The sequence below is a fragment of the Mesorhizobium sp. WSM4846 genome, from assembly GCF_055811415.1.
The window spans coordinates 1-54415 of the sequence record NZ_JBVVPZ010000025.1 but is presented as its reverse complement, the minus strand read 5'-3'; the positions used below and the strand labels follow the sequence as shown (position 1 = coordinate 54415).

56 protein-coding genes, 2 tRNA genes and 2 pseudogenes (1 of these 60 cut by a window edge) are annotated in these 54415 nt (G+C 61.9%); 27 read left to right on the top strand and 33 right to left on the bottom strand.

The window, feature by feature from the left end; genetic code table 11:
- Positions 1 to 1800: the 3' portion of an efflux RND transporter permease subunit gene (locus AC0L15_RS20580; RefSeq protein WP_287247161.1), read on the top strand. Its footprint begins 1284 nt before the window's first position; 1800 of the gene's 3084 nt are visible here — the last part of the coding sequence; its start codon lies beyond the left edge, outside the window; its stop codon occupies positions 1798 to 1800.
- A 67-nt stretch (positions 1801 to 1867) separates the two neighbouring features.
- Here the strand turns inward: AC0L15_RS20580 and AC0L15_RS20575 are convergent, their stop codons facing one another.
- A complete protein-coding gene (locus AC0L15_RS20575; protein ID WP_473496884.1) occupies positions 1868 to 2353 on the bottom strand; it encodes a L,D-transpeptidase in 486 nt (161 codons plus the stop codon).
- 661 nt (positions 2354 to 3014) lie between these two features.
- Between AC0L15_RS20575 and AC0L15_RS20570 the strand changes: the two genes are divergently transcribed.
- Complete coding sequence (locus AC0L15_RS20570) at positions 3015 to 3182, top strand: hypothetical protein (protein WP_023797130.1); 168 nt, start codon at positions 3015 to 3017, stop codon at positions 3180 to 3182.
- A gap of 39 nt (positions 3183 to 3221) precedes the next feature.
- On the opposite strand, the gene AC0L15_RS20565 is transcribed toward AC0L15_RS20570, so the two are convergent.
- Complete coding sequence (locus tag AC0L15_RS20565) at positions 3222 to 3908, bottom strand: response regulator transcription factor (protein WP_023797129.1); 687 nt, start codon at positions 3906 to 3908, stop codon at positions 3222 to 3224.
- A gap of 47 nt (positions 3909 to 3955) precedes the next feature.
- Between AC0L15_RS20565 and AC0L15_RS20560 the strand changes: the two genes are divergently transcribed.
- Positions 3956 to 4735 carry a response regulator gene (locus tag AC0L15_RS20560; RefSeq protein WP_063830524.1) on the top strand — a complete coding sequence of 260 codons (780 nt, stop codon included), beginning with the start codon at positions 3956 to 3958 and terminating at the stop codon, positions 4733 to 4735.
- 51 nt (positions 4736 to 4786) lie between these two features.
- Positions 4787 to 6871 carry a PAS domain S-box protein gene (locus AC0L15_RS20555; RefSeq protein WP_287247158.1) on the top strand — a complete coding sequence of 695 codons (2085 nt, stop codon included), beginning with the start codon at positions 4787 to 4789 and terminating at the stop codon, positions 6869 to 6871.
- Positions 6872 to 7001: 130 nt separating this feature from the next.
- On the opposite strand, the gene AC0L15_RS20550 is transcribed toward AC0L15_RS20555, so the two are convergent.
- The 6 genes from AC0L15_RS20550 to AC0L15_RS20525 all read right to left on the bottom strand — a co-directional run bounded on the left by AC0L15_RS20550 (position 7002) and on the right by AC0L15_RS20525 (position 12531).
- Positions 7002 to 7412, bottom strand: coding sequence for a hypothetical protein (locus tag AC0L15_RS20550; protein WP_287247157.1), 411 nt, complete (start codon positions 7410 to 7412; stop codon positions 7002 to 7004).
- A 228-nt stretch (positions 7413 to 7640) separates the two neighbouring features.
- Positions 7641 to 8927 (bottom strand): flavin monoamine oxidase family protein, encoded by a 1287-nt coding sequence (locus tag AC0L15_RS20545; protein ID WP_287247156.1) that lies wholly within the window; start codon positions 8925 to 8927, stop codon positions 7641 to 7643.
- Between the two features lie 132 nt (positions 8928 to 9059).
- Positions 9060 to 10118: a dipeptidase gene (locus AC0L15_RS20540; RefSeq protein WP_287247155.1), complete on the bottom strand. Its 1059-nt coding sequence runs from the start codon at positions 10116 to 10118 to the stop codon at positions 9060 to 9062.
- A 429-nt stretch (positions 10119 to 10547) separates the two neighbouring features.
- Positions 10548 to 10847 carry a GNAT family N-acetyltransferase gene (locus AC0L15_RS20535; RefSeq protein WP_287066566.1) on the bottom strand — a complete coding sequence of 100 codons (300 nt, stop codon included), beginning with the start codon at positions 10845 to 10847 and terminating at the stop codon, positions 10548 to 10550.
- 3 nt (positions 10848 to 10850) lie between these two features.
- Entirely contained in the window at positions 10851 to 11486 is a 636-nt protein-coding gene (locus AC0L15_RS20530; protein WP_287066567.1) for an alpha/beta hydrolase, read from the bottom strand.
- Between the two features lie 112 nt (positions 11487 to 11598).
- Complete coding sequence (locus AC0L15_RS20525; RefSeq protein ID WP_473496881.1) at positions 11599 to 12531, bottom strand: VOC family protein; 933 nt, start codon at positions 12529 to 12531, stop codon at positions 11599 to 11601.
- Between the two features lie 219 nt (positions 12532 to 12750).
- Here AC0L15_RS20525 and AC0L15_RS20520 point away from each other — a divergent pair, with 219 nt between their 5' ends.
- Positions 12751 to 14331 carry an alkaline phosphatase family protein gene (locus tag AC0L15_RS20520; protein ID WP_287305571.1) on the top strand — a complete coding sequence of 527 codons (1581 nt, stop codon included), beginning with the start codon at positions 12751 to 12753 and terminating at the stop codon, positions 14329 to 14331.
- Between the two features lie 49 nt (positions 14332 to 14380).
- Here AC0L15_RS20520 and AC0L15_RS20515 read toward each other — a convergent pair whose 3' ends face one another.
- Positions 14381 to 15691 carry a PRC-barrel domain-containing protein gene (locus AC0L15_RS20515; RefSeq protein ID WP_473496879.1) on the bottom strand — a complete coding sequence of 437 codons (1311 nt, stop codon included), beginning with the start codon at positions 15689 to 15691 and terminating at the stop codon, positions 14381 to 14383.
- On the opposite strand from AC0L15_RS20515, the gene AC0L15_RS20510 reads away from it, so the two are divergent.
- Complete coding sequence (locus AC0L15_RS20510; RefSeq protein WP_473496878.1) at positions 15678 to 17048, top strand: diacylglycerol/lipid kinase family protein; 1371 nt, start codon at positions 15678 to 15680, stop codon at positions 17046 to 17048. The genes AC0L15_RS20515 and AC0L15_RS20510 overlap by 14 nt on opposite strands.
- Before the next feature lie 29 nt (positions 17049 to 17077).
- On the opposite strand, the gene AC0L15_RS20505 is transcribed toward AC0L15_RS20510, so the two are convergent.
- Positions 17078 to 17278: a hypothetical protein gene (locus AC0L15_RS20505; protein ID WP_023797117.1), complete on the bottom strand. Its 201-nt coding sequence runs from the start codon at positions 17276 to 17278 to the stop codon at positions 17078 to 17080.
- Between the two features lie 181 nt (positions 17279 to 17459).
- Here AC0L15_RS20505 and AC0L15_RS20500 point away from each other — a divergent pair, with 181 nt between their 5' ends.
- Positions 17460 to 18992, top strand: a complete 1533-nt coding sequence (locus AC0L15_RS20500) for a sensor histidine kinase (RefSeq protein WP_473496876.1) — start codon at positions 17460 to 17462, stop codon at positions 18990 to 18992.
- Positions 18993 to 19097: 105 nt separating this feature from the next.
- Here AC0L15_RS20500 and AC0L15_RS20495 read toward each other — a convergent pair whose 3' ends face one another.
- From AC0L15_RS20495 to AC0L15_RS20485, 3 genes are all read right to left on the bottom strand, one after another.
- Positions 19098 to 19562 (bottom strand): hypothetical protein, encoded by a 465-nt coding sequence (locus tag AC0L15_RS20495; protein WP_091593224.1) that lies wholly within the window; start codon positions 19560 to 19562, stop codon positions 19098 to 19100.
- Positions 19563 to 19573: 11 nt separating this feature from the next.
- The gene (locus AC0L15_RS20490; protein WP_287066577.1) at positions 19574 to 19900 is read right to left on the bottom strand and encodes an ElaB/YgaM/YqjD family protein; all 327 of its coding nucleotides are present in this window, start codon (positions 19898 to 19900) and stop codon (positions 19574 to 19576) included.
- Positions 19901 to 20026: 126 nt separating this feature from the next.
- Positions 20027 to 20788 (bottom strand): Crp/Fnr family transcriptional regulator, encoded by a 762-nt coding sequence (locus tag AC0L15_RS20485; protein ID WP_287247149.1) that lies wholly within the window; start codon positions 20786 to 20788, stop codon positions 20027 to 20029.
- 259 nt (positions 20789 to 21047) lie between these two features.
- On the opposite strand from AC0L15_RS20485, the gene AC0L15_RS20480 reads away from it, so the two are divergent.
- Complete coding sequence (locus AC0L15_RS20480) at positions 21048 to 21368, top strand: response regulator (protein WP_473496905.1); 321 nt, start codon at positions 21048 to 21050, stop codon at positions 21366 to 21368.
- A 52-nt stretch (positions 21369 to 21420) separates the two neighbouring features.
- Here AC0L15_RS20480 and AC0L15_RS20475 read toward each other — a convergent pair whose 3' ends face one another.
- Both AC0L15_RS20475 and AC0L15_RS20470 read right to left on the bottom strand, forming a co-directional pair.
- Complete coding sequence (locus tag AC0L15_RS20475; protein WP_023797110.1) at positions 21421 to 21972, bottom strand: RNA polymerase sigma factor; 552 nt, start codon at positions 21970 to 21972, stop codon at positions 21421 to 21423.
- Positions 21973 to 21975: 3 nt separating this feature from the next.
- The gene (locus tag AC0L15_RS20470) at positions 21976 to 22179 is read right to left on the bottom strand and encodes a NepR family anti-sigma factor (RefSeq protein WP_287066581.1); all 204 of its coding nucleotides are present in this window, start codon (positions 22177 to 22179) and stop codon (positions 21976 to 21978) included.
- Between the two features lie 236 nt (positions 22180 to 22415).
- Here AC0L15_RS20470 and AC0L15_RS20465 point away from each other — a divergent pair, with 236 nt between their 5' ends.
- The 6 genes from AC0L15_RS20465 to AC0L15_RS20440 all read left to right on the top strand — a co-directional run bounded on the left by AC0L15_RS20465 (position 22416) and on the right by AC0L15_RS20440 (position 26020).
- On the top strand, positions 22416 to 23210 hold the full coding sequence (locus AC0L15_RS20465; protein ID WP_023797108.1) for a response regulator: 795 nt from the start codon (positions 22416 to 22418) through the stop codon (positions 23208 to 23210).
- 219 nt (positions 23211 to 23429) lie between these two features.
- Positions 23430 to 23597: a DUF1328 domain-containing protein gene (locus AC0L15_RS20460; RefSeq protein ID WP_023797107.1), complete on the top strand. Its 168-nt coding sequence runs from the start codon at positions 23430 to 23432 to the stop codon at positions 23595 to 23597.
- Between the two features lie 150 nt (positions 23598 to 23747).
- Entirely contained in the window at positions 23748 to 24827 is a 1080-nt protein-coding gene (locus tag AC0L15_RS20455; RefSeq protein WP_473496874.1) for a sensor histidine kinase, read from the top strand.
- A 155-nt stretch (positions 24828 to 24982) separates the two neighbouring features.
- Positions 24983 to 25165 (top strand): hypothetical protein, encoded by a 183-nt coding sequence (locus AC0L15_RS20450; protein ID WP_139172587.1) that lies wholly within the window; start codon positions 24983 to 24985, stop codon positions 25163 to 25165.
- A gap of 204 nt (positions 25166 to 25369) precedes the next feature.
- Positions 25370 to 25696 (top strand): hypothetical protein, encoded by a 327-nt coding sequence (locus AC0L15_RS20445; RefSeq protein ID WP_128246031.1) that lies wholly within the window; start codon positions 25370 to 25372, stop codon positions 25694 to 25696.
- 81 nt (positions 25697 to 25777) lie between these two features.
- Positions 25778 to 26020: a YMGG-like glycine zipper-containing protein gene (locus tag AC0L15_RS20440; RefSeq protein WP_027153471.1), complete on the top strand. Its 243-nt coding sequence runs from the start codon at positions 25778 to 25780 to the stop codon at positions 26018 to 26020.
- A 124-nt stretch (positions 26021 to 26144) separates the two neighbouring features.
- On the opposite strand, the gene AC0L15_RS20435 is transcribed toward AC0L15_RS20440, so the two are convergent.
- The 4 genes from AC0L15_RS20435 to xylF all read right to left on the bottom strand — a co-directional run bounded on the left by AC0L15_RS20435 (position 26145) and on the right by xylF (position 31290).
- Entirely contained in the window at positions 26145 to 27788 is a 1644-nt protein-coding gene (locus tag AC0L15_RS20435; RefSeq protein WP_473496903.1) for a CHASE domain-containing protein, read from the bottom strand.
- Between the two features lie 113 nt (positions 27789 to 27901).
- Positions 27902 to 28696, bottom strand: coding sequence for an ATP-binding cassette domain-containing protein (locus AC0L15_RS20430; RefSeq protein ID WP_236368827.1), 795 nt, complete (start codon positions 28694 to 28696; stop codon positions 27902 to 27904).
- A gap of 93 nt (positions 28697 to 28789) precedes the next feature.
- Positions 28790 to 30109, bottom strand: coding sequence for a sugar ABC transporter permease (locus tag AC0L15_RS20425; protein ID WP_473496872.1), 1320 nt, complete (start codon positions 30107 to 30109; stop codon positions 28790 to 28792).
- 140 nt (positions 30110 to 30249) lie between these two features.
- On the bottom strand, positions 30250 to 31290 hold the full coding sequence (xylF, locus tag AC0L15_RS20420; RefSeq protein ID WP_287247146.1) for a D-xylose ABC transporter substrate-binding protein: 1041 nt from the start codon (positions 31288 to 31290) through the stop codon (positions 30250 to 30252).
- A gap of 266 nt (positions 31291 to 31556) precedes the next feature.
- Here xylF and AC0L15_RS20415 point away from each other — a divergent pair, with 266 nt between their 5' ends.
- The gene (locus AC0L15_RS20415; protein WP_473496870.1) at positions 31557 to 32804 is read left to right on the top strand and encodes an ROK family protein; all 1248 of its coding nucleotides are present in this window, start codon (positions 31557 to 31559) and stop codon (positions 32802 to 32804) included.
- A gap of 169 nt (positions 32805 to 32973) precedes the next feature.
- Here AC0L15_RS20415 and phoB read toward each other — a convergent pair whose 3' ends face one another.
- From phoB to AC0L15_RS20385, 6 genes are all read right to left on the bottom strand, one after another.
- Entirely contained in the window at positions 32974 to 33663 is a 690-nt protein-coding gene (phoB, locus tag AC0L15_RS20410) for a phosphate regulon transcriptional regulator PhoB (RefSeq protein WP_031254097.1), read from the bottom strand.
- Positions 33664 to 33679: 16 nt separating this feature from the next.
- Positions 33680 to 34387 carry a phosphate signaling complex protein PhoU gene (gene phoU / locus AC0L15_RS20405; protein WP_023797095.1) on the bottom strand — a complete coding sequence of 236 codons (708 nt, stop codon included), beginning with the start codon at positions 34385 to 34387 and terminating at the stop codon, positions 33680 to 33682.
- A gap of 35 nt (positions 34388 to 34422) precedes the next feature.
- Positions 34423 to 35238, bottom strand: coding sequence for a phosphate ABC transporter ATP-binding protein PstB (pstB, locus tag AC0L15_RS20400; RefSeq protein ID WP_023797094.1), 816 nt, complete (start codon positions 35236 to 35238; stop codon positions 34423 to 34425).
- 12 nt (positions 35239 to 35250) lie between these two features.
- A complete protein-coding gene (pstA, locus tag AC0L15_RS20395; protein WP_128181840.1) occupies positions 35251 to 36864 on the bottom strand; it encodes a phosphate ABC transporter permease PstA in 1614 nt (537 codons plus the stop codon).
- Entirely contained in the window at positions 36857 to 38245 is a 1389-nt protein-coding gene (gene pstC, locus AC0L15_RS20390; RefSeq protein ID WP_287247144.1) for a phosphate ABC transporter permease subunit PstC, read from the bottom strand. The genes pstA and pstC overlap by 8 nt, the downstream gene beginning before the upstream one ends.
- A gap of 120 nt (positions 38246 to 38365) precedes the next feature.
- Positions 38366 to 39370 carry a PstS family phosphate ABC transporter substrate-binding protein gene (locus tag AC0L15_RS20385; protein ID WP_128181844.1) on the bottom strand — a complete coding sequence of 335 codons (1005 nt, stop codon included), beginning with the start codon at positions 39368 to 39370 and terminating at the stop codon, positions 38366 to 38368.
- Positions 39371 to 40186: 816 nt separating this feature from the next.
- Between AC0L15_RS20385 and AC0L15_RS20380 the strand changes: the two genes are divergently transcribed.
- From AC0L15_RS20380 to AC0L15_RS20370, 3 genes are all read left to right on the top strand, one after another.
- Entirely contained in the window at positions 40187 to 40513 is a 327-nt protein-coding gene (locus AC0L15_RS20380; protein WP_287305578.1) for a hypothetical protein, read from the top strand.
- A 313-nt stretch (positions 40514 to 40826) separates the two neighbouring features.
- Positions 40827 to 41042, top strand: coding sequence for a hypothetical protein (locus AC0L15_RS20375; RefSeq protein WP_287247143.1), 216 nt, complete (start codon positions 40827 to 40829; stop codon positions 41040 to 41042).
- A 598-nt stretch (positions 41043 to 41640) separates the two neighbouring features.
- A complete protein-coding gene (locus AC0L15_RS20370; RefSeq protein WP_287247142.1) occupies positions 41641 to 42387 on the top strand; it encodes a hypothetical protein in 747 nt (248 codons plus the stop codon).
- Positions 42388 to 42853: 466 nt separating this feature from the next.
- On the opposite strand, the gene AC0L15_RS20365 is transcribed toward AC0L15_RS20370, so the two are convergent.
- The 3 genes from AC0L15_RS20365 to AC0L15_RS20355 all read right to left on the bottom strand — a co-directional run bounded on the left by AC0L15_RS20365 (position 42854) and on the right by AC0L15_RS20355 (position 44945).
- Positions 42854 to 43762: a glutathione S-transferase family protein gene (locus AC0L15_RS20365; protein ID WP_473496866.1), complete on the bottom strand. Its 909-nt coding sequence runs from the start codon at positions 43760 to 43762 to the stop codon at positions 42854 to 42856.
- A gap of 26 nt (positions 43763 to 43788) precedes the next feature.
- On the bottom strand, positions 43789 to 44370 hold the full coding sequence (locus AC0L15_RS20360) for a VOC family protein (RefSeq protein WP_287247140.1): 582 nt from the start codon (positions 44368 to 44370) through the stop codon (positions 43789 to 43791).
- A 185-nt stretch (positions 44371 to 44555) separates the two neighbouring features.
- Positions 44556 to 44945 (bottom strand): type II toxin-antitoxin system HicB family antitoxin, encoded by a 390-nt coding sequence (locus AC0L15_RS20355; protein WP_473496864.1) that lies wholly within the window; start codon positions 44943 to 44945, stop codon positions 44556 to 44558.
- On the opposite strand from AC0L15_RS20355, the pseudogene AC0L15_RS20350 reads away from it, so the two are divergent.
- The 6 genes and pseudogenes from AC0L15_RS20350 to AC0L15_RS20325 all read left to right on the top strand — a co-directional run.
- Positions 44918 to 45016 (top strand): annotated as a pseudogene (locus tag AC0L15_RS20350) (type II toxin-antitoxin system HicA family toxin); the annotation flags it as partial. The gene AC0L15_RS20355 and the pseudogene AC0L15_RS20350 sit on opposite strands and share 28 nt — an antisense overlap.
- 259 nt (positions 45017 to 45275) lie before the next feature.
- Complete coding sequence (locus AC0L15_RS20345; protein ID WP_473496862.1) at positions 45276 to 45515, top strand: DUF6471 domain-containing protein; 240 nt, start codon at positions 45276 to 45278, stop codon at positions 45513 to 45515.
- A gap of 846 nt (positions 45516 to 46361) precedes the next feature.
- Positions 46362 to 46985, top strand: coding sequence for a sulfotransferase family 2 domain-containing protein (locus AC0L15_RS20340; RefSeq protein WP_353813061.1), 624 nt, complete (start codon positions 46362 to 46364; stop codon positions 46983 to 46985).
- Between the two features lie 157 nt (positions 46986 to 47142).
- On the top strand, positions 47143 to 47370 hold the full coding sequence (locus AC0L15_RS20335) for a hypothetical protein (RefSeq protein WP_287247137.1): 228 nt from the start codon (positions 47143 to 47145) through the stop codon (positions 47368 to 47370).
- Positions 47371 to 47741: 371 nt separating this feature from the next.
- On the top strand, positions 47742 to 48035 hold the full coding sequence (locus AC0L15_RS20330; RefSeq protein ID WP_287247136.1) for a hypothetical protein: 294 nt from the start codon (positions 47742 to 47744) through the stop codon (positions 48033 to 48035).
- A gap of 522 nt (positions 48036 to 48557) precedes the next feature.
- The gene (locus tag AC0L15_RS20325; protein ID WP_287247135.1) at positions 48558 to 48809 is read left to right on the top strand and encodes a hypothetical protein; all 252 of its coding nucleotides are present in this window, start codon (positions 48558 to 48560) and stop codon (positions 48807 to 48809) included.
- A 1081-nt stretch (positions 48810 to 49890) separates the two neighbouring features.
- Here the strand turns inward: AC0L15_RS20325 and AC0L15_RS20320 are convergent.
- Positions 49891 to 49953 (bottom strand) — tRNA-Ser (locus tag AC0L15_RS20320).
- 124 nt (positions 49954 to 50077) lie between these two features.
- Here AC0L15_RS20320 and AC0L15_RS20315 point away from each other — a divergent pair.
- Positions 50078 to 50467 (top strand): hypothetical protein, encoded by a 390-nt coding sequence (locus AC0L15_RS20315; RefSeq protein WP_287247134.1) that lies wholly within the window; start codon positions 50078 to 50080, stop codon positions 50465 to 50467.
- 642 nt (positions 50468 to 51109) lie between these two features.
- On the opposite strand, the gene AC0L15_RS20310 is transcribed toward AC0L15_RS20315, so the two are convergent.
- From AC0L15_RS20310 to AC0L15_RS20300, 3 genes are all read right to left on the bottom strand, one after another.
- Positions 51110 to 51184 (bottom strand) — tRNA-Glu (locus AC0L15_RS20310).
- Positions 51185 to 51274: 90 nt separating this feature from the next.
- Entirely contained in the window at positions 51275 to 51682 is a 408-nt protein-coding gene (locus AC0L15_RS20305) for a VOC family protein (RefSeq protein WP_287247132.1), read from the bottom strand.
- The gene (locus AC0L15_RS20300) at positions 51679 to 52056 is read right to left on the bottom strand and encodes a fimbrial protein (protein ID WP_287247131.1); all 378 of its coding nucleotides are present in this window, start codon (positions 52054 to 52056) and stop codon (positions 51679 to 51681) included. The genes AC0L15_RS20305 and AC0L15_RS20300 overlap by 4 nt, the downstream gene beginning before the upstream one ends.
- 26 nt (positions 52057 to 52082) lie before the next feature.
- Here AC0L15_RS20300 and AC0L15_RS20295 point away from each other — a divergent pair, with 26 nt between their 5' ends.
- Positions 52083 to 53162, top strand: a complete 1080-nt coding sequence (locus AC0L15_RS20295) for an RluA family pseudouridine synthase (RefSeq protein ID WP_473496860.1) — start codon at positions 52083 to 52085, stop codon at positions 53160 to 53162.
- Between the two features lie 206 nt (positions 53163 to 53368).
- Positions 53369 to 54280 (top strand): RNA polymerase sigma factor RpoH, encoded by a 912-nt coding sequence (gene rpoH / locus AC0L15_RS20290; protein ID WP_023797074.1) that lies wholly within the window; start codon positions 53369 to 53371, stop codon positions 54278 to 54280.
- Here the strand turns inward: rpoH and AC0L15_RS20285 are convergent.
- Positions 54216 to 54415, bottom strand: a pseudogene (locus AC0L15_RS20285) (hypothetical protein); the annotation flags it as partial. The gene rpoH and the pseudogene AC0L15_RS20285 sit on opposite strands and share 65 nt — an antisense overlap.

Below are 54415 nucleotides of genomic sequence, written 5' to 3'. Positions count from 1 at the left end.
CGGGAGATCTCGTCCGCCGTCATCGCCATGACGATAACGCTGGCCGCCGTGTTCGCGCCGCTGGCCTTCACCGGCGGCCTGACCGGCGCACTGTTTCGCGAATTCGCGGTGACGCTTGCCGGCTCAGTGGTGCTTTCGGGTGTCGTCGCCCTTACCGTCACGCCGATGATGTCGGCACGCATCCTGCGGGCCGGCTCGCACAGCCGCTTCCAGCGCATTGTCGACAACACGTTCAGGCGCGTCGAAAACGTCTATGAGCGGCTGGTCAGCGGCTCGCTAAAATATCGTCCGGTGACGCTGATGATCGTCATCGCACTGGTCGCCACTACCGGCTTCATGTTCACCAAGACCGCCGGCGAACTGGCGCCGGAAGAAGACCAGGGCTTCTTGCTGTCTCTTGTGAACGCGCCGCGCTACGCGACGTCGGACTACACCGAGACCTATGTGAACCAGATTCTCGGGCTGATGAATGATATTCCCGAAACCAGGGCGCGGTTCTCCGCCGTCGCCTTTCAGGGCCCGACGAACAGCGCCTTCGTCGGCTTCGCATTCAAGGACTGGGCCGAGCGCGAGCGCAGCTCGAAGGAGCTTCAGGAAGACATCACCGCCCGCCTTACCAAGGTGGCGGGCGTCGAGGCTTTCGTCTTCGCCCCACCGACGCTGCCCGGCTCCGGCGGCGGCCTGCCGGTCACCATGGTGGTGCGCTCGACCGGCGATGCCTCCCAGGTGTTCCAGGCGGCCGAGGACATCAAGAACAAGGCGCAGGCCTCCGGTCGCTTCCTCGCCGTGCAGAATTCGATGTCCTTCGATGCGCCGCAAGTGACGGTGACGATCGACCGCGACCGCGCCGCGGCGCTCAACCTGCCGATCGCCGACATCGGCCGGACGCTGACCCTTTTGGTCGGTGGCGCCGAGGTGGCGCAATTCGACCGCGAGTCCAACAGCTACGACATCATTCCGCAGGTGCCGCAGAACTTCCGCGACAACCCTGAAAAGCTGGCCGAGTATTTCGTCCGCAGCGCGTCGGGCGAGATGGTGCCGCTCTCGGCGGTGGTGAAGATCTCGACCAACGCCTCGCCGGCCGTGATCGAGCAGTTCAACCAGTTGAACTCCGCGACGATTTCCGCTCTGCCATTGCCCACGCTGACCACCGGCGACGGGCTGAGGACCATCGAGGACATCGCCAGAGAAAGCCTGCCCGACACGTTCTTCATCGACTATACCGGCCAGTCGCGACAGGAGAAGGAACAGGGCTACACGATCATCATCGCCTTCGCGGCAGCTGTTCTCGTCATCTATCTGGTGCTGGCGGCGCAGTTCGAAAGCTTCCGCGATCCGTTGATCATCATGATGTCGGTGCCGCTGTCGATCTTCGGCGCAATCGTGCCGCTCAATCTGGGGCTGGGAACGCTCAACATCTACACGCAGGTCGGGCTGATCACGCTGATCGGCCTGATCACCAAACACGGCATTCTTCTGGTCGAATTCGCCAACCAGCAGCGCGAGCTCCACGGGATGCGGCGGCGCGATGCGATCGTCGCCTCGGCCAGGGTGCGGCTAAGACCGATCCTGATGACGACGGCGGCGATGGCGCTCGGCGTGGTGCCGCTGATCATTTCCAGCGGCGCTGGCGCCGCAGCGCGCTATTCGATGGGCCTGGTGATCTTCACCGGCATTCTGGTGGGAACCATGTTCACCCTGTTCGTGGTGCCGATGTTCTACACCTTCATCGCCAGCAAGGACCTGCCGCATCACGCCGAGAAGCCGGACCCGAAGCTGATGCCGGTGCCGGTTGATTGATTGACAAAAAGGCCGGAAACTTCCGGCCTTTTTTCTTGGGCAGTGATGTCCGAATCGCCTTCTTTATCTATTTGACGATGACGATCCTGGTGTTGGTCGGACCGAAAATCTCGACAAGCTGGTAGAAGTCGGCAGCGTTGTCCGGATGCAGCCGCACGCAGCCATGCGAGGCCGGCTGGCCGAGGCGCCTGACGAAATTGGTCGCATGCACGGCGTAGCCACCCTTGAAGAAGACCGAATGCGGCATCGGCGCGTTGTCATATTTCCTCGAATACCACATCTGGTGCATGCGGGTCGGCTTGAACGACCCGGTCGGGGTGAGATGCCCCCTACCGCCGATCGAGACTTTCCACGCGAAGGTCGGCCGGCCGTCGACGAGGACTTCCATCGTCTGCTGCGAAAGCGAAATCCGCGCCACGATCTGATTGGCCGCCCGATTGGCGGCCCGATTGGCAGCATCGGCAACGCCGTTGCCGGCGCCGAACAGAAAAACCGTGCCCGCGGTGACGGCGGCGGCGATGTTGATGAGCTTGGCGGAAATGGCAGTGTACATGATATCCCCCTGTCTGCCGGGGCATGGCCCGGCTCCAATTCGATGACTGGCTTGTCGTTGGGTCACGTTTCGAATTGATTTCGCACGGCCGACGTTTCTGTTTCGAAAGTGTTTCCTCTGGTTAACGGCCGGACGCCCATCCGAGGCATTTGCAGGGGTGAAACCAAGGACAGGACGGTTTGCCTGGTCGATCTCAACCCGCGAAAAGGTACTGCCGTCTCCCGGGGAAAGTGCGGTATTGCCTCACATGAAAGAAATTTGACTTGGCTCGAAACCAATCGGCAACAAAGCGCCGACTCGAGCGGCATGATCTGGATACAGGCCGCCCGCAGAGTTGACCCAACGAAAACAGCCGGCACAAACGAAGATGAACATGCAGTCTAACGCGATCTCCTGGCTGTTCAGGATAAGCTTAGCCGCAGTGTTGATTTGCATGCCGCACTGTTTTCGCCACGGTCTGGATCGTGTCCAGCCTGCGCATAACCGGCTCAAGGCCCTCTGGCGGGTCGGTTTTGGGCTGAAGAAGATGCGCGGCACCTCCGGCAACTTGCAGCCGAGAGGACCGAAGGCCCGCGCCGCAACGGGGGGCTCCGATGGCGGCGCGGGCACTTCGGGGTTTTCCCTGAAGCGAATCTGAAACCAAATTTGGGGGACGAAAACGATGAACACGAAATTTGCAGCTTCGGTGCTTTCCGCACTGCTCTACGCACAGGGCCTGCTCGGCTTTGCCGGCCTCGCCACCGTGCTTCTCAGGGATCGTGCCCATGCCAGCGAATTCGTCGCGGCCAGCGAAATGCCGTCAGGTCCGTCGCTTCTCGTGGTGCGCTGAGCGTCTGGGCGTGTGGACAGTACGGTGAGGGCCGCGGCCTCAGTCGGCGAACTGCGTCGGCGGATCGAACCGGTAGCCCGCACCCCGTATGGTGGTGATGGTTTCGGTGTCGAGCTTGCGGCGCAGTCGCACGATGCGCGAATCGATCGAGCGATCGAAGGCATCGGCATTTTCGGCGGGCGCGGCGGCGATGATATCGTCGCGCGTCAAGACCTTGCGCGGACTGGCCAGGAACAATCTGAGCAGCGCCACCTGACCCGGCGACAACTGTTCTTCCGTGCCGGAGCGATGCATGACCATGGCCGACCGGAGGTCGACCGTCGCGTTCTCCAGCACGACCAATTCCCCGGCGTTCCGGCCGCGCCGTGCCAGCAAGCCGCCGATACGGGCGGCGAGTTCCCTGACGTTGAGCGGGCTCTCGACGACGTCGGCGGCGCCGAGCTCGAGCGCCAGCACCTTGTCGACGAGATCGGCCGGCCGGCAGATCAGGATGAAATCCGGCCCGCCCTCGCCGCCATGGCGCTTGAGCAGATCACGCCCTTCCGCCTGGCTGAGGCTGTCGCCGACGACAACGACATCGATGCCGTTTCCGGAAAGCAAGGATTCGGCCTCCCACGGCTGCCGCACTGCGCGCACGTCATGACCGCGCCGTTCGAGATGGTCGGCCAGATCGGTTGCGACCACTTCGGCGACGGAAACAAGCGCGATGATGGATCGTGCAGCCATTTTTTTCCACCCTGCAACCCGGCAACCCAAGATGAGTGCTGGACATGATGTTTATACCCAATCTACTTTCCGCTGAAAGTGGGAGCGAGAGCATCGTGCGGGCACGAATTGTCGTCGTCGAGGACGAGCCGGATCTGAGGGACGCGGTTGCCGAGTATCTCGACGCCAGCGGCTACGATGTCGCTACGGCCGAGAGTGCCAGCGCTGCGCGAACCTTGCTGGAAACGCAGTCGTTTCACCTGGCCATCCTCGACATCGCCATGCCGGGCGAGGACGGCCTGTCGCTTGGCCGCTGGATGCGCTCGAAAACGCCGATCGGCATCATCTATGCCACTGCCGCCGGCACCGCGCTCGACCGCATCGTCGGGCTGGAACTCGGCGCCGACGACTACATCGTCAAGCCTTACGAATTGCGCGAGGTGCTGGCGCGGGTCCGCAGCGTGCTGCGCCGCGTGCCGCAGCCGGCCGAGCCGCAGGCCGCCAAGGCCGAAACAACTGCCAACCGCCGTTCCATGAGCTTCGGACCTTTCCATGCCGATCTCGACGGTCGGTTCGTCACCGGCACCAATGGGACGGTCATCGACCTGGCCAAGAGCGAGTTCGACGTGCTGGAGGTCTTCCTGACGCGTGCCAACCGCTTGCTGACGCGTGCGGCGATCTCCGAGGCGATCGGCTTCGCGGAAGATCCTGAATCCTCACGTGCAGTCGATATCCGCATCATGAGGCTGAGGAAGAAGATCGAGGCGGACCCGGCCAATCCGAAATTCCTGCGCACAGTCCGCGGCGAAGGCTATATCTTCTCGCTGCCGACCGGCGAAGGCAACTGAGCGGCGCGACCAACCACTTTCGGTGGCACGACTGTGAAATGACGGCTGACCATGACGGCTGAAGCACGCGGCGATAGGCACGGCGTCAGGCAGGGCGCGGCGATGGCCGCTGTTCACATCGTTCGCCGGCTTCACGAAGCTGGCGACTGGCAGCGCGAGATGGGCAGCATCCTTGAAACGCTGTGCGAGGCCATGGATTGCCAGCGCGGCATCCTGTTTCGGCTGCGCGAGCTGCCCGGCCAGGGCTTTGCCCAATCGGTGGCGGCCTACTGGATCGACCCCCGATATGGTGGCGAACTGGCATCGCCGACGGTGATCATGCAGTCGGTTGTCAATTCGGACCCACTGCTGGAACGGTTGGCGGAGGACGATCGGCAAGGCAAGATCTTCGCGGGACACACGCGCGACCTCGAAGGCTTTCTGAGAACCGACTTCGAAAAGCAGCACATCAAGTCGTTCCTGTCGGTGTCGGTCTTTGCGCATGGCCATCTGTGGGGCACGCTGGCGGTCAACGACTGCGTGAACGAGCGCGAATGGACCGACGAGGAAGTGGCGACGCTGCACATCGTGGCGCTGGCCATCGGCGACGCCATCGAACGATCGCTTTCCGATGCCCACGCCAGCGAAGTCATCCGCCGCACCATGCTGCAGGCCTCGCTCGACGCGATCATCGTCATCGACGAGACCGGTTCGATCATCGAGTTCAATCCGGCCGCCGAAAAGATGTTCGGCTACCAGCGCAGCGACATCCTCGGCAAGGACCTGCTCGACACCGTCGTTCCGGACTATTATCGCAAGGGCTATGTGTCGGGCGCCGAATACATGTCGGGCCGCGGCGCGCCGATGGTCGGGCAGCGGATCGAGACCGTCACCCAGAATGCTGCCGGCGAGGTCTTTCCGATCGAATTGACGGCAACCGAGATGCGGGTCGCCGACCGCCGCCTGATCTTCGGCTCGATCCGCGACCTCCGCGACAAATTGCGTGCCGAGGAGGAGATCGGCCGCCAGCGCGAAAAGCTCCACCAGAACGAGAAGATGGCGGCGATGGGCTCGCTGCTTGCCGGCGTGTCACACGAGCTCAACAACCCGCTTGCCGTGGTCGTCGCCCAATCGACTTTGTTGCACGAGTTCGCTTCAGACCCGCAGACCAAGGTGCGCGCCGAAAAGGTGCGCGCCGCCGCAGAGCGCTGCGGCCGCATCGTCAAGAGCTTCCTCTCGATGGTCCGCCTGCATCCGGCGTCGCAGGCCGAGACCGACCTCAACCAGGTGGTCCGCGCGGCACTCGAAGTGACCGCCTACGGCGCCAGGTCGACCGGCATCATTATCGATACCGATTTCGCCAGCGGCCCGCTGCTGGCCATGGCCGACGCCGACCATGTGACGCAAGTGGCCGCCAACTTCCTCATCAACAGCCAGCACGCTCTGGCCGGCATCGGCGGCGACAGGCTGATCAAGATTCGCACGTTTCGCAGCGATCGCGGCAATCCCTGTTTCTCGGTCGAGGACAACGGGCCGGGCGTGCCGGAAGCGATACGCTCTCGCATCTTCGAATCGTATTTCACCACCAAGCCGGTCGGCGTCGGCACCGGCATCGGCCTGTCGATTTCGAAATCGATCATCGAACGGCACAATGGCAATGTCTGGTTCGAGGAAGTTCTGCCGAGAGGCGCCCGTTTCGTCGTCCAGTTGCCGGCGATCGCCGGCGGCGCGGCCGCCGCCGGCGAAAGCCCGTCGCGCTCGAGCGGATTGCGCCACGCCCTGATCATCGACGACGAGCCGGATGTCGCCGCCTCGCTGTCCGACATTCTGGAGTTGATGGGCATCAAGTCGCGGATCGTGCCGGCCTGGGCGTCGGCCGCCGCGACCTTGTCGGGCCATATGCCGCCGGACATCGTCTTTTCCGATCTGCGCATGCCCGGCACAAGCGGCATATCGATCTATCGCGAACTGCTCGCCGAAAAGCCTGATCTGGCGCGGCGCTTCGTTCTGGTCACCGGCGACCTGATCGGCGCGAAAGCAGAAATCGAGGCATTGCCGGCGCCGCAGCGGCCGCAGATCCTGGAAAAGCCGTTCAGCACGCTGGACGTGCGCGGGGTGCTGTCGGCCATCGCCGAGCAGGCCGCATTGGGCAGCTAGGATTTCGGACTGGTGGAAATCGGTTTTTGAAAAAATCCGATGCTCAACAAAGGGGCTTTCCAGAGAAAAAAGACTCCCGGCCGAGGATGCGGCGGGAGCCTGCCTGGAGCGCTGGAGGGGCGCTCGGGCATCAAAAAACGTTCGGCGTATCGGTCAGCGGCGCGGCATTGGCGATCACGCGAACCGCGCGGGCCTTGTGAATGCCGGATTGCTCCGCAATGACGCGCAGGCACTCCGCACTCTCGGCGCCCCAGGCCTGCCCCTTGCAGACAAAATCGATCTCCGGCATCGGCAGCCGCGCGGTCTTGGTCGTGGTCGGCTCGCCCTTGACGATGTTTGCCGGCGGGTTCAGTGAAGCAAAGGCGGGACCAACAGTCGGCGCGAACGCCATGCCGGCGAACGCGGCGGCGCCCAGCACCACGAACAGCGCCATCGGATGGTCGTTGGCGCGCTGGCGCAGCGCCAGCTTCGGCCGCCGATCCTTGCCCTTCAGCGCTTGCAGACGGCGGTCATTGCAGGCAGTCCGGATTTTCGTATACATCGCGCTTCCCTTCGTCGATCTTCTTTTTTTGTTGAAACGAACTTAGTCGCACCTTGTAACGGACGAACGACGCACGCAAACTGACCGTGTAACAGCTTTGAAACGGGATTTCGGCGGGCACATCCGGTCATCGCAGGGGCGCGGGATCAAATCGCGCCGCCGCTCTGGCCCGGCGACGTCCGGTCGCCACCTTGAGACGCCCTCGCCTGCACCATGAGGCGCTGGTGATTACTGCGGATTAAATTCCCTGAGGATTTTCCGTGCCGCAATGCGCCCAGCCACGATTGCGCCTTCGACATAGCCCGGAAACAACGGCGACAATTCCGAGGATGCGAAATACACCGGCGGCGCGCCGGCCAGGATGGTTTGTTCGGCCTCGGTGGCGCTCGTATCGATGATGAGATCGGCGTAGCCGCCACCGCTCCAGCGATCATCGGTCCAGTCGCGACAGCTGAAATCGATGAAGCCGTCAGCGTCCGTGCCGAGCGCCTGCCTCAGCCGCGTTATAACCTCGGTGCGCAACGCGGCATCTCCAAGTTCCCGCCAGCGGAGGGCAAGCGGCCCGCCGACAAAGACGACCAACGCGGGGTGGCCGTCGTCCTTGCTGGCGTCACAGGCAAAAAGTGCGGGCGGATCGCGCCACATCACCATGCCGCTCAAGCCCCTGGCGCGCCAAAAGGCGGTGGCATAGCGCACCTGTATTTTGATCACCGCGCCGCTCTGCCAGACGCCGAGAGCCTTTTGCAAGGCAGCCGGCAGCGCCGGCGCGAAGTCCAGCTTCGAAGCCATCATCGGCGGCATGGCGATCAGCGCTATTCGAGCCGTGATCGAGCCCGTCGTCGACGCGAGACGAACGCCTCCGAGCCTGCGGTCGATCGTTCTGACCGGGGTGTTCAATCGCAGGCGGTCGCCGAGATCGCCAGCCAGATCATCCGCCAGAGACTGCATGGTTTCGAGCACGAAATACTGCAGTTCCGACATCTCGTTGGTGATACGGCGGTCATTGTCGATGAGGTGCCAAAGCGGCAGTTTTTCGAGCGCCTGACACCACAGCCCCTCGATCATCGAGCGGAACGCCGCCTTGGCCTCGCCGGGATCGTTCTGGCGTTCGAGCCATGCGGCGACGGTCAAGCCGGAGATAGTCGGATCGCCCGGTGCGATCGCGTTCATGCGGTCGCGGATCGACATCGAGGCGTGGTAGATTCGCTCGATTTGCTTTGCGCCGGTCAGTGGTTGGGCAACGAACTCGCCCTTAGTATAGGTCTCGACCAACGTCTTGCCGCGCGTTCGCACCAGGGCCATCAGTTCCGGCATGTCCTCGCACAGGAACTGACCGCCGCTGTCGATCCGCTCGCCAAGCCCGTTCCATTGGGACTCGACCCGCCCGCCGACGCGGCCGCGCGCCTCGAGCAGCGCAAGATTGATGCCGGCCTTGCTCAATTCATGCGCGGCTGACAGGCCGGTAAAGCCGGCGCCGACGATGGCGACATCGGTTCGTACGGTCTGGCGCTTCAAGAGCCGGCCCTGAAGGTCTCGAAGCCCCCAATCATCCGCGGCTTGAGCTTCGGAGACAACGGTCCTGTCGAGATCATCAAACCCCGCTCGATCGAATTGCAGGTTGCTGGCTGCTCCGCCGGGCGACCCGCTTTAGCCAATGGTCTTTTCCAGCATGCTTATCCAGTTGCGGTAGGCGATCTTCTCGATCAGCGCGCGACCGAAGCCGCGCGCGGCGAACGCGTCGAGCAGCTTCGGCAGGCCGGTGACGTCGCCGACCACAGCCGGGATCATGGCGCCGTCGAAGTCGGACCCGAGCCCGACGCCGTCTTCGCCCAAAGCCTGCAGCAGTGAATCGACATGGCGCACCATGACGTCGAGACTGGTATCGGCATTCATCCGGCCGTCTTCGCGCAAAAACCCGGTCGCGAAATTCAGCCCGACCATGCCGCCCGAGTCGCGGATCGCGCCGAGCTGCCATTCGGTGAGGTTACGCGAATGGCCGCAGATCGCATGGACATTGGAATGGGTCGCGACCAGTGGTGCGTCGCTGATCTCGGCGACGTCGCGAAACCCCTTCTCGTTGAGGTGCGAAAGATCGACCATGATGCCGAGCTGGTTGCAGGCCTTGACCAGCGCCTTGCCGGCATCGGTCAGGCCAGGTCCGGTGTCGGGCGTCGACGGGAAACGGAACGGCACGCCATGGCCGAAAGCGTTCGGGCGGCTCCAGACGATGCCGAGCGAGCGCAAGCCGGCCGCATGCAGCACGTCGAGCATGGTCAGTTCGGGGTCGATCGCCTCGACGCCTTCGATATGGAACACCGCTGCGATCGACCCGTGCGCCATCGCGTTTCGCACATCGCCGGCGCTGCGGCAGACGGTGAGCGCCGACGCTCGTTCCAGCCTGAACAGGATCGAGGCCATGGCGATGGTGGAAGCAAGCGCGTCGGCGCGCGGAATTTCGGGCGGCAAGGGCTCGATATCGCTTGGCGCGGGAGGAACCGCACTGCGCTTGGATTTCTCGACCGGCGGCGGAAAGATCGCGAACATGCCGCCGGCAAAGCCGCCCTGTTTCGCACGCGGCAGGTCGATGTGGCCACCCGATGTTCCCTCGATGAACAGCTTTTCGACATCCGCGTCTTTCGACTGGTAGAGCCTGAGCAGCGTATCATTGTGGCCGTCGAAGACGGGAACACGATCGGTTTCGGTCATCAGGGGTTCATTTCGGTTCGATTAGTCGGCGGGCAATACACTACTTAGGCAAGGCAATACCCACTACGCAAGACGAGCGCTCGAACGATCGGGTACGAGACGCCGAATTGAAGGCGAGGGGCTTTGGGCGCGTTCTTGCCTTCTCCTTGCGGGGCCCGAAGGGCGGGCGGGGCCCGTGACTCGCCCCGGGCGGTGGATTGGCGCGCAGCGCCAAGACGGTTGGGTGCTGGACGGAGTGCTGTTGGTGCCAAGCTGGAACACCCCTCATCCGGCCGCGGAGCCTGTCCTCGGGCTTGCCGAGGCAAGACCCGTGGGCGGCCACCTTCTCCCACAAACAAGGGGAGAAGGGGGCGCCGCGATGAAGCGATGCGCTGTGGCTGCCCGCCCTCAACCGTCATCGTGCGCCGAGGCCTGGCGCCGGGATCGACGCTATTGCTTCAGCACGTCGGCCCATTCCGGATGACGTCGGAACTGGGCGTTGGCGAACGGGCAGAGCGGAATGATCTTCTTGCCCGCCGCGCGCGCGTCCTCGACGGCGCGGGTAACGAGTCTGAGCCCCGCGCCCTGGCCGCGAAACGCATCCGGCACTTCGGTGTGGTCGATGATGATCTGGTGCTCGCCGATCTTGGTAAAAGTCATCTCCGCCTCGGCGCCGTCAGGCCCGCGCAGGAGATAACGGCCCTTGGAACCGCGATCCTCCAGTTCGACCTCCGGCAATTGGTCAGGCATTGCTTACGCTCCTTCTGCCGGCGTAGCGGACAGGAACCGCCGCGCCGCCTCGATCTCGCTCGACTGCACCTCATGGCCGCCGCCATGCCACTCCACTGTGACATCGGCGCCATCGGCGCGCAAATAGGCTTCTAGCCGCGACGTCAGGTTGGGCGGACAGATCGGATCGCGCCTGCCTGCCGTGACCAGGATGCGGCGGCCGGCGAGACTTCCCTCGATTTCCGGCTCGAATGGGATCAGCGGATGCATCAGCACCGCCGCGTCGAACAGAGAGGGCGCCGCGAACACCACCGAGGCCAGGATGTTGGCGCCGTTGGAATAGCCGAGGCCAAGCACCGACGCGGGATTTGACGCCTCGACATGCGCCCCGATATGCGCCTTGACGAAGCCAATCATCTTGTCCGTCGCCCGCGCCAGGTCGTCCATGTCGTAGACGCCCTCGCCGGTGCGGCGAAAGAAGCGCGCAGCACCGTCTTCCGAGACATCGCCGCGCGGCGAAACGATAGTCGCCTGCGGCGCGAGATCGCGCCCGAGCGACAGAAGCTGGTTCTCGTCGGCCCCGGTGCCGTGGAAGACGAAGAGCAGCGATCCATCAGGCGAACCGGGCAGTGTCTTGTAGGTGTAAGCGTCCTTGCTCATGGCCTTGTCCTTAATGCATGTCGCGCAAAAGTGCGCAGCGGTTTTGCGATGACGACATGCACAAAACCAAACTAAAGGCGCGTCGCCCAACCTGGTCAAACGCGATGCGCTTTTAGTCTTCCAGCTTTTGCAGATGTTGCTCGAGATAGGGCCGCAGATGCTGGTGCTGCGACGGCAGCTTCAGCGCCTCGCCGAGATGGGCGACGTCCTCGTCGCGGTCGAAGCCCGGCTCGTTGGTGGCGACTTCGAACAGCACGCCGCCCGGCGTGCGGAAATAGATCGCCCAGAAATAGTCACGGTCGATCACCGGCGTCACCTGGTAGCCGGTGTCCATCAGCGCCTTACGCACTTCGAGCTGCTTGGCGCGGTTTTCGACAGCGAAGGCGACGTGGTGGACCGAGCCGGCGCCGAGATCGGCAAAAGCGGCGCCCCGCAGCGATTCGATATCGACGATGTTGGCGCCGTTGCCCTCCTTCAGCGCCAGCCTTTTTACAGTGCCGAACGTGTCGACTTCCTCATAGCCCATGAATTTCAGCAACTCTTCCGTGGCGCCGCCATCCTTCAGCCTGAGCGACACCGAGTGAAAGCCGCGAATCGCCTCGTCCGAGGGAACATTGCCCTTCGCCCACGGCGTACGGGTGTCGGCCTTGTTCTCGACCAGCGCAAACCCGTCGCCATCGGGACCGGCGAAGGCTAGGCGCTTCTCGCCGAAGCTCTCTTCGCGCGACAGCCCTGCGACGCCCTCATCGGCAAAACGCTTTTCCCAATATGCAAGCGTGCCTTCGGGCACCGAATAGACCGTGGTGCCGACCTCGCCGACGCCGTGGCGGCCCTTGCCGATGTTGGGGAACGGAAAATAGGTCATCACCGAACCCGGCGTGCCGAGCTCGTCGGCATAGTAGAGATGGTAGACATCCGGTGCGTCGAAATTGACGGTTTTCTTGACCCGGCGCAGGCCGAGCTTTTTTGTGAAGAACTCGTTGTTCTGGCGCGCATCCCTGGCCATCGAGGTGACGTGATGCAGACCCTTGATCTGGTCGAGCATTTTGCTGCTCCTTCGCTTGTCCTGTGCGGCCCATGCCGCGGTCCACGCCAATATGAGGAGCCGCCAGCCGGCGGCAAAGGCCGCAAACACAGAATAGACTGTGCTCTAAGGGTGAACAATAAAGAGACGTTTGTTCACCATTTAGCGAACGCCTGAGGCTTGTGTCTCCACAAAAATTCGGCTCCATGAGCGGCAGGTTTTCGATGAAGGACACCAGCAGTGGTCAGAAAAGACAGACGCCCGAATGTTCTCCTGATCACCTGCGACCAGTGGCGCGGCGACTGCCTGTCGGCGGCAGGCCACAAGGTGGTGCGAACGCCGAATGCCGATGCGCTCGCCGCCGAGGGTGTGCTGTTTCGACAGCATTTTGGCGGGGCGGCGCCCTGCTCGCCGGCACGCGCCTGCCTCTACACCGGCCTTTACCAGATGAACAACCGCGTCTGCCGCAACGGCACGCCGCTCGACGCCCGCCATGGCAACATCGCGCTCTCGGCACGCAGTCTCGGCTATGATCCGACGCTGTTCGGCTATACCGACGTGTCGCCCGATCCGCGCACGCTGACGCCAGGCGACCCGCGGCTGAAAAGCTATGAAGGCGTGCTGCCCGGCTTCACCGTGCGCCAACTCCTGCCGGAGCACCAGAAACCGTGGCTGTCATGGCTCAAGGCGCGCGGCATCGATAGCAGCGCCGGTTTTCCCGATATCCATCGCCCAGCGGACGAAATCGTTGCTGCCACGACGGACGGTGCCGTGACCACCTCACCGCCCGTCTACTCGAAGGACGAGACCCCAGCCGCCTTCCTGACCGGCGAATTCGTCCGCTGGCTGGGCGAACAGGAGCGCGGTACACCGTGGTTCGCGCATCTTTCCTTCCTCAGCCCGCATCCGCCCTTCATCGTGCCGGAGCCTTACAACAAGATGTATGGCCCAGCCGACGGAACAGCCTTCCGCCGCGCCGCGAACTGGCAGGCCGAGGCGCAGAGCCACCCCTACCTCGCCTATGAACTTGACCAGCAGCAGCGGGCAAATTTCCGCCCCGGCGCCGAGGGCAAGGTGCGCGACTGGGGCGACGACAATTTTGGCCGCATCCGCGCGCACTATTACGGCATGATCTCGGAAGTCGACGCGCAGCTTGGCCGCATCTGGCAGGCGGTCAAGGCGGCGGATGCCTGGGACGACACCATCGTCGTGCTGACCTCTGACCATGCCGAGATGATGGGCGACCATTTCATGCTGGGCAAGGGCGGCTTCTTCGACGGCAGTTTTCATATTCCGCTGATCGTCCGCGATCCGCGTCGCCGCAAGGCGGCCGGCGCCAGCGTCGACCGTTTCACCGAAGCGGTGGACATAGCGCCGACATTGCTCGATCTGCTTGGCGAGGTATCCCCGCAGCATCTCGACGGACAATCGCTGAAGCCGTTCCTGGATGCCGGGGAGCCGGGCAATTGGCGCGAGGCGGCGCATTGGGAGTTCGATTTCCGCTCGGTTGCCGACGCTGATGCCGAGCGCTATTTCGGCATCGGTCCGCGCCAGTGCAATCTGGCGGTCATCCGCACGAAACAATTCAAATATGTACATTTCGGCGGCGGCCTGCCGCCGCTGCTGTTCGACCTGGAGAAGGATCGGGACGAACTGAGCAATGTCGCTGCCGATCCGGCCTATCTGCCGGTCCGGCTGGAGCTTGCCGAAAGGCTGCTTGCCTGGCGGGCCGAACATCTCGATCAGTCGCTGGCGCTTGCCGAACTGACCGAGGATGGCGTGGTCGGCCACGTCGCAGGCCTGCCACCTTTCCCATCATGAAAAGGCCCGCGCCGTTGCGGGCGCGGGCCTCTTTCATCGTTGGCGCAAGCTAGCGCATCATCATGCGCTGGGTGTCGCGGTTTTGCGCATATGTGGCCTTGTCATAGGGGGCCTGCGCCTCGAGCTGCTCCTTGGTGAAGTTCGTGTAGAGATAGCGATTGCCATCCTTATCGGTCATGAATTTAAGGTTGTCCATGCCGATCGCCACTTCCTTCTCGCCAACGCCGAGGAAACCGCCGACGTCGATGATGACGGCGTCGACCTTCTTGTCGCCGGTCAGCACGACGTCACCAATCTCACCGACGTTGACATCGTTGGCGCCATAGACGGTGGTTCCAACCAAATCCTCGGAGCGGATTTCGTTGATCGGCATTTCGGTCAGCGCCGACTTGTCGATCGCCGCGGTCTTCGTCTGGTCGGGGGTTGCGTCAGGCGTTGCTGCAGCCGGAGCCTCGGCTGTCTTGTCCGCCGGTGCCGGAGCAGCCGGGTCTGGCGTCGTCGCCGGAGCCTCGGCTGTCTTGTCCATTGGAGCCGGAGCAGCGGGTTCAGGCGTTGCAGCCGGAGCTTCCGCAGTCTTCTCCGCCGGGGCTGGAGCCGCAGTGACAGCAGGGGTGGTGGTCACTGGCGCCGGCGTCGCCGCGTCAGTCGATGCGGTTGTCGCCGGGGCGGGATCATAGGACTCGCGGTCGAACTCCGGCAGCGCCTCCAGGTCTTCCTTCGTGGTCTCGGCGACCAGCCAGCGGTCGCCGTCCCTCTCCGCCCACTTGGCCTTGTCGAACTGATAGGCGACATTCTTTTCGCCAACCTCGAGGAAGCCGCCGACGCCAATGATCAGCGACTCGGCCTTGCCATCCTTGGCCAGAACGATGTCGTTCACGTCGCCGATGTTTTGAGCGTCGTCGCCAGTGCCGTTATAGACGGTTTCGCCGATGATATTCGTGGCAAGGTTGCCGTCGGCACTCTTCACAGGTTCGGCCGGAGCTGCGGCGCTATCGGCTGGAGCCGCCGGAGCATTCTGCGCCGTTGTATCCGTCGAGGTCGATGGAGCGGGAGCCGTAGCCGTGGTGTCGGTGGCCGCAGGAGCCGGATCATAGGGCTTGCGATCGAAGTCCGGCTGAGCCGTCAACTCATCTTTTGTGGTTTCGGCAATCAGCCAGCGGTCGCCATTCCGTTCGGCCCATTGCAGCTTGTTGTAGTCGAAAGCGACATTCTTGGCACCGACGCCAAGAAAGCCGCCGACGCCGATGACGACGGATTTCGCCTGACCGTTTTCATCGAAGACGACATCACTGACCTCACCGATGTTCTCGGCATCGTCGCCGGTGCCGTTATAGACCGATTCACCAATGATATTGGTCATCAGGCTGCCCTCGGCCCGCGCAACGGGAGCCGCCGGAGCGGTCTCCTGGACCGCCGGGTCCTGGGTGGGCGCCGGTGTGGTGGCTTCCTGCGCATATGCACCGGTCGCAATCAACGCTGCCAGTGCGGTGGTGGATAAAAGGGTGCGGATCATCGTAATCCTCCTCATGCGTTATCTCTGGCCGCGAGCAGGGGAGATCGGTCGCGGCGTTACACATTCACAACGTCGTGACCGCGCCGTTGTTCCGACACCAGGGCGAGCGTGTGAAAAAACCACCCGAATCGCGCTCAATTATGCGTTTGGCCGGGTGAGATTGGCTCCTGTATTTTCGTTAGAGCTGCGGAACTTTTTTTCAACCGCCCCGTTTCGGCCCATGGCTCGGTCTGTTGCGGCCGATGATTATCCAATGGTAGCCAAGAAAAATCGGAGCGGGGGAATGCGATTTGCGGCGGTGCTGAACCAGGAGGGCGGCACCCTGCGGACGATTGATCTCTCCGCCTTCAGCGACCGGATGCGCCAGGCATTGGAGGCAGCAGGTCACTGCATCGATATCGAAATCGTTGCCGGCAAGGACATCGTCGCAACGCTGGACCGCATCGCTTCCAGGCACAGTGTCGACATTGTGCTGGCCGGTGGTGGCGACGGCACCATTTCGGCCGCGGCGGCTCGGTTGATGGGCAGCAAGAAAGCGCTTGCCATTTTACCGGCTGGCACGATGAACCTGTTCGCGCGCGGGCTCGGCATTCCACAAACCCTTGACGCGGCCGTGAAATCCTTTGCCGACGGTGAGGTTATTGCAGTCGATATGGCAACCGCCAACGGCAAGCCATTCGTGCATCAATTCTCGATCGGCATGCATGCCAGGATGGTCCAGCTTCGCCAAGCCATGGAGTATGGCTCGCGGTTGGGAAAGATGCGGGCCTCGGCCAAGGCTGCCTGGGCGGCGATCAACAACCCTTCGGCGATGAAGGTGACGCTGACCATCGGCGAGGCCGAGATCGTGACGCGCACCACCGGCATCGGCATCACCAACAATCTGTTCGGTGAGGGTCATCTGCCCTATGCCGACAATCCCGCCGGCGGCGTGCTCGGCATCTATGTCACGGTGGCGCGGCGGCGTGGCGAACTGGTCAGGGTCCTCTTCGACATGGCGCGCGGCAAATGGCGCGACAGCGAGCATGTGGAGATCCACCAGGCTGACCGGGCCGTTTTGAAACTCCACTCGGCTGCGAAGAAATTTCGCGCCGTCATGGATGGCGAACTGGTCAGGCTTGACCGCGAAACGACGATCGAAATTCATCCTGGTGCGCTGAACGTTCTCGTCCCGGCGCGCGCCGTCCAAGCAAGGGCAGCGTGATGCATCCCGGCACAGTCGATCGGAAGGCTTCAGCCTCTGGGAATCTCGCCCTGCTCGTTCCTGGGAAGCTCGCCCTGTTCGGTTGTCGGCGTCCGGTCTATCATGTTGCCGTAGATCTCGGCGATGCCCCAGGCGATAAACGCCAAAAGCAGCGCAGCGATCAAGATACGGAAGGTGTGCCACCCCCAGCGTCCCTGCCGGGCTTTGTCTTCAGGAACGATCTTGGGCATGATCGGCCTCCATTTCGGTTGGCGCTGGCATTTCGTTTGGCGCTGGCATGTCGGTTGGCGCTGGCGGCGCGGCTGGCAAAATGTGGTTGGGTAACGGTTCCTCAGGGCGAAGGTTCCGGTTTTAGGGCCCGGCAACTGGGCTCAGCGCGGATGGCTGCAAGCCGATGCATCTGGGGGACTTGTGGATAGCAGGGTAGTGACAAAGCCGAATCTGCCGGTCGATGTCCTTAGCGTGGTAACGGCGCAAGATCGGCTTGCCGTGCTTCATGATCTCGACGCAACCGACACGGCGGCCGATCCTGACTTCGACACTATCAGTGGGCTCGCCGCCGCGGTGATGCAAACACCTGTCGCGCTGGTGACGCTCGTCGATGTCGAGCGGCAGTGGTTCAAGTCCTGTGTCGGCCTGGACGAGACCGAGGCCGCAACCGATACATCCTTCTGCGCCCACACCATTGCTGCCGGCGACCAACCGATGGTGGTGACGGATGCGACCATGGATCCACGCTTCAACGCCAGCCCGCTGGTCACTGGCGAGCATCATTTCCGTTTCTATGCGGGTGCGGCGATTGTGGTGGCCGGTGCCCGGATCGGCACGCTCTGCGCGCTCGACCGGAGGCCGCGCGCGTCGCCGTCCGCCGCCCAGCTCGAACAATTGACGGCGCTCGCCAGCCTCGCTGCCAGCCTGTTCGCATTGAAGGACGCCACCCGCAACGTCGCCGGCGCCGCTGCGGCACTGGCGCGCGAGGAGAAGCGGCGCGGCATTGCGCTCGATGCCGCATCGCTCGCAAGCTGGGCATGGGATATTCACACCGACACGATCGAATGCGATGCCCGGTTATCCGAGCTGTTCGACCTGCCGCGCTCGACCCGGTTGAGGGCGCGCGATATCGTTGCCGCCATCGACCCGCGCGATGTCTACCAGACCGAGACGCGCTTTCGCGACGCGCTGAGCGGCGGCGACGATTATTTTGGCGAATACCGCGTCAAGGGCTTCAGTCCGCCGCGCTGGCTCGCTACGCGCGGCCGGGTCATCGAGCGCGACGGCGACGGCAAGCCGACGCTGATCTTCGGCGTCAACTACGACGTCACCGAACGCAAGCTCGGCGATGAGCGGCAGCGGCTGTTGCTGCGCGAGCTGAACCATCGCGTCAAGAACACGCTGGCCACCGTCCAGGCGCTGGCGACGCAGACAGTTCGCCATGCCCGCCAGCCGAGGGATTTCCTCGACGCCTTCAGCGCCAGGCTTCAGGCGCTGGGCGCCGCCCACAGCCTGCTGTCCGACCGCGAGTGGCGCGGCATTGGCATCCGCGAACTCGTGCAGATCGAGGTCAAGCCGTTCGACACCGCCGATCAGCCGCGCATGACGATCTCAGGCGCCGATCTGCTGCTTTCGCCCGACCAGGCAGTCGGGCTTGGCCTGATCCTGCATGAACTGGCCAGCAACGCGCTGCAACACGGAGCGCTGTCGGCGGCCTCGGGCAAGGTCGATCTCGACTGGAAGGCACAGGAGCGAAGAGGCGCTCGGCGCCTGGTGCTGACCTGGCGCGAAAGCGGCGGGCCTGAAGTTGCCTCGCCCGAACGCCACGGCTTCGGCTCGATCCTGATCCGCCGCAGCCTGGCCAAGGTCATCTCCAGTGAAGTGACCCACGAATTCCGGCCGGAAGGCGTATTCGCCGAAATATCGATGCCGCTGGAGCATCTGCCGAAGTGACGGCTCGACCATGGATCTCGAACCAAAGGTCCATGTCAGGGAAAAGTGGAACCCGGTTTTTCGGATCATTGCCAACACGATGCCAACCCGAAGAAGAACTTCGAGCTATTTCGCTTCGCCGGCATCCGGATCGTCGGCATCGGGCTTTGTGTTCTCGCGGTAGATTGCGTAGGCGGCGAGTGCAATCGCCGGGGCGAGTATCGTGCCCAAGCCGCCTTTCCCCTTGAGTAGCGCCGGCAGCACGGCGAGCGCGGCCGTGATGCCGACCGCCTTCATATCGGCATTGCGCCTCCGCGCCCGGCGTCGGGCGCGCGCGCCAGCCGACAGCTGATGGATGAGCAGGAGGAGCCCTGCGATCAGCAGGAAGCCGACCCCGAAACCAAGGCAGGCTGCCATCGGCCCATAGCGACCCGCCACCCAGACATAGGCCGCTCCGACGAGGAAACCGAGGCCGCACAGTGCGGCAAGTGCTGCGAGCGCATAGACGATCGCAGCCGTGCGCGCGCGGCGCACGGCTGCAACGACTTCACCCGAGGCAAGAGCCGAGATCAACGATGCCAGCATTCCCATCTGGGCTGAGACTAGCGGCGTGCGAGAAGCGCAAACAGAAAGCCGACGCCAGCCGCGATTGCCAGCGACGTGACCGGCTTTTCGCGCACGCTCGCCACCACTTGAGCTTCGATATCCTTGGCGTTGCTACGCATATTTTCAAAGGCTGCTTCGCCTTGGGAGCGCAATTGCTCGACCCCTTCCGCAGCAACCCGACGAGCAGCCCCGTAACCGTGTTGGCCGGTCTCGGCCAGCTGTTCGGTGAGTTTCTGAATGTCGACTTTCAGCTGCCTGATGTCTTCTTCAAGGTCCGAATTCGGCCGGCTTTCGTTCGGGGACTTTCCTGCGGCAGTCGCCATTGCTTGACTCCTTGCGTTTGCTCGGGTCGAAACGTTCGACCCACCCCAAGGTTCCGAAATCGGAACAACTGCCATGAAAGGGTGTTTGCGCGGCCGAGTCCAGCCCGGCACGTCTCCGCTAGCCGCTCAGATCAGCGGTCGGCGACCTTCGCTCAACCCTTCCCAGCGGGCGAGGTCCTTGAGCCTTTCGTTGTCGACCACCTCGCAGCCGCCGTCGCGCCAGAAGATAAGCTTGCGATCGATCAGCTTGCGGATCGTCTTGTTGGTGTGGACCAGCGACAGGCCGAGCGTATCGGCGAGGTGCTGCTGGGTGATCGGAATCTGCACGGGCGTCCTGCCGTTCAACCCGACCACCCTGGCGCGAGTGGAGATGAAGGCGATGAGATAGGCAGCACGCTCGAGCGCGGTGCGTCTGCCGATACTGAGCAGGTTCTCGTCGAGCATGCGCTCCTCTCGCGCGGCAATCCAGGTGATGTCGTAGGCGAGGCCCGGATGGCTGCGGTAGAGTTCGGGGAGGGCGTCCCGCTCGAAGAGGCAGAGCAGCATCGGCGACAGAGCTTCCACGGAGTGCTGCATTTCGCCCATCAGACTGCCTTGCAGACCGATGAGGTCGCCTGGCATGGAATAATTCAGAATCTGCCGGCGGCCATCCGACAGCAATTTGTAGCGGAATGCCCAACCCGACAGCACTGTATACAGATGGGCACTGCGGCTTCCCTCAACCAGAACCGTGTCGCCCTTCTCGACGGCCAGTTCGCCCTTCTTGAACCCATTGACGAAGACGAGTTCCTGCTTCTCGAACGCCCGGAACGCCGGCAACGGCCGCAGTGGGCAGTTCTCACATGAATACCGGCGGGCGGACAAGGAACGGCCGTTCTGGCCAGACATTTCAATCCCTCTTCGAAGCCCTCTTCCGGAGGGCGATAGCAAACGTCCTGCAGGCGTCGAGGTTCCGCCATCTGCGCGGCATGTCTTTTTTAAATGACAGGATGCGAAATAACTTTAAATGACAGGAAGCCAAATAGGGATCATGACTCCTCTAGCCCTTGCGCTCCCTGTTCCCTGCGCCCCACGGAGACATCGCCACGTGCCCCCATTGCTTGACGGATTGCGGATTCTTGTTCTGGAGGATGAATTCCTGATCGCCATGGATGTGGAGCAGCTTTGCCGCGACTATGGCGCCGGCGATGTGGTCGTCGCCCGCGATCTGGCTGAGATCGATCGGCAGAGCATTGCCTCGCGATTCGACGCGGCCATCGTCGACCTCATGCTGGGCGGCACTTCGACACTCGATTTCGCTTCGCGGCTGCACGAATCGGGCGTGCCTTTCGTCTTCGCCTCGGGCCATTCCGACATGGACGAAATCAAGGTGACGTTTCCGGATGTCAGATTGGTCACCAAGCCCTATTCGGGAGACGATCTCGTGGAGGCAGTGGCGTCGGCGTGCGGGCGCGGACCTGTTGTTTGATGTCCCAGAAACCGGAGCCCGATTACAGGGTCCCATTACCGGTGGTGCGTATTCAGGCGGCGTTCGACCCCGTCACCTGAGCTGAGATCGCATCCGGACCAAACTCGTCATCGCCGGAAATCTTCAGGATTTCCTGCAGCCGCGTGCGGGCGCGGCTGACGCGGCTCTTGATCGTTCCGACCGCACAGCCGCAAATTTCGGCGGCTTCCTCGTAGGAAAAGCCCGACGCGCCGATGAGGATGATGGCTTCGCGCTGGTCCTCAGGCAATTGCTCGAGCGCGCTCCGAAAGTCCTTGAGGTCGAGTTGGCCGTGCTGGGCCGGATGGACGGCTAGCCTGGCGGTCATGATGCCGTCGCTGTCCTGCACCTCGCGGCCGCGCTTGCGCATCTGCGAATAGAATTCGTTGCGCAGGATGGTGAACAGCCATGCCTTGAGATTGGTGCCCGGCTCGAAGCTCTCATGCTTGTCCCACGCCTTCACCAGCGTTTCCTGCACCAGATCGTCGGCCTTGTCGGCGTTTTGCGTCAACGACACGGCAAAGGCCCGCAGGCTCGGAATCGAGGCGAGCAGATCCGTCTTGAAGCTCTGGGACACGGCCGCCATGCCTCAATCCTTTTTCCGTGCAGGTGCAGGTTGGGCCTGTTCCAACTGTCTGAGCAATTGGGCGAAGCGATCCGGCACATTGTCGGAGACCAGCTCGTCGTAATATTGTTTGAGTTTGCGGCCGATTTCCGAGTTTGGCCCGAGCGGGTCGCCGGAAGCAGCCCGGCGCCTGTTCGTTGCAGCGCCAGCCGTGTTGTCTTTCCTCATGTCGTCATTTCGCCCTTTGTTCCCAGTACCCTGCCGCCCTTCAATACACGACGCAAAGCAGGCGGCCCCCTCGTCTGGTTGCCAGTCCCGATCTCAAACGCCTTCCGCTTACATTAGTTCCAAGCCCTCGGAACTTTTTCGGAAAGCCGGCGTTTATATTTTCAGGGTTTATTTTCGGGGCTTGTCATCAGCTTGGCCTGCAACCTATGCAATTACGTCAGAGGGAGACGTCTATCATGAGCCTATCCGCAACCATCGCTCCACACCTGCCGTTCCTGCGCCGCTTTTCGCGGGCCGTCTCCGGATCGCAGGAGAGTGGCGACGCGCTGGTCGCCGCGATGCTTGAAGCCATCATCGCCGACGTCGACATCTTTCCGAACGCGTCGAACGACCGCATCGCGCTCTACAAGGTCTTCGCCAGGCTGTTCACCTCGGTCGCCATCCGCGTTCCGCAAGAACACCCGCAGTCGGCGTGGGAACAGCGCGCCGCCGCCAATCTGAACGCGATCTCACCCCGTCCGCGCCAAGCCTTCCTGCTGGTCGCCGTCGAAGGTTTCAGCGAAGACGAGGCGGCGGAGATCCTCGACGTCGACGATCAGGAGTTCTCCGAGCTTCTTGCCGAGGCCAGCAACGAGATTTCCCGCCAGGTGGCAACCGATGTGCTGATCATCGAGGACGAGCCGCTGATCGCCATGGACATCGAGCAAATGGTCGAGAGCCTGGGCCATCGCGTTGTCGGAACGGCGCGTACCCATGCCGAGGCGGTGGCGATGTTCGCCAAGACGCGGCCGAAGATGGTGCTGGCCGACATCCAGCTTGCCGACGGCAGCTCGGGTATCGAAGCGGTCAACGAGATCCTGTCGACCACCCCGGTGCCGGTGATCTTCATCACCGCTTTTCCCGAGCGCCTCCTTACCGGCGAGCGGCCGGAGCCGGCATTCCTCGTGACCAAGCCGTTCAATCCGGAGATGGTCAAGGCCCTGATCAGCCAGGCGCTGTTCTTCGACCGGCATGCGAAAGCCGCTGCATAGGGCCGGGCAGCCCGGCCTCGAGCGCCCCTTTCCACAGTTCCACAGATGGTAGAACTGGCCGCTTGCGGCCGGCGACCATCACTTGCAACTCCCTGCGCATGATGGTCCTTCGAGTCAATTCGAGCGGGAAAGCTTTCCAGGGATCGTCTTTTTCGGGAAATGCTGGAACAAACGGCAGCGAAAGACGTTTTTGGCATACTATTTTGAAGGAGATGGACCATGCTTTACTGGGCCCTGGTATTTCTCGTCGTCGCGATCATTGCAGGCGCTCTTGGCTTCGGCGGCATTGCCGGCACCTCGGCTGGTATAGCGCAGATATTGTTTTTCATCTTTCTCGCGTTCCTGATCATTTCGCTTATTGCGGGCTTGTTCAAACGCGCGTCGTGAACTGCGATCGAACACTGGGAGCCGCACCCCTCAAGCGGTTTCCAGCTACCGCCGGGCGATGTCCTTAGCAGGACGTCGCTCGGCGGACTTCTTTTTGGAACCCAATTTTCCGTCAGCCGTTCAGCCTGCATTGGGCGGGTGAAGTGACCGATGCAATCCAGAGTCGGAGACATGAAAGACAGCGGACGGAGCGATGAGATCATTGCTTTGCAGTCCGCTGAGAGTGGAATGCAGCTTGGCCGGGCCCTTCTCCATGCACTGCACAATGCCGGTATTTCGGTTCTCTATCAGGATCGCGAGATGAAAACCGTCTGGGCCCGCAACATGCGCCCGCCCTGGATTGCCGACACGGGGATTTCCGGCACGGAGGTTTCCGACACGGGGGGGTCCGACACGGGCGACGGCAACGGCATCCTGCCGCTTGCGCAGGCGGAGCGCATCGGCGCGGCCAAACGCCAGGTCGTCGCATCCGGCAATCCGGAACATCTTGAGCTCAGCATTCCCGCCGACGATGGCGTCCGCTGGTTCCGAATATGGGTAGACGCGGATCATGACGACGGCGGCGCCGTTCAGGGCGTCGTCACCACCATGGTCGAAACGACCGAGCAGAAACGTCGCGAGCAAACCCTGAAGACGCTGCTGCGCGAGGTCAGCCACCGTTCGAAGAACCTTTTGGCCATCATCCAGAGCATCGCCACCCAGACCAGCCGTTATTCGGACACGCTCAGTGATTTCCTGACACGCTTTCGCGGCCGGCTGCAGTCGCTTGCCTCATCCCAGGACCTGGTGACCTCGTCCAACTGGCGGGGAGCGGCATTGCGCGAACTGGTGTCCGGCCAGGTCGGCCGCTATGGAGCCGACCCTGTGCGCAGCCTGCGTTTTCGCGGTGCAAATCCCTACCTCAATCCCAATGCCGCCCTGCATATCGGCTTGGCCATGCACGAGCTTGCCGTCAATTCTGTCAGCTATGGCGCTCTGTCGCGAGCCGACGGGTTCGTCGAGGTGACGGCCGACCTGACGGCCGCTGCCGCTGGCGAGACCGCACTGTCGCTGACATGGGCCGAGGCCATCGGAGCCAATGACAATCAGCCCAGCGAGAAGCGCTTTGGCAGCGTCGCGCTTGAGCGCGTCGTGCCTGCGTCGTTGAACGGCACGGCGAAACTTGAAATCAGCGGGGATCGTCTCGAGTACCATCTCGTCGTTCCTCGCAGCAATTTCGAGACGGATTGAACGGGCAACAGCCGAGCCCGAGGGGGTTGGCCAAGAGCTGGGATTGATACCGGCCGCGCCGGCTTAACCATCTGTTCACCATAAAGTTCGATGCTGTTTTTCTCAGGCACCACTCCGCATGACGTTTTCGATCGCAGTTGCTGCGCACGGGAGGAATGGCTTTGACGGTTGCCGACATCAACAGGCTGGAACAGGCCGCACGCGTTTCGATGAGCGGGTTTCAGGATCCCGAAGCATCCGCAATGCGGTCGCCCCGTGCTTCCCTGCCGATCCCCGGCCTCGCCGCAATCGGGCTGGCTGCAGTGGTCGTCCTGGCCGCCGCGTTCCAGTTGGTCTAGTGCATGTCATGCAAAGGGATGCCCTCGGGCTTGAACCGAGGGTGTGCAGCGGTTTTGCGATAACAATTTAATGCAAAGCGTCGGACGCAAGTGGCCGGCGGCTCGCGCTTGCCTGATGTCGGCCTGATCTCCAAGGGTCGCGCCAGCCGGCATCGCAGGAACTTTGGCGGATGTGGCCCGTTCTATGGCGGGAGGATCGTCGCCATGGAACATATCGCTGCCGTGCTGCTGGTCATAGGTTGTTCGAACACGATTACCGAGTGCCGCGAACTGCCGGTATCGGTGAGCGTTTTCGAAACCGCTCAGGAGTGCACCGCCGCGCGCCCGTTTGCCTTGCACGATGTGCAGGGTCAGGCTCCGCGCATCATTGCTAAATGCCTTTCCGTCGATCCGGCGCTTGAGGGTGATTACGACCAGATCGTCTGGAACGTGCGCCCGGACGGCACGCTCGACGCTTCCGTGGAGATTTCCGATCTTGAGGTTGCCTCGAGCGGCGCGCGCCCCGAAAAAGATTCTCTTAGCCAACAATGAAATCGAGCAGGGCAAAACGCTTTTGCGCGTGTTAAATGACGGACGGAGCTACAAGTGAGGACAAAGGCGAGGAGTGGCCCTATGCGGAAGATGATTATTGCCATGGTTGCCGCGATCGCGGTCAGCGGTTGCAGCACCACCGAGCAGGACGTCGGCGTCGGCGCCGGTGTCGGCGCTCTGGCCGGCGGCCTGATTGACGGCGGCAAGGGTGCGCTGGTGGGCGCAGCCATCGGTGCCGGTACCGGCCTTCTGGTGCGCAACCTGCGCAATGGCTATTGCCAGTACCGCGACAACCGTGGCCGTCTGTTTACGGCTCGCTGCTAATCCGTTTCAAACGCAAGAGGCATTGGAAGCGGAGACCGGACGAGCCGGTCTCTGTTTACTTGGGCGCTGTATTTGGGGCGCTGCATTTGGGCGACTTCGAAAATGCTCGGTTTGCGGCAGCCTTTCAGTCCGACAGCGGGATCCTGATTTCCACGCTCAGCCCGCTATCGTGAAAATCGCGATTGATCCTACCGCGCAATTCGCGCGTCACGTTCAGATCGATCAGCTTGGTGCCAAAACCGGTTTTGACAGGTGCTTCGAGTTTCTTCTTGCCGGCTTCGCGCCAGTTGAGAACCAGGGTCCGGTCGCTCCTATGGCCTTCGACCGACCAGTCGACCTTGAGCGACCAGTCGCCGTTTCTGATAATGGCCGAATTGCCGGTTTCGCCATATTTCAGCGCGTTCGTCGCCAGTTCGTGAAAGGTCAGGCCGAGCGCTTGCGTCGTCGTCTCGTCGAGCAACACCTCTGGCCCCGACAATATCCCGTCGGGAAGCTCCTTGCCGAACACCTGGCCAAGCTCGATGCGCAAGAGATCGCCAAGATCGGCTTTCTGCCAGCGCGAGCGCGTTAGCATGTCCTGGGACGCCGCCATCGCTTGCAGCCGGGCCGAAAAAGAGGACGAGAACTCGTGGACGTCGGTGGCGTGCGACGCCGTCTGGCGCGCGATCGCCAGCACCCGCGTGATCGAGTTCTTGATGCGGTGCTTCATCTCCTGCAGCATCAGGTCTTTTTCGAGCAGGCTTTTTTCCGTCGTCTCATGAAGCAGCGAGACCGCGTCATAGGCCCGCTCCTGATACCGGGCCACCAGCGCGATGGTTCCCGCGAGCAGCAGTCCGAACAGGCCGAGCATCACCGGAATGGCGCGCGAGGAAGGTTGCGAGAAGGCGCTTGTCGGCCTGAACAGGACCGTCCATGGACGTCCGGCGATGGTGAGTTCGCGAGAAACCAGCAACCTGTCGCCGAAGCTCGACGCCGGCGGCGTTTCCGACTGGAACAAAAGATGGTCGGCATCCACCTTGCCGTCATAGATTTCGATGTTGACCGGCAGCAGCGGCGTCCGGCTGAGCGCGGTCTGGAACAGGTCGCGGGCGCGGAACGCCGCATAGAGAAAGCCTGTTGTCGACGATCTCGACGCATCGATGCCGTCCGCCGCGGTTTCGAGGTTGAGCCGCACGAAGACCAGGAAGCCGGTGAAGGTCTGCGCAGCACCTGTTTCCTGGCCTAGCTGCACGCGCCCGCTCGCGTGCTGCTGATTGTCGGCCATCGCCCTTTCGATCGCCTCGCGCCGCACCGGTTCGGTGAACATGTCGTAGCCGATGCCGGATTGATTGGAAGGATCCAGTGGCTCGAACAGCGTGATGGGCGCACGCCACGGCAGCGTTGTCGTGGCCGGATAGATCGCATCGCTGACGCCATAGTCGTGCTGGATGGCACGCTCGACCGCTGCCTCGTCGCCGGCTCTCACCAGCCGGAGAAAGCCGATGCCGCGCAGGCCGGCGAAATTGTCGTTGATACCCAGCGCATCGAAGAACGCCTTGAACTCGCTCCGCGAAATGTCACCATTGCGAGCCTCGAACAGTGCGTGTGTCGATCGCAGCATCGACAGATGCAGGTCGATGCGGCTATCGATCCGGTTGAGGGCGTCGTCCGCCGTCGCCTCGAATTTGATGCGCGCCGCTTCCTGCGTGGCGAAATAGGCGAATCCCGCCATTGTCAGGCTGATCAGCGCGACGGCGATGAAAGCGACGATCGGGAAGAACTTCTTCAAGCTGCGGCTGCGACCCATGGTTCCCCATCTTATGGGCAAGTCCCCGTGGCAACACAATGGCGCGGCCAAACCATCATGACGGCTGGCATATCACGTGACAGGTATTTGACGCTTCAGGCGGCGATCTTCAGCGCGCCTGGCCCCGGTATGGCGCCTGGCGGACACTTGCCCAGAATGATCATGCCGAGCACCTCGTCCTGGGTCACGTCGCCGGTGCGCGCCGTGCCAACGACCCGACCATTCTTCATGACGCAGACGCGGTCGGCAAGCTCGAACACATCGTGGATGTCATGGCTGATCAGGAAGATGCCGATGCCGTCGGCCTTGAGCTGCATGACCAGTTCGCCGACCTGCGCCGTTTCCTGCGGTCCCAGCGCCGCCGTCGGCTCATCCATGATCAGGATGCGGGCGTTGAACAGGATGGCGCGCGCGATCGCCACCGACTGCCGCTGGCCGCCCGAAAGCTTGACCACCGGCTCCTTGAATCGCTGGAAGCGGGGATTGAGCCTGCCCATCACCTTGCGCGCCTCGGCCTCCATGGCGCCATCGTCGAGCGTGCCCCAGCCGGTCATCAGCTCGCGGCCGAGGAACAGGTTGGCGGCGGCGTCGACATTGTCGGCGAGCGCCAGCGTCTGGTAGATCGTCTCGATGCCGTATTTCTTGGCGTCGCGCGGATTGGCGATCGAAGCCTCCTCGCCATTGACGAAGATTTGGCCCGAATCGCGCTTGTAGGCGCCGGACAGGATCTTGATCAGCGTCGACTTTCCCGCACCGTTGTGGCCGAGCAGCGCCACGACCTCGCCCGGGAAAAGGTCGATCGACGCATCGTCGACGGCGCGAATGCCGCCGAAGGCAATCGAGATGTTGCGCATGTCGATCAGTGGCGTCGGAGCAGTCGTGTCAGCCATGATCGTTCCTTTCCATGGTTTTGCCGAGCATGATGCTGGACCGAAACGGATGTCCACTTTTCGCTGACGCGGACCTTCGGCTCGGGATCATGCTCAGACCCGCTTGCGGTAGACTGTGTCGAGCCAGACGGCGACGACCAGCACGGCGCCGACGACGACGCTCTGAAGCGGCGAATCGATGCCGAGCAACACCATACCGGACTGCAGCGACTGCATCAGAAGCGCGCCCAGCATGGCGCCGAGCACCGTGCCGGAGCCGCCGGCCAGCGACGTGCCGCCGATGACGGCTGCTGCGATGACCAAGAGTTCGTCCAGCGTGCCCAGCGCATTGGTCGCCGCATTGAGGCGGGCCGAAGCAATTGCCGCGCTGATCGCGGCCAGAACGCCCATGATCATGAACACTTTCATGGTCACCCAGCGCGTGTTGATGCCGGCGAGTTCCGCCGCTTCCGGGTTGCCGCCGATGGCAAAGACGTAGCGGCCGAAACGGGTGCGCCGGGTGATGAAGGTCATGACGATGCCGACTGCGACCGCGATCAGCACCGGTATGGCGATGCCATGGGCGATGAACAGCCCGCCTTCGGGGATGGTGATGCCGTTCCGCTGGGCGTATTGGCGCACGATGCCGATCGGCCAGGGATAGGAATTGGCGATCCAGACGGCGCCGAGGATGGCGGCGCAGGCGACAACACCAAGCAGGCTCTCCGCCCAGACCGGGCGCAACGGAAACTTGAAGCGCTTGCGCTGCGACCGGCCGTTGAGCAGCATCAAGGCGACGGCCACACAGGCGAGAATGCCGACGATCCAGCTCGCGGTCGCCCCGATCGAGCCACGCGGCCCGCCACCCATCAGCTGGAACGTGGCATCGAGCGGCGCGACGGTGCGCCCGCTCGTCATCAGCCACGCCATGCCGCGCCAGATCAGCAGGCCGCCCAGCGTCACGATGAAGGCCGGAACCTCGAGATAGGCGATAATGAAGCCCTGAAGCGCGCCGATCATGAGGCCGAGCGCCACGCCGGCAGCCAGTGCGATGACCCATATCCAGGGATTTCCAAGCTGGAATCCGATGACGCGGATGAGGAATTCTGCCTGCGCAACGCCCATCACCATGCCGATGACGCCTTCGACGGAGCCGACCGAAAGATCGATGTTGCGCATCACGATGACCAGCACCATGCCGGTCGCCATGATCGCGACCGAGGACGTCTGCACCGACAGGTTCCAGAGATTGCGCGGCGTGAGGAACAGCCCGCCCGACAGGATGTGGATTCCAACCCAGATGATCAGCAGCGCGCCGACCATGCCGAGCATGCGTATGTCGAGCTCGGTCGCCTTGAAGAAGCGGCCGAAGGGGCTGAGCTCGGATTCACGCGCCCGATCAGCAACCGGCGTGTTAGAAGTCGTGTCGGTCATGATGTCCTCCCACCGTTGCCGTCTGCCGCGGATGCCGGAAGCAGCTTAGAAATTACCCGCGAGACGCGGAAAAACAACTCTTTTGAAAAAAACGCCGCGGCGTGAAGCCGCGGCGTTTCAGGTTTTTTGGCGAAGGCGGATCAGTTGCAGACCGGGACGGTGCCCGCCGCCACGCCGGCGCAGACCTCTTCCTGCTTGATCCAGCCGGCGTCGATGACGACGTTGAGATTGTCCCTGGTGATGGCAATCGGCGTCAGGAACAGCGACTTGACGAGATTGCCGCCCGGCGTGGTGAAATCCTTGACGCCGGCAATGTCTGTCATCGGCTTGCCGTCGGCCAGCTGCGAGGCGATCTCGGCGGCGTTCTTGCCGAGCTCGCGCGCGTCTTTCCACACCGATACGGTCTGTGTGCCGAGCGCGATACGGTTCAGCGCGGCATGGTCGCCGTCCTGGCCCGAAACCGGGACGGATCCGGCCAGGCCTTGCGCCGTCAGCGCCGCGACGACGCCACCGGCGGTGCCGTCATTGGCGGCAACCACCGCATCGACCTTGTTGTCGTTGGCGGTCAGGAACTGTTCCATGTTCTTCTGGGCGTTGGCGGGAAGCCAGCCGTCCGTATAAGCCTCGCCGACATTCTTGATCTTGCCGCTGTCGATGGCATCCTTGAGCACTTCCATGGAGCCGGCGAACAGGAAATCGGCATTCGGGTCGGCGCCCGAGCCCTTGATGAAGACGTAATTGCCTTCCGGGGCCACCTTGAACACTTCGCGGGCCTGCATGCGGCCGACTTCCTGGTTGTCGAAGGTCAGATAGAAGACGTCCTTGTTCTCGATCAGCCGGTCATAGCCGACGACCGGAATGCCTTCGTCCAGCGCCTTCTGCACCGCCGGACCGATGGCCGAGGCATCCTGCGCAAGGATGATCAGTGCGTTGGCGCCCTGCGAGATCAGGCTTTCGACGTCGGTCAGCTGCTTGCCGGGATTGGACTGTGCGTCAGCGGAGATATATTTGTCGCCGGCGGCCTCGATCGCCTCCTTCATGGCGGCTTCGTCGGTCTTCCAACGCTCTTCCTGGAAGTTCGACCACGAAACGCCAATGACCTTGTCCTTGGCCTGCGCGGCCGACGCGAGCGTCAGCGACATGGCGACCCCCGCCAGAATGGCGGCTGCGAATCTCTTCATGATATTCCTCCCTGCGCCGCGTAGGGCGCGACCAACTGGCCCGAAGGCCGGCACAAAGGCCCTATTTTTTCGAGCCTCGAAAAAATACTGGTCCAACGCCGAAGCACTGTCAACACCAATTCTGATGGATTTTGACGTCCTGTCGGGCTTTTTTTCGAGGCTCGGAATAAATAATGACAGCCCCTTCTGCTTCTGCCAGTATTTGACCGACATACCGACGGCTTCCGATTCATGAGCGGCCGCGGCAATGAGGAGGAAACAAAAAAATGTCGGTGGGAATCCGTCATGACGATCTGCGCCGGCGCAACCGGGCGATGGTGATTTCGGCCGTGCGCCGGGCAGGCCAGCCGTCGCGGACCGAGATCGCCGCGACCACCGGCCTCAGCCATTCGACCATATCGGCGATCTCTGCCGACCTGATCCAGGAAGGCATCCTGGCCGAGAGCAAGGCGAGCGAGACGGTTTCGCTGAAACGCGGCCGGCCGCAGGTCGGCCTCAGCCTCAATCCGCAAGCCGCTGCGGTGTTGGCCGTCGTGTTGTCGCTGAATTTCCTGTCGGTCGCCGTCATCGATTATGCCGGACAAGTGGTCGCCGAGGAACAGCGCCGGCTGGACACGCTGACCATGTCGCGTGACGCGCTGATCGACGAATGTGTCGCCATCGTCCGGCGCCGGCTCGAAGATCCCGACCTCGATGTCCAAAGCGTCGCCCGCATCGCGCTGGCGATCCAGGGCATCACCGATTCCCACGCGCGCGCCATGTTGTGGTCGCCGATCACGCCGCAGACGAACATCGCCTTCGCCGACATTCTGGAACGCGAGTTCGGCATCCCGGCCATCATGGAGAACGACTGCAACATGATGGCCGTGGCGCTGCACTGGCGCCACCCGGATCGCTACCGCGACGATTTCATCGCCATCCTGCTCTCGCACGGCATCGGTATGGGGCTGGTGCTGAAGGGCGATCTGTTCACCGGCACCCACTCCTCAGGCGGCGAATTCGGCCACATGATCCATCGGCCGGGCGGCGCGCTTTGCCGCTGCGGGCTGCGCGGCTGCGTCGAGGCTTATGCCGGCAACTACGCCATCTGGCGCAACGCAAGGCTGTTGAGCGAGAACGCCGAGCCGGTCGCCGATGTCAGCGACGCCGACATGCGGGCCTTGGCGGCCCGGGCGCGCGAGATGGACGGACCGGAGCGCGAAGCCTACCGCAAGGCCGGCGAGGCGCTCGGCTTCGGGCTCGGCAGCCTGTTTGCGCTGATCGATCCGGCGCCGGTGGCCATGGTCGGCGCCAGCGCTGCCGCCTTCGACCTGATCGAGCCGGCCCTGCGCGAGGCCATCGCCCAGACCGCCGGCGGCCAGCATTCGGGTTCGATTTCCTTCGACACCGAGCCGAACGAGCTGCCGCTGATCCGCGAAGGCTGCGCCATGCGGGCCCTAAGCTTCGTCGATCAGGAGATTTTCGCGCCGAGCATCCAGGCACGAGCCGGCTCGGTCGGAAAGAACGTGGCTTGAATCCGAAGGCAGGGATTCCCGGGTCGCGACTTGGGGAGTGTTGAGATTCAGGTCAGGCCGAGTCGAGAATGGTGGGTTCCGAGAACCGGGGCGGAGCGTACTTTCGGGTACGTCAGCACCGGAAGCGCAGGTATCAGCCGTTCGCAGGCCGGCATCACCTGAACGTCAGCTAGTCTTCCCTGATCGCATAGCCGGCGCCGCGGATGGTGCGGATGACATCGGGCATGCGACCATTGTTGACCGCCTTGCGCAACCGGCCGACATGGACGTCCACAGTGCGCTCGTCGATGTAGATCGTCTCGCCCCAGACATTGTCGAGCAACTGACTGCGCGAGAAGACCCGGCCCGGGTGGCGCATCATGAATTCGAGCAGCCGGAATTCGGTCGGCCCGAGCCGGATCTCGCTCTTCTTGCGATAGACCCGGTGCGATTCACGATCGAGCATGATGTCGCCGACCTTGAGCACGCTGGACAGCACTTCGGGCTTGGCGCGGCGCAGCAGCGCCTTGACCCTGGCCATGAATTCCGGTGTCGAGAACGGCTTGACCAGATAGTCGTCGGCTCCGGTCGAAAGGCCGCGCACCCGGTCGCTCTCCTCGCCGCGCGCGGTCAGCATGATGATCGGCAGCCGCTCGGTTTCGGGGCGCACCCGAAGGCGCCGGCAAAGCTCGATGCCGGAAACCGCCGGCACCATCCAGTCGAGCACCAAAAGATCGGGCACGTTTTCCTGCAGCCGGATTTCGGCCTCGTCGCCGCGCGTCACCACCTCGACTTGATAGCCTTCGGATTCAAGATTGTAACGGAGGAGGACGCCCAGCGGCTCTTCATCCTCCACCACCATGATGCGCGGCGCGATCATCGGCCGGTCACTCCTGTCATGTCGCCGGCGCCGACATCGTCGTTTCGTCGAGCTTCGGGCGATCCGCCGGCAATTGCTGCCCGGTCACGACAAAATAGGCGTTTTCGGCGATGTTGGTGACATGATCGCCGATACGCTCGAGATTCTTGGCGCAGAACAGAAGGTGCGTGCAGGCGGTGATGTTGCGCGGATCCTCCATCATGTAGGTCAGGAGCTCGCGAAAAACCGCCGTATATTTCACGTCGATCTTCTGGTCGTCGGCGCGCAGTTCCTTCAACGCGCCGGCATCGCGCGACACATAGTGCTCGACCACGCCGCGCAGCTGCACAAGAACGAGATCCGCCATCGCGTCGATACCGTGCGACAGATTACGCGGCGTCGCGCTCTGCCCGACTGCGCTGACCCGCTTGGCAATGTTCTTGGCCAGATCGCCGATGCGCTCGAGATCGCCCGCCATGCGGATTGCGCCAACCACGGCGCGCAGATCCTGCGCCATCGGCTGCCGCTTGGCGATCAGCGTGATCGCGCTGTCGTCGAGCTCGCGCTGCCGCGCATCCATGATGGCGTCGTCCGAGACGACGCGCTGCGCCATCGCATTGTCCGACGCAAGCAACGCGCGGATCGAGGCCGCCACCATTGCGGCGGCGAGCTCGTCCATGTCGCGGATCAGCCGGTCGATGTGCTCCAGTTCCTCGTCGAAAGATGCGACGGTGTGTTCACCCATGGTGCTGTCCTCGTGTTCGAAATTCGCCGGACCGCTCAGCCGAACCGGCCGGTGATGTAGTCCTGGGTGCGCTTGTCGTCGGGGTTGGTGAACATCTTGTCGGTCGCGCCCTCCTCGACCAGATAGCCGAGATGGAACATCGCCGTGCGTTGCGACACGCGCGCCGCCTGCTGCATCGAATGGGTGACGATGACGATCGTATAATTCTGGCGCAGTTCGTCGATCAGTTCCTCGACGCGGGCGGTGGCGATCGGATCGAGCGCCGAACAGGGCTCGTCCATCAGGATCACTTCCGGCGACACGGCGATGGCGCGCGCGATGCACAGACGCTGCTGCTGCCCGCCGGACAGGCCGGTACCCGACTCGAGCAGGCGATCCTTGACCTCGTTGAACAGTCCGGCCTTCTTCAGGCTCGATTCGACGATGCCGTCCAACTCGGCCTTGCTCCTGGCCAGGCCGTGGATGCGCGGACCGTAGGCGACGTTTTCGTAGATCGACTTCGGAAACGGGTTCGGCTTCTGGAATACCATGCCGACGCGAGCTCGCAGCTCGACGACATCGATTTTCGGGTCGTAGACATCCTCGCCGTCGAGCGTGATCTTGCCGCTCACCCGCGCGATATCGATGGTGTCGTTCATTCGGTTCAGGCAACGCAGGAACGTCGACTTGCCACAGCCCGATGGCCCGATCAACGCCGTCACCTGATGCTCGCGGACATCGAGATCGACGTCGAACAGAGCTCGCTTCTCGCCGTAGTGAACAGAGACCTTTTCGCCCTTCATCTTGATCGAAGGGGCGTTGGTTGCGCTGCTCAGTTTCTGCTCGACGCCGGCTTCCGTCATGATGTTCATATCCTCTACTCCTTACCAGCGCCGCTCGAAGCGCCTGCGCAGTATCACCGCGATGGCATTCATGATGACCAAAAACACCAGCAAAATCAAAATCGCCGCCGAAGTCTTCTGCTGGAACCCCGCTTCCGGGAAATCCGCCCACATGAAAATCTGCACCGGCAGGATCGTCGCGGGATCGGTGAAGCCGCCGGGAATGTCGACGATGAAGGCGACCATGCCGATCATCAGCAACGGCGCGGTTTCACCGAGCGCATGCGCCATTCCGAGGATGGTGCCGGTCATGATGCCCGGCATCGCCAGCGGCAGCACGTGATGGAATACGGTCTGGACCTTGGACGCTCCGATGCCAAGCGCCGCCTCGCGGATCGACGGCGGCACGGCGCGCAGCGAAGCGCGCGAGGCGATAATGATGATCGGCAGGGTCATCAGCGCCAGCACCATGCCGCCGACCACCGGGGCCGAGCGCGGCATGCCGAAGAAATTCAGGAATACGGCAAGTCCAAGCAGGCCGAAGACGATCGAAGGCACCGCCGCCAGATTGTTGATATTCACTTCGATCATCGTCGTCAGCCGGTTCTTGGGCGCAAATTCCTCAAGATAGATCGCCGCTGAAACGCCGATCGGGAAGGCTATGGCGAGGGTTACGATCATGGTGAGGAACGATCCGACGACCGCGCCCCAGACACCGGCCAATTCCGGCTCGCGGCTTGCGCCGGTGAAGAAGAAGATCGAATTGAACCGGCTTTCGATCAGGCCGGCGCTCTTCAGCGTGTCGAGCCAGACGATCACCTTGTCCGAAATCTTTCGCGATGCTTCCGGCGTTTCGATGACGCGCAGGAATGCCTGGCCGCTCGCGGCGGGCGCCGTGCTGTCCAGCGCCTCGATCACCGTGCCTTTTGCGATCACCGTGCCGTTGGCCGCAGGCGACAGCGAGGTCAGCTTGACCGTGCCGCCATTGAACGCGACCAGCAGCGACGACGCGCCGCTCGTCAGCGTAAACATGCCGTTTTCGCCCTCGGTCGCACCATGGCCGCGCGCCAGCGCCAGCATGGCATCGTCGCCGAAGGTCAGATCGATGTCGCCGCTGGTTTCCGAAGGCGTGACGCTTGTCGAAATCGCTTCGTCCGAACCAACGTCGGCAAGTAAACCCTTGAGATAGAGGTCGGCAAAATCGTCAAGTGGAACCGCATAGTCCACCGTTCCTCCGAGCATCCCCGGATCAGCCGCAATATCCTTGCGCAGGAACACGCCTGTGCCGGTGGAAATCAGCCCGCGCAGCAGGCGCTTGTCCTGGCGGCTCTTCACATCCGGAAATTTTGCCGTAAGCGCTTCCTGAGCGATGGCGTCGTAGTTCACTTCATCGAGTTTCGCCGGGTCGACCTTGGCCGCTGAAAGATCGATCGGCAGCGTCACATAGTTCTGCCGCAGCGCCGGAATCGCCTGCGTGACGATCGTCGACAGGAGCAGCACAAGGAACAAGCCGGCCAACGCGACAGCTGCGGCGCCGAGCCATTTGAACCACGTTTCGGTACGGTAGCGGCCCTTTAGCCGCGCCTTCGCGGCATCGTCGGTATGAATGCTGACCGGCCGTCCGACGGCGCCGAATGACGAGATCGCATCAGTCATATTGCTCTCGGTATTTCTGGACGACGCGCAAAGCGACGATGTTGAGGGTAAGCGTGATGCAGAACAGCACCAGGCCGAGTGCGAATGCTGCAAGCGTCTTGGCGCTGTCGAACTCCTGGTCGCCCACCAGCAGCGTCACGATCTGCACGGTCACGGTGGTGACTGCTTCGAGCGGGTTGGCCGTGAGGTTTGCCGCCAGCCCCGCCGCCATGACCACGATCATCGTTTCGCCGATCGCGCGGCTGACGGCAAGCAGCATCGCCGAAACGATGCCCGGAAGGGCAGCGGGAAGGACCACCTTGCGGATGGTTTCCGACTTGGTCGCGCCGAGGCCGGCAGAACCGTCTCTCAGGGATTGCGGAACGGCGTTGATCACATCGTCGGAAAGCGAGGAAACGAAGGGAATGATCATGATACCCATGACCACGCCTGCGGCGAGCGCGGATTCAGACGCGACGTTGAGGCCCAGGCTTTCGCCGATACCGCGGAAGTAGGGCGCAACCGTCAGCGCGGCGAAGAAGCCGTAGACGACGGTCGGAATGCCGGCGAGGATTTCCAGAACCGGCTTTGCGACCGCGCGGACGCTTTTGGAGGCGTAATCCGAAAGGTAGATCGCAGCCATCAGCCCGATAGGCGCAGCCACCAGCATGGCGATGAAGGTGATGAGCAACGTGCCGGCAAAGAGCGGCACCATGCCAAAAATGTCCTCGTTGACCGCCCCGGCCTCCGCTCCCGCGCCGGTGAAGGCGCTCTGCGGCGACCAATGCGTGCCGAACAGGAACTTGTAGAACGGCACCTGTTGGAAGAACCGCAGCGACTCGAAGATAAGCGACAGGACGATGCCGATCGTCGTCAGGATCGCGACCACCGAACAGGCGATCAAGAATGCGCGAAGAACGCGCTCGACCACGTGGCGCGCCCGGTAGGCCTGTGCGATGCGGGAATAGGCCCAGTAAAATCCGGACGCGGAAAGCACGAGCGCGACGGTCCAGATGATCCAGGTGCTGGTCGCATGGACCGATTTGTAGAGGGCGGCGGCCGCCTCTTTCGTCGGATCGGCAAAGCCGACAAGCCCGCCAAAGGCCATCGCGCGAGCGTCGCGGATGAAAGCTTCGACCTGCGGGACGCCCATTCCCGACAACTCGGAGGAGAAGCGGTCGGTAACGATCGACGATTCAATTCCTGGCGTCACCAGCGACCACAACACGATCGCAAGCAGCGCGGGACCGGCGGCAAAAAGCGCCAGAAACATGCCATGCTGGCCAGGCAGCGAATGCAGTCGCGCGACGTCGCCATTGACGCTGGCAACAGCGCGGGTCCGGCCGAGCCAATAGGCAGCAGCGGCCAGAACCACCAGAAAAACAACGAGATAACCGACCATGATTCGGGACGTCCCCTCGACCGCCGGTCATTCACCGGCTCAAAGCACGGGACCTATGGTCCCGCGCTTTGTGCTTTAGGATATGAGGGGTCAGAGCGGTACGCTCGGACCCCCGAAACATCAGGAGCCCATGCCCTTCAGGGCCTTGGCGTTTTCGGCCGACTTGGCGCGCTCGGCGTCCGGCAGCGGGATCAGGCCCTTGTCGGCCAGATAACCATCAGGACCCCATGCCGCCTCCGAGGTGTACTCGGCGATGAACTCCTGCATGCCGGGGATGACGCCGACATGCTCTTTTTTGGCATAGACAAAGAGCGAGCGGGAAACGCCGTAATCGCCGGATGCGATGTTCTCGAAAGTCGGCTCGACGCCATCGACCTTGTGGCCCTGCAGCTTGTCGGCGTTCTGGTCAAGGAACGAGAAGCCAAAGACGCCGAAGGCATTGGGGTTGGCTTCCAGCTTCTGGACGATCAAATTGTCGTTTTCGCCGGCCTCGACAAAAGCGCCGTCTTCGCGAATCTCGCCGCAGCCCTTTTCATTAGCCGCCTTCACTTCTTCCTGACAGGCCGCATCCATGACGAGCTCAACGAATGCATCGCGCGTGCCAGATGTCGGCGGCGGGCCAAGCACCTCTATCTTTGTCGCGGGAAGCGATGAATCGACATCCGACCAGTTCTTGTAGGGGTTGGGGACGACCTTGCCGTCAACAGCGACGTTCTTGGCGAGCGCCTTGAAAACCTGTTCCTTGGTCAGATCGACGACAGTCCCTGCCTTCGAGTTGGCCAGTACGATGCCGTCGAAGCCGACCTTGATCTCGACCGGCGTCACGCCGTTTGCCTTGCAGGTTTTAAGCTCGCTATCCTTGATGGCGCGCGAGGCATTGGTGAAGTCGGCGGTATTTTCGCCCACGCCCTGGCAAAACAGCTTCATGCCGCCGCCGGTGCCAGTCGACTCGACGACCGGGGTCTTGATCTTTCCGCTCTGGCCGAGCTTTTCAGCGACAGCCGTCGTGAAGGGGAACACTGTGGACGAACCAACGATTTGAATCTGGTCGCGCGCGGCGGCATAACCAGCCGACGCGGCGAGCGCAAGCGCCGCGGCCGACGCCGTAAGGAGGAATTTCTTCATGTGGCCTGCTCCTGTTCGGAAAAATGGTCTCTCAGCGCCATTCCTTCGGCGCCCGCTGAGGCCATAGCCCCCGATTATTACAGTCACATGACAGTTTGATGTCAGCCCGGTAACCGCCGCACAGCCCTGTCAAAAAGGCAGCGCTGCGGGTCTCGCTGCAACAGCCGTGGTTTGCCGCTGGAATCAGCAGCTTGCGCGATTTGCGGCCGGCATTTGCCTGGACGGGCGAACAATTGGCGCCGAAAAAGAAAATCCGGGCGGGAGCGCGTTGCATGCGGCCAAGGAGGTCATGGCCGTGCCATCGCCGAAGCAGGTCCGTTGGGGTAAATCTGACCCTGCTTCTTGCCGGCGGTCGCTGCTCCCGCCCGTAACTGGAGGAGCGGAACTCGAATGCGTTTATTGTTCCAACCAGACGCATGCTTTGGTATGGTGCGATCGCACCATAGTCTTGTCGCAACGCGTCGCCGAATCGGCTGGACCCGATAGGCTGACGTGGCTATCTCGCGTTTGGATTTCCCCGTCCGCGGACCTTTTCGAGCAAGGCGCCGCCTGGGGCTAATGGGCTTAGGGCTGATGGGCTTGGGCAGGCAATCGTCCCAGCCCGACCCCCAATCGCGCCAAAGTCGCGCCAGGGACGCTGCGGCACTTTGATTTTTGCGCATGATCCCCAGCGAAATTGATTCCGATTCTCCGGGTCATGCGCTAGCCTTGCCCGCAGTGTATTCCGACGGTTGTCGGTAGAACCGAAGCCGCGTTATAGATCCCGCAAGGGTGTTGCCGATGTTGCGACGGATCCTGCCTTTTTTCGTGTGCCCGATGCTGCTGCTAGGGGGCGGCTGCTCGCGCAGCTACGACGGCACCGTCGTCATTCCAAGGCCGCTCGATGTCCGGCGGTTCTGGGACCGGCCGCAGCAGCAGGCGCAAGCCGAACAGCCGCAGTTGCTGCAGACCGATGTCTTTCCTGCGGCGCCCGAAACGCCGGAAACAGCGGCGGCCCGCAAAATCGACACCTCCGTGGCGCCGAGAAGGAAAATCGCCAGGATTGCCAGACAACCACCGACGCCGTCATCCGAGCCGGCGAAACCGCTCACCTGCAGGAACGTCAGCCAACCAGGAAAACGGGTCCGCATGGTCTGCGAATAGCCAGCCGGCATTCAAGCGCTGGCAGCTAAAAAGATGCGCCGCCTTGAAAACGTTGCTGCGCACCCGCCGCAGCGGTTCGGTCAGCGCAGGCCGAGAGCATGAGCCGACTGGTGGGTTTCGGGCTGCCTGATCGGCGTTGCCGGCAGCCGCGTTGAACCTTATCCGGCCTTCGACGTTAAACAGCCATCGCAGTGCCCGCACAACACACGCTGTAGCGTTTTGATTTGGCGCATGGTCCTTTCCGAACCGAACGCAGCGAGGCGGAGATCGACCCCGATCCCTGGGCGCTAGGTGGTCAAAGGAGACCGAACACATGTCGATTCACTTCACTGTCTCGGACGTGACCAGAAATCTGTTTCACTCGCTGAGAATGGACCATGAGCGCGCGCCGAGACCTCTCAGTCCTGAGCAACGTCTTTTGCTGGAATGCTACCTGGCCGGTCAGATTCCGGAATCGGCCTGGAGCGACTACGTCTTCGAGACGCCGGAATTGGCACGCCATGTCAATGCGAGACGCGGGCAACACTGATATCTGGTGAACCGGTCAGATCGCTCGAGGTGACGCCACCGAACAGCGCTTGGCTGAATCGGCGGCCCGATCAGCGTGCCGTTGCGCTTGAAGCCGCGGCTTCCCGGGAACAATAGCCCTCGAGACAAAAAGGCCGGCACATGGCCGACCTTTCCTTCCACCTCGGCCGCGCCAGTACATCCGTGGTCACGGGTTGGAGGTGAATTGCCGACCAGTAGATAGGGATTTGGTTAACGATTCCTTAACCGACGGGAACCGCTCGTCGACGCGTCGTGGCCCATCTGATTTGCGTCTTCGTGATCAGTGCAGAAAGTCGTCTTTAAATACGGCACATATTATTAATCGTTGTACACCAACGTATTAGCGTATGAGGCATATCGAAGATGCATGTCGCGCTTAAGCGCGTCGCATTGGATCCGTTCGGCCGCGACGCGCTTTAGCCTATTCTGGAAGTCGACTCATGGCCGTGCTTGGCGCTCTCCCTCCTGGCGTTCGCTGTCGACCAATTCGCGAAGCAGATTGGCAAGGAGTGGTCGACTGCCTGTGCCGGGGGTTTCCGAAGCGTGACCGGAGTTACTGGATACAGGCGCTGACCCGTTTGGCGCAGCGGCCTCCCGTCGCCGAGTTCCCACAATACGGCTTGGCCTTGGAGAAGGCCGATCGGATCGTCGGCGTTGTGCTGACCCTGTATACCCGTTATCCCGGGCAGGAAGGCGACGAAGTCCGCTGCAACCTTTCAAGCTGGTCCGTCGACGCAGAATTCCGTCCCTATGGCGCCAAATTGGTCACGACGATTCTCAAGCGAAGGGACGTGACCTACACCAATATTTCGCCGGCGCCCGCAACGTTGAAAGCCAACTGGGCGCTCGGCTTTCGCCCCTTCACCACCGGACAATTTGCCTTCTTGCCGGCTTTTAGTTCGGCGCAGCGGTCATGTCGCGTGCTTGAAGCTCGTCCCGATCTTGCGGAAATGGCGATGCTGTCCGACAGCGAGAGATACATACTCTCGGAACACTCAGCACTTGGCTGCCGGTCATTGATTTGCATTTGCGACGGAGCAGCGTTTCCTTTCGTATTGATGCCGCGCCGGATATTGCGCGGTCTTATCCCATCCTATCAGATCGTCTATTGCCGCTCTCTCGCGGATTTGAGCCGGTGCGCCGGTGCCATCGGGCGCTTTCTCTTGCGAAGCGGCATCCTGCTTTGCGTCGTCGACGCCAGGGAGCCGATTGGAGGTCTGTTCGGGTGGTACCGCGCCAACAGCGGGCTGAAATATTTTAGGGGTCCCAGACCACCCTCGCTTGGAGATCTGTCGTTCACCGAGCTTGTAATGTTCGGTCCCTGAACGACAAGCGCAGCATCAGTCATGCCGCACCGCTTTGCAGCTGAAATGGCAAAAGCGAACCCCCGCCTCCCGGGGCGAGAGTTCCATTTTTGAAAACGACGATCTGTTACTGAACAGGGGCTGTCTGAGCTGGCGGGGTTGCCGGTGCCGGCGTCATCGTGTCGACTGGAGGTGGCGGCAATTGGCCAGCGGTCGTCGCCTGCGTTCCTCCCGATTGAGTTTGGTCACACGCCGCCAGGGCAGCAAGCGCCAGGCCGAACGCGGCGAACACGGGTAGTTTGCGGGTCATATACAGTCCCTTCTATGGACGCCACCCGCGCAGGCCTGATCATCAGGACCGCTGCCTCCAGGTCAACCGTCGCTTCGTCGTCGATGCTTCAAACATTCTTACGTCCCGTAAAAGGCGGCGGGCCTTCGGGCTCGGTTTCGGTCGGCCTGGGCAAGCAAAACCGTGAGAGTGAAAGTCTCACGCCCCGGCCTGCGACTTCACATAAGCGATATAGCCGCGCACGTCGGCCGCCGGCTCGGCATAGGCCTTTCCGAGCTTCTTCTCGATCGCCGCCATGTACTCCTTCGCCCATTGGGGCAGCGCGTAGTCGATGGCGGCCAGGAATTCGAGCGTCGCCGCCAGGCGGATGTCGGCGATCGACGGGTTCTTGCCACCGATGAACGGCTTGCCGTTCCTGAAGAAGCTGTGAAAGACCTCCAGCGGCTCGGCTATCGCTGCTATAGCAGCCTTCTGGGCTTCCGCCTTCTTGTCGGGATGAGCGTCGCTGTGGCCGACCTCGCCGGCATATTGCGGGAAATTCAGCGCAGGATAGGTGGCGCGCGCCACATAGGGGTAGAGCGTGCCGATCAGGTAGAACATGGCGCTGTCGATCATCGCCCGCTTGGCCGGCGCCTTGGGATATAATTTCTCCAGCCCGTGCTTGTTGGCGAGATACTGCATGATGGCGCAGCTTTCCCACAACACGCCCCTGGGCAGGCCCTTGTCCTCGATCATCGGCGTCAGATGGGCCGGGTTTCGCGCCATATACTCGGGCGAGCGCGTGTGGCCCCATACGTCGGTCTCGGAATGGTCGAGCCCGGCCGCGCGCGCAAACACCCGTACGCTCATATTGTTGACGCTCGGCTTCAGCATGCTGAGCATCAGTGCAGACTTCTTTCCTGATTTCGCCTTGGGGTTCCGCGCGGATTTCGCCGACGCCTTGTCTTCAAGTTTTGCGGCGGCTTTCGTTGCCGACTTGTCGGAAGCGCCTGACGCCTTAACCGCAGGCGCTGTCGCCTTGGCCGCAGGCTTTGTCGCCTTGGCAGCTGGTTTCGTGGCGGCCTTGGCAGCTGGCTTCTTCCCATTTTTCGTTGTCTTCTTTACCATTGTCGTCCTCCCTCGGGTTGCTGTCGTCAGTATGGATTCTTCGGCGCGCGGTCCTCCGACAAGGTCGCACGGGAGCGCTCGACCAGCGCCTGGATCGCGTCGGCGAGATGCACTTCGGCGATTGCGTAGTCGCCGCGCGCGACGCGAAGCTTGTGCGCCTGCATCAGCACGTCGGCATGGGTGAAGCCCGCCGGCGGCTCGAAACGGTAGGAAGCGAGCTCGATCAGCAGGCCGAGCGGATCCTCGAAATAGATCGAATCCATAAAACCGCGATCCTTGACGCCGCTGTGCTTGATGGCGCGCTCGTCGAGTCGGGTGACCGCCTGCAGGAAGGTGACGCGCGACACCGCAAACGCGATGTGATGGACGCAGCCCGGATCGGTCGGCGTACGCCGTTTGACCGGCGTGCGGCTCTCGTCGGTGAAGATGGTGATCAGCCGGCCGTCGCCCGGATCGAAATAGAGGTGGCTTTCGCTTGCCTTGTCGAGATTGGGCTGCTCGAAGATGAAAGGCATGCCAAGCACGCCCTCCCAGAAGTCGATCGAGGTCTGGCGCCCGGCGCCGACCAGCGTGATGTGATGGACGCCATGCGATTGCAGTTTTTGCATTTGGCCTTCCTCCCGGCAGCCGGACGACGTCGTGTTATCTTCGCCCCCGGTGCCGCTCGCGGTTGTGCTGCCTTGTGCGTGGCCCGAGGATTATCAGGAGATGCTAAATCAAGCGGCGACGATGCGCCAGAAGCCAGGCCATAGGGACACTTGCATTGGAAGGCCCTGGGTAGCGCAAACGGTAGCTAAGCGCTGCGAGCCTTTCGGCCGCCCTCAAGCTCGATGATCCTTTGAGCCGCCTTCGCGATAAAGCCGGACCGGGTATAACCGTGCGCCTCGGCAAAGGCGTCAATTTGGCTTAGAACATCTTCAGCGAGCGTGATGTTCACGCGGACAGCTTTCTTGGCCTCGGTCTTCACCGAAACCAAGATTGCAACGCCGTCTCGATTATCGGCGTCGGCCATGACGCCTTTCAGGCTGGAGGGTTCTGGAATGGCTTCGCCATCTTCCACAAGCCCTTCGATGTGAAAGGCAAGGGCCTCCTCAGCCATGGCACGAGCGTCGTCCAGATCGGTGCCGGCGGTGACAACGCCGGGAAAATCAGGAAAGGACACACCGTAGAGTGACGGTTCCACATCCCAAAAGGGATATTCCTTTGGGAACCTTGCGGAGCATTGAACGTCAATCCGGTCTAAAGCTGAGGTAGATACAATGAAGCAGTATATCGGGTTGATCCATAAGGATACCGACAGCGACTTCAAGAATGGTCATACCGAGCAGGCGGATTCCACTCGGCATCGTTCTTCCCGGCCATGGCCAATGAGGGGCTGAGGAAAAGAACCACGAGGAGGAAAAAGCGCCGAGACATATCAAATTCGATGATGTTGCACACCGGATGAGATATTGAATCAGCAGATGCTAGGGGTACATCATCATTTGCGGTGTTTTTCGCTGGAGATATGATGATGTCCGAGGATGTTTCCCCCACCGCGTTCTATGAAGAAAAAGCAAAAAACATTCTGAAGGGCGAGCTGAAACGCCGGGGGATTAGCTATGCGCTGCTCGCCGAGAACTTGAATGAACGAGGGGCGCACGAGAGCGAGCGCAATCTGGCCAACAAGATAAGCCGGGGCAGCTTCACCGCCGCGTTCCTCATGATGTGCATGGACGTGATCGGCGTTCGGCAAGTCAGCCTAGAAGTTTAGGGCAGGCCCAACGGGCCATGCTCTTCATCGGCGGGCGAGGACACGCAGGGCAGCAGGGCAGCCGTCGATGGAACTTTAGCGATTTCTAAAAATTGTCTGTGACCAGTGGGCATGCCCTCCGCCCGCTGCAGATCGGGCCGCACCCGATCGGGCCCGCGCTCTCCGCCAGAGGCGCGGGCTTTTCCTACCGTTACCGATTTCGCTGAGATGGTCGGCCCGACAGCCGCTGCACTGACGCTCCACAGATCTCAGGCGGCAGGAACTGGCGCCGCCCGGCGGCTTTCCATCTGTTCGAACGATGCGCTGTCTTCATGGAACACGTAAATATTGAAGCCGGCGGGGCTTGAAAATTGCCCGCTGGCTTCGGCTAGCGGGCTTTTTGCATCTCTTGAACGGGGCAAGGCTGCATTCGCCCTCATGGACCGGCTCGGGACCATAGAGCAGCAGGACAGCTTCTTCGCTCGGCAGCACGCCGGCAGGGCAAGTCGGTTCAATAGCCATGCGCACTAGCTTGAGGGCGGCCCATGCGTTGCAGATGTTATCTTGGCCGTCCATACTTTCTAGCTGATATGGGGCGGCCCAGCAGTCAGTTGGAGTTTGGGTGGTGGCCGCTGGGCCTAACCGGCGGAGCATCTGCGGGACGGTCGCCGGCTACTTCTATATATGCATAATTGCTAATTTAGTAAAATTGTCACGTTCCGTTCCCCTGGCTATCAAATCGGATGAGCCTAGAGTCAATTTGGTGCCTAAACCAGCGAGTGACGGCGGGGCCGACTATAGGGCATGCATCACTTCTAATTTCGTGTCTTCGATGCTATCGATCGCGGTAGGATCGCGGGGGCGGTAATGCTGAGTCGAGAATTAGGCTGCTTGTTTATTCACATTCCGAAGAATGGCGGGACCAGTATCGAGGATGCCATCTGGCCGGATCGGTGTAACCGAACAGCCGACCAATATTGGAAGAACCCAGAACTAAACCGGCATCAGAAAGAAGGGCTGCACCACCTTACCGCCGCCCAAATCCGGTCAGAGATAGGGGCGGAGACTTTTGATCGTATGTTCAAGTTTTCCCTCGTCAGAAACCCATGGGACAAAGCCATTTCACAGTTTCTCTACACCAAGACCTGGCGCCGTGATTTGCGCAAAATGCTTGGTCTGACCCGCTTTATGTCTTTCCGTTCGTATCTGAAGGCTATCCAGCGCGTCGATCATCCTCAATGGCGGGCACAACACCTGTTCATTGATGACAACAACGGAAGCTTGCTGGTTGATCACGTCGGGCGTTTTGAGCAGATCCGTGAGGAATTCACCCACGTTTCCGAGAGAATCGGGTTAGCAAACGTCGCTTTGCCGCATAGCAAGAAGTCAATTCGAAAGGCCGACTACCGCGACTACTACACTCCCGAGACAAGGAACATGGTGTGGACCATCTACAGGACTGACATAGAGCGATTTGGATACGAGTTTTAGGCAGCGCGCCACCACTGGACCCAGGGTAGGAACCCAGGTCCGCCGCCTGCTGGTTTCAATGACGAGGAGTACTCGTTTGGGCATCGGGTTAACCGTTCGACGGTTTCCTTGCATCAGAAACTTGGAACATTAGTGAGGCAGAAACATTGTTGGCGCGATGGACAAGAACGATGGCGACTATCCTCCTGAGCGTTTTCCGGGCAACCTGCCCGAGGATCTAGTGGTGGTCACGGAGGCGTGGCGGGATCGCAATTTGGTCGAGGAATGGGAAGAAGCTGACGCCGTCCTCAACAGCCAGCCTTCCGTGGTTCCGTTCCTGGTTCTGTATGTGCTCTCAATGTTGGGGTTGGCATGGTACGCCAAGGCTGGCAGGTTTCTTCTATAGCGCCGTGAGTTCCGTTACGCACCGCGGAGGTGTGAAGGTCTCGGCCTGGAATCACCTTGAACCGGGAAATGCGGGAACGGCTCTGGAAACGGGTTCAGAAAGCCCCAGGACAGCCGCCAAAGGGCATGAAGCGGCCGGCGACACAAATGGGTCAAGCCGGGATGATCGGCCGCGTAGAGCCAGGAGGAAGACCTTCGGCACGCTTCGCTGCAGGATTTTTGGGAGGCTAGTTAGCGACCAGTGGCAAGGGATCAGCATTCAGGATTATATTCCTCCCGTTGCGGCGAGCCCCTCAACGGAGATCGCCATGCCCCAAAAGACCTCGCACCCTGGCCGCCCGCGAAAGCATCTATGTCAATTGCGGACACCCGATGTGCTGCAAATCGACGAAGCTCGACATCCGGGCGCTGATTGACAGGCTCGGCCGTGACCACGGCTCGATGCATGACGATCTGGTCGGGCTCTTTGTCTGCTCAGCTTGCAAAGCTGCCGACCGTGACCGCCGGCCGGTGTTCTTCACATGCATTCCTGACTACGAAGGCCAGCAGCGGGCGCGCAACTTTCGAACGAGGGGGCTGAAAGTGGCCAGCGCCCGCTGGCGCCAGCAGCCCATTGCGCAAGGGCGATTTACGATTGAGCAGAAGGAAGTGGTCGGACTACGCTAACCGCGCGTCCCAACTTTCGGACGAATTTGAGCTTGCGCGGGTGCTGCGTAACAGCCTTGCGCATCATCGGGCGCGAATGATCGTCTTGCGTGGGCGAGGTCGCCCAACTCCGAATGGAAATCAGAGACGCCGCCGCGATCCGCGTTCATGTGCGAGCTGCTGCTAACCAGGCATAGTTGCACCGGCTATTTGTGGTAAATTAGGTTCGAACTGACACGCAACCGGCCTGTCCGCGATGAGCGAGTGGGAACCTGACTATCTTGCCGTTGAAAGCGCGCGCCTCTACCAGATACGAGCCGCGGCACGGATTGAAGACATGCACTCCACGATCGAAGAGACGCGCCGCATAATCGCAGAGTCCCGCAAGCTGCTAGAGCGTCTAGCCGACAAGGCGGGCGTACCCAGCCGTAGGGGGCGTGCCGCTGCTACAGGTCCTCGATCTGGCCCGATGAATCCTGGAACGGAGTCGCATTATCGGCGTTACCGGCCAACCAAACGCTGCCAACGATATGGAGAACGCGCGTGATCGAGTTGACCGAGACGGAAAAGCGCTTTCTCAAGCGCGTTGACACCATCACTCACGTTCCCTGGTCGAACAAAGTCACAGCCGCAGATGCCAAAGGCAAGCCCATGCGTATCGCAAGGGCAACGTTTGCCCGATTAAGAGACGACGGTATCATCATCCGATCTACAAGCGACCTGACCTCGAACACCTACGTCATTAATCCTGCACCCGTGACGCCACAAGTCGAGGAAGTGCAGGAAGCGTCCTGATCGGGCGGGATTAACAAACCCGCAAAGCCGGAGGCCTTGCAGGATCGCCCTGATCTTAGCGCCCGATGATCGCGATGTCGTTGTCGCGCATCGTGTCCAGGATCCGCTTGTGCCGGTGCTCTCGCGCCTTCTCGCACCCTCGCTAAGGCATCGCGCGGCCCGCTGCCTCCGGTGGTGGCGGGCTTGTTTTGCTGGGGCGGTCAGTTCGGCGCGATTAACGTTCTCTGCGATTTCCAAAACTGAGTGTCGATCGCGTCTTTAGTAGCCGCCACCGCCAGTACTGCCGGCACTGCCACTACTGCTCCCGCTCGATGTAGACGCGGTTGGGGGTGGAGCCTCGCCGCGTGGTGCTGTCATGCAGGCAGTCAAAAGTAATACCGAAAACAGGATGAAAAGGCGCATATCGATAACCTCCTTTGGTAGGGTGTTCTCTATCGACAACGTCTCAGGTCCATCATTATTCCGCGAAGTCTGATCGGAATGCCCGCTGCCTCACGGTGGCGGGCTTTTCACCAGGCAGGAAATTCTTTTTAAACCCATTGCCACGGGTCAGCAGCATTCGAGTTCCGAGAGGCCGGGGCCCGAAGAAGCCTTACTGAACGAGGTAATTTTTGACTATGGTCATGAAGCAGACCAGTGAAATAATTCCAGCGATCGCTGCTTGAGCGCGCCCAACCTGGATGATCATCTCCTCCGTCCAGCCTGCCTCTTTGAAACCCCTGAAATGGTCCTCGAATTTGGCCCGACCGTAGCGGGTAAAAAAGCCATGATGACCAGGAGTATCGTGCAAACCACGCTTGAGTCAGAAGGCTCGTCATGATTCCGGAGGACAAAGGTAAACACCACGCCGGCCGAAAAGCAGGCTATCGAAAAGAAAAAACCGATATCCTGTGGCCATCTTCTGTTGGCGGGTCGGGTTGTCATCGGCGCGCTCGCGCTTCCTCATCCATGTCGCGTGGACCTGCCGATAGTCGCAGGAAACCTTTGGAAAGAAACGAATCTGTTCAGGGAAATTTGCGGGGGTTTATTCGTTGGATATTCGATGAAATCAGGCCGGGGAGGTTTAAGTGCTTGATATTGCTGGTACGCCCAAGGGGAATCGAACCCCTGTTACCGCCGTGAAAGGGCAGAAAACCACTACCGTTCATGCCTAATGCCGAACGCTCGCAAGGCGCTGCAGCAGTCTGCAATTTCTTTGAACGGCATTTGCGGATTTGAAGGCGGATTTGCTTTAGCCTCGCAGGAGCGGTCTCAAAGGAACCGTCCATATGCAACGTACTTTCCGGGGAACCTTGGCGACAATGTTGATTGCCTGTGGTGTCGCAGACGCTGCCGGCTACGCGCAGGCGCAAAATCTGCTCACCATCACCGCACCAGTCTCCGGTCAGACTGTTGATGGGACGCTCTCCTTTTCCGGGACGGCTTTCGTCAACAGTATTACACGGCGCGGTAGTATTCGCGGACAGACCAACACTGGGGTCGAATGCCGAGGCACGACCACTGCCAATCTTACCTTCTCGCGTGGAGAAGGAACGATGGTTTGCGGGCAACTCTCAACCCGATTCGTGTTCTCGCTGACCAGCAGACAACCCCCGGTTGGCACAGGAACGGGAACCCTATCCGACGGGCGCAAAGTGGTGTTGAGAATAGGACAATGACCGCAAAACGACTGGCACGAATTGATGTCCTACTCGCGGCGCACGTGGCTTTCACACCGTTTGGCCCAGTTGCCAGAACCGGTCTTGTCGCGCCATTTCCGGTTATTGGCGGGACGGACCATCAGCAGACATTTAGCACCAGGATTGGTGCTGTTGTCGAGGACGGGACCTGCAGAGCCCCGAGCCTTGAGCGGATCGTGAAAACCTGGACGAGAACTGGTCGCCGCGTGGTCGTATTGCGACTTTGCCGGCAGCTTGTCGGGCGAATGCTGGTGCCGCTTGCAGTGAGTTTCGTTTACCATAGGTGATCAATACGCAGCGGGTACGAAAGCCGTTGGGCTGCGAGGTCGAGTTCGACGCCCATGCAGACGCACTGAGTTTTCGACGCTGCATTGATGGAGAGCTGCATGGAGGCCTTAGCGGTTCGCACGCCTCCGCCTCCCCATCCACAGCCGGATTGATGTGAGAGGATTTTGCACCCCCCGCGACGGCAATGGGGCGAGGATCCGCCTTCGACTCCTGCACCAAACATTGGGCTCGTCTGGGCCGGACTAGGCACATCAATAGCCTGCGGCAGCGGTGCATTTCGGGTCACTTATCGGGACCGCAGATCTCGAATTATCATTAAGTCGTTGATATCCTTGGTACGCCCAAGGGGAATCGAACCCCTGTTCCCGCCGTGAGAGGGCGGTGTCCTGACCGCTAGACGATGGGCGCGTTCAAGAACCGGCGATATAGGCTGACGGCCGGGAAAAAGCAACTGGGCTTCTGGCAGTCAATGATGTCGGGGAAATATCCGTTGCAGACCTATCGTTTTGGCTCGATCAAGTCCCAGAGATTTCCATGGAGATCGGCGAAAACCGCCACAGTGCCATAGGGCTCAACGCGGGGCGCCTCACGGAATTCAACGCCCTTTGCGAGCATTGCCGCGTGGTCGCGGACAAAATCGTCGGTCTCGAGGAACAGAAAGACGCGGCCGCCGGTCTGGTTGCCGATGCGGCTTGCTTGCATATCGTCCGACGCTTCGGCCAGCAGCACCTGCGCGCCTTGTCCGTTCGCCGGCGCCACCGTGACCCAGCGCTTGCCGCCGCCGAGATCGACGTCCTCGGTGAGCAAAAAGCCCAGCTTGTCGACATACCAGGCGATCGCCTCATCGTAATTTGCGACGACAAGCGCGACGGTGGCGACGCGGCGATTTTCGGCGAAACCAATCATTTGTTGCGGATCGAAAAGCGACCGATGATGCGGCGCTCAGTGATGCCGTAGACAAAAATGGCGCGGCTGCCGTCGGCAAGCTCCGCATCGATGGAGACGCGGTCGCCGGAAAGCGACTGGCTGATGACCTTGGCGCCGACCGGCAGCACGATGTCGCCGGTCAGCGGCTCGCCTGATGGCACGTGGATGTCGCCGGCAAGGGACGGGTCTGCCGGTGGCGCGGTGCGCGTTTTGTAGACAAGGGCTGCAATCACCACCATAAGGGCGAGGAACAGCAAGCCGAGATTGATAGCGACGAAGCGGACGAGCTTCTTGCGCACCTTTTCGACTTCGGGGTCGAGCGGCTTTTCCTCGTCTTCATCGGCAGCAGCCATGGCAAACCATTCCGGAACGATTTTCGATGAGCGCTCATAACGAAGAGACCCCGATATTGATAGAGGATGGATTGACGGGCGGATCGCCAAATGGGGGATCGCCAGACGGATCGGTCGTGCTGGAAGCAGGCTCCGATGCGGCGGGCCAGCGGCTCGACCAATGGCTGGCGGGCAAGCTCGGCCCGGACATGTCGCGCAGCCGGGTGCAGATGCTGATCCGGCAGGGCGCCGTCAAGGTCGGCGGCCAGCCGGTCATCGAGACCAAACGCAAGATGGCAGCCGGTGACCGCGTATCGGTCGACATGCCGGAGCCGGAGCCGGCGGAGCCGCAAGGCGAGAACATCCCGCTCGACGTCCTCTATGAAGACAATGAATTGATCGTCATCGACAAGCCTCCGGGGCTGGTCGTCCATCCCGGCGCCGGCAACTGGACCGGCACGCTGGTCAACGCGCTGATCCACCATTGCGGCGACAGTCTTTCCGGCATCGGCGGTGTGCGGCGTCCGGGCATCGTCCACCGCCTGGACAAGGAGACCAGCGGCGTCATGGTCGTGGCCAAGACCGACCGCGCCCACAAATCATTGTCGGAGGCGTTTGCCGACCATGGCCTGACCGGCGATCTCAAACGCGCCTATCTGGCGCTGGTCTGGGGCATTCCGATGAGACCGACAGGCACGGTCGACGAGCCGCTTGGCCGCGCCGCCGACCGCGTGCGCCGTGCCGTGGTGCCACAGGGCCGCGACGATGCCCGCCACGCCGTCACCCATTTCACGGTGGTCGAGCGCTTTGGCGAGCAGCAAAAGGAGTTTGCCACGTCGAGCCTGGTCGAATGCCGGCTCGAGACCGGCCGCACCCATCAGATCCGCGTCCACATGGCTCATATCGGCCATCCGGTTGTCGGCGATCCGGATTACGGCCAGGCCTTTCGCACCAAGGCGAACCGGCTGCCCGAGCCGCTGAAAGGCCAGGTGAAGGCCTTTCCGCGACAGGCATTGCATGCCCGCCTCCTTGAATTTCGGCATCCGACTACCCATTTATCGATGAGGTTCGAGGCGCCGCTACCGAGCGACATGGAGGAACTCGTGGACGGATTCCGCAGACTCTGAAGCAGCTTCATCCATTCAAAACCAGATCGGCAAAAACCTGACCCGCGTTGTTCACTTTGGCGTGACACACTGTTTCGTGTTGAACCAAATGCTGTCCTTTCTGGTTTTGTTCCTGTATACATCCGCTGTCGCGAACGAGCCTTTGGCGTTCGTGACATATGCCCGCCGCGTTAGGGGGCACCACTCCAAGAGAGAGGGGCGCTATCATGGCCCAGTCACTACCCAGTATCGTTTCCGGCGAAGGCGGCCTCAGCCGCTACCTGGAAGAAATCCGTCGCTTTCCGATGCTTCAGCCGCAGGAAGAGTACATGCTCGCCAAGCGTTACGCTGAGCACGAGGACACCACGGCTGCGCACAAGCTCGTCACCAGCCACCTTCGGCTCGTCGCCAAGATCGCCATGGGCTATCGCGGCTACGGCCTGCCGATCGGCGAAGTGATCTCGGAAGGTAATGTCGGCCTGATGCAGGCCGTCAAGAAATTCGAACCGGAGCGCGGCTTCCGGCTCGCCACCTACGCGATGTGGTGGATCAAGGCCTCGATCCAGGAATACATCCTGCGCTCGTGGAGCCTGGTCAAGATGGGCACCACCGCCAACCAGAAGCGCCTGTTCTTCAACCTGCGCAAGGTGAAGGGCAAGATCCAGGCGCTCGACGACGGCGACTTGAAGCCCGAGCAGATCGCCGAGATCGCCACCCGCCTCAACGTGTCGGAAGCGGAAGTGGTGTCGATGAACCGCCGCCTGTCGGGCGACGCCTCGCTCAACGCGCCGATCCGGGCGAGCGAAGGCGAGTCCGGTGAGTGGCAGGACTGGCTGGTCGATGACCACGAAAGCCAGGAAGAGGCGCTGATCGAGCAGGACGAACTGGAGAACCGGCGCGGCATGCTGTCCGGCGCTCTTGCCGTGCTCAACGAGCGCGAGCGGCGCATCTTCGAGGCGCGCCGCCTGGCCGAGGAGCCGCTGACGCTGGAAGAGCTGTCGGCCGAGTTCGACATCAGCCGCGAGCGCGTGCGCCAGATCGAGGTGCGCGCCTTCGAGAAGGTGCAGGACGCGGTCAAGGCCGCAGCCAAGCGCCAGATGCAGGCGCTGCGCACCATCGAGGCGCAGCCGGCGGCGTAAAACCTCCGGCGGAAACAAATAGCGGCGGGGGGGGGGGGGGGGGGGGGGGGGGGGTTTTTTGGGGGGGGGGGGGGGGGGGGGGGGGGGGGGGGGGGGGGGGGGGGGGGGGGGGGGGGGGGGGGGGGGGGGGGGGGG

What these genes read in the sequence shown, in the direction of transcription:
- AC0L15_RS20575 (WP_473496884.1), bottom strand. Translation starts at nt 2,353, where the DNA reads ATGTACACTGCCATTTCCGCCAAGCTCATCAACATCGCCGCCGCCGTC.
- AC0L15_RS20570 (WP_023797130.1), top strand. Translation starts at nt 3,015, where the DNA reads ATGAACACGAAATTTGCAGCTTCGGTGCTTTCCGCACTGCTCTACGCA.
- AC0L15_RS20565 (WP_023797129.1), bottom strand. Translation starts at nt 3,908, where the DNA reads ATGGCTGCACGATCCATCATCGCGCTTGTTTCCGTCGCCGAAGTGGTC.
- AC0L15_RS20560 (WP_063830524.1), top strand. Translation starts at nt 3,956, where the DNA reads ATGTTTATACCCAATCTACTTTCCGCTGAAAGTGGGAGCGAGAGCATC.
- AC0L15_RS20555 (WP_287247158.1), top strand. Translation starts at nt 4,787, where the DNA reads ATGACGGCTGAAGCACGCGGCGATAGGCACGGCGTCAGGCAGGGCGCG.
- AC0L15_RS20550 (WP_287247157.1), bottom strand. Translation starts at nt 7,412, where the DNA reads ATGTATACGAAAATCCGGACTGCCTGCAATGACCGCCGTCTGCAAGCG.
- AC0L15_RS20540 (WP_287247155.1), bottom strand. Translation starts at nt 10,118, where the DNA reads ATGACCGAAACCGATCGTGTTCCCGTCTTCGACGGCCACAATGATACG.
- AC0L15_RS20535 (WP_287066566.1), bottom strand. Translation starts at nt 10,847, where the DNA reads ATGCCTGACCAATTGCCGGAGGTCGAACTGGAGGATCGCGGTTCCAAG.
- AC0L15_RS20530 (WP_287066567.1), bottom strand. Translation starts at nt 11,486, where the DNA reads ATGAGCAAGGACGCTTACACCTACAAGACACTGCCCGGTTCGCCTGAT.
- AC0L15_RS20525 (WP_473496881.1), bottom strand. Translation starts at nt 12,531, where the DNA reads ATGCTCGACCAGATCAAGGGTCTGCATCACGTCACCTCGATGGCCAGG.
- AC0L15_RS20510 (WP_473496878.1), top strand. Translation starts at nt 15,678, where the DNA reads ATGATATTGGTCATCAGGCTGCCCTCGGCCCGCGCAACGGGAGCCGCC.
- AC0L15_RS20515 (WP_473496879.1), bottom strand. Translation starts at nt 15,691, where the DNA reads ATGACCAATATCATTGGTGAATCGGTCTATAACGGCACCGGCGACGAT.
- AC0L15_RS20505 (WP_023797117.1), bottom strand. Translation starts at nt 17,278, where the DNA reads ATGCCCAAGATCGTTCCTGAAGACAAAGCCCGGCAGGGACGCTGGGGG.
- AC0L15_RS20495 (WP_091593224.1), bottom strand. Translation starts at nt 19,562, where the DNA reads ATGGGAATGCTGGCATCGTTGATCTCGGCTCTTGCCTCGGGTGAAGTC.
- AC0L15_RS20490 (WP_287066577.1), bottom strand. Translation starts at nt 19,900, where the DNA reads ATGGCGACTGCCGCAGGAAAGTCCCCGAACGAAAGCCGGCCGAATTCG.
- AC0L15_RS20485 (WP_287247149.1), bottom strand. Translation starts at nt 20,788, where the DNA reads ATGTCTGGCCAGAACGGCCGTTCCTTGTCCGCCCGCCGGTATTCATGT.
- AC0L15_RS20480 (WP_473496905.1), top strand. Translation starts at nt 21,048, where the DNA reads ATGGATGTGGAGCAGCTTTGCCGCGACTATGGCGCCGGCGATGTGGTC.
- AC0L15_RS20475 (WP_023797110.1), bottom strand. Translation starts at nt 21,972, where the DNA reads ATGGCGGCCGTGTCCCAGAGCTTCAAGACGGATCTGCTCGCCTCGATT.
- AC0L15_RS20470 (WP_287066581.1), bottom strand. Translation starts at nt 22,179, where the DNA reads ATGAGGAAAGACAACACGGCTGGCGCTGCAACGAACAGGCGCCGGGCT.
- AC0L15_RS20465 (WP_023797108.1), top strand. Translation starts at nt 22,416, where the DNA reads ATGAGCCTATCCGCAACCATCGCTCCACACCTGCCGTTCCTGCGCCGC.
- AC0L15_RS20460 (WP_023797107.1), top strand. Translation starts at nt 23,430, where the DNA reads ATGCTTTACTGGGCCCTGGTATTTCTCGTCGTCGCGATCATTGCAGGC.
- AC0L15_RS20455 (WP_473496874.1), top strand. Translation starts at nt 23,748, where the DNA reads ATGCAATCCAGAGTCGGAGACATGAAAGACAGCGGACGGAGCGATGAG.
- AC0L15_RS20450 (WP_139172587.1), top strand. Translation starts at nt 24,983, where the DNA reads ATGGCTTTGACGGTTGCCGACATCAACAGGCTGGAACAGGCCGCACGC.
- AC0L15_RS20445 (WP_128246031.1), top strand. Translation starts at nt 25,370, where the DNA reads ATGGAACATATCGCTGCCGTGCTGCTGGTCATAGGTTGTTCGAACACG.
- AC0L15_RS20440 (WP_027153471.1), top strand. Translation starts at nt 25,778, where the DNA reads ATGCGGAAGATGATTATTGCCATGGTTGCCGCGATCGCGGTCAGCGGT.
- AC0L15_RS20430 (WP_236368827.1), bottom strand. Translation starts at nt 28,696, where the DNA reads ATGGCTGACACGACTGCTCCGACGCCACTGATCGACATGCGCAACATC.
- AC0L15_RS20425 (WP_473496872.1), bottom strand. Translation starts at nt 30,109, where the DNA reads ATGACCGACACGACTTCTAACACGCCGGTTGCTGATCGGGCGCGTGAA.
- xylF (WP_287247146.1), bottom strand. Translation starts at nt 31,290, where the DNA reads ATGAAGAGATTCGCAGCCGCCATTCTGGCGGGGGTCGCCATGTCGCTG.
- AC0L15_RS20415 (WP_473496870.1), top strand. Translation starts at nt 31,557, where the DNA reads ATGTCGGTGGGAATCCGTCATGACGATCTGCGCCGGCGCAACCGGGCG.
- phoB (WP_031254097.1), bottom strand. Translation starts at nt 33,663, where the DNA reads ATGATCGCGCCGCGCATCATGGTGGTGGAGGATGAAGAGCCGCTGGGC.
- phoU (WP_023797095.1), bottom strand. Translation starts at nt 34,387, where the DNA reads ATGGGTGAACACACCGTCGCATCTTTCGACGAGGAACTGGAGCACATC.
- pstB (WP_023797094.1), bottom strand. Translation starts at nt 35,238, where the DNA reads ATGAACATCATGACGGAAGCCGGCGTCGAGCAGAAACTGAGCAGCGCA.
- pstA (WP_128181840.1), bottom strand. Translation starts at nt 36,864, where the DNA reads ATGACTGATGCGATCTCGTCATTCGGCGCCGTCGGACGGCCGGTCAGC.
- pstC (WP_287247144.1), bottom strand. Translation starts at nt 38,245, where the DNA reads ATGGTCGGTTATCTCGTTGTTTTTCTGGTGGTTCTGGCCGCTGCTGCC.
- AC0L15_RS20385 (WP_128181844.1), bottom strand. Translation starts at nt 39,370, where the DNA reads ATGAAGAAATTCCTCCTTACGGCGTCGGCCGCGGCGCTTGCGCTCGCC.
- AC0L15_RS20380 (WP_287305578.1), top strand. Translation starts at nt 40,187, where the DNA reads ATGCTGCTGCTAGGGGGCGGCTGCTCGCGCAGCTACGACGGCACCGTC.
- AC0L15_RS20375 (WP_287247143.1), top strand. Translation starts at nt 40,827, where the DNA reads ATGTCGATTCACTTCACTGTCTCGGACGTGACCAGAAATCTGTTTCAC.
- AC0L15_RS20365 (WP_473496866.1), bottom strand. Translation starts at nt 43,762, where the DNA reads ATGGTAAAGAAGACAACGAAAAATGGGAAGAAGCCAGCTGCCAAGGCC.
- AC0L15_RS20360 (WP_287247140.1), bottom strand. Translation starts at nt 44,370, where the DNA reads ATGCAAAAACTGCAATCGCATGGCGTCCATCACATCACGCTGGTCGGC.
- AC0L15_RS20345 (WP_473496862.1), top strand. Translation starts at nt 45,276, where the DNA reads ATGTCCGAGGATGTTTCCCCCACCGCGTTCTATGAAGAAAAAGCAAAA.
- AC0L15_RS20340 (WP_353813061.1), top strand. Translation starts at nt 46,362, where the DNA reads ATGCTGAGTCGAGAATTAGGCTGCTTGTTTATTCACATTCCGAAGAAT.
- AC0L15_RS20335 (WP_287247137.1), top strand. Translation starts at nt 47,143, where the DNA reads ATGGACAAGAACGATGGCGACTATCCTCCTGAGCGTTTTCCGGGCAAC.
- AC0L15_RS20330 (WP_287247136.1), top strand. Translation starts at nt 47,742, where the DNA reads ATGTGCTGCAAATCGACGAAGCTCGACATCCGGGCGCTGATTGACAGG.
- AC0L15_RS20315 (WP_287247134.1), top strand. Translation starts at nt 50,078, where the DNA reads ATGCAACGTACTTTCCGGGGAACCTTGGCGACAATGTTGATTGCCTGT.
- AC0L15_RS20305 (WP_287247132.1), bottom strand. Translation starts at nt 51,682, where the DNA reads ATGATTGGTTTCGCCGAAAATCGCCGCGTCGCCACCGTCGCGCTTGTC.
- AC0L15_RS20300 (WP_287247131.1), bottom strand. Translation starts at nt 52,056, where the DNA reads ATGGCTGCTGCCGATGAAGACGAGGAAAAGCCGCTCGACCCCGAAGTC.
- AC0L15_RS20295 (WP_473496860.1), top strand. Translation starts at nt 52,083, where the DNA reads ATGAGCGCTCATAACGAAGAGACCCCGATATTGATAGAGGATGGATTG.
- rpoH (WP_023797074.1), top strand. Translation starts at nt 53,369, where the DNA reads ATGGCCCAGTCACTACCCAGTATCGTTTCCGGCGAAGGCGGCCTCAGC.